Genomic DNA, 57,671 nt, shown 5'->3' with positions numbered 1-57,671 from the left:
AATTTATATTCAGTGTCATTGGTTGTTTGTGGATCAACAACTCCAGGAATTGTTGGATTTGGCGTAAACTCATCTCCATTATCTAAAATTTGGAAAAAACGAGAATTGTAATTTTGATTGCTCAAAATAGTTCCTGCTACAAAGTTCAAATTACTTACCGAATTTAGAATATAATAATAATCTAATTTTGCGTCCATTTGATTGGTTTTTACACGTCTGTCTTGTTCCAAATTATAAAATAGATTGCTTCTATCCAATCCTAACGTTTCAGCAGCATCATCAAAACCATCATTGTTTGCATCGTCATTATTGTTTGGATTATTTTCTAGAGATGCAATATAAAATGGATCTTCATCTTGCAGTAAATGTTTGATTTCTAAAGCAAAAATACTTTTTTCACTTGCTGTATAGAAATAACTTAAATCTTGATTGATGGTAAAAGGAGTCGCATTTTCTGTTTCAGTAATGTCACTTAATACTTGAGAATTTATATTATCGGTTTTAAATTCATTTGAAAAACGACCTGCAATATTATAATTCATTTGATTATTAATATCTTTTTTATAGATAGACGTAAATCGAAATAATCCAGTATTACTTGTTTGATTGGTGGTATTATCAACTAAATCATCAGGAGTATTTGGATCAACATAATCTATCGTATTAATATTTCTTTGACCATTGGTGTTGCTTGAAAAAATCAAAAATCCACCTAAATTCAGTTTTTTATTGGGTGAGTAACTGAAATTGAAAGCTGATAATTTGGTTTCAATTTTATTCGCATTTCTAGCATTCGCCGTTAAAAACCCAATTCCAGCATCTGCAATATTGATATTGGTTCCGTTTGAAGGACTTTGACTTTGAAAATTGGCGCCAAAACTTCTCAAATCTCCTCTATCTAAAACAACTTCTCCAATATTATTGACATCTCCAATAACATTTAAGGTATATTTTGGCGTGTAATAAAATAATTTTGGCTGAAAAAGATACAAAGTTTCGTTTGGAGCATCTCCAATTCCTGCTGTAACATCACCAAACCAAAAATTCTTTTTTCCTTCTTTTAATTTGATATTGATGGCAACTCTGTCTTCATTGTTTTGAACGCCACTCAATTGACTCACATCCGAAAAGTTACGCAATACTTGAATTTTGTCAATCGCATTTGAAGGAATATTTTTGGTTGCCAATTTGGTATCTCCACTGAAAAAATCTTTTCCATCAATGGTAATTTTTTCAACAGCTTTTCCTTCTACTTCAATTTGACCAGCAGCATTGATTTCAACTCCTGGTAATTTTTTCAACACATCTTCTAGTTTTCGTTCTGTACCGTTTTTAAAAGAATCTGCGTTGTATGAAATGGTATCTCCACTAATTGTAACAGGCATTTTTGATACAATATTGATTCCATCCAACATGTTGTCTTCTTTCATGGTGAAGTTTTTTACAACATCAACAGTGGTAGTATTAATGGTCGTAGAAATTTCTTTAAATCCTATGTAACTAATTTTCACATTATATGAAGTGTTGTTTTTCAAATCAAGTCTAAAAAACCCTTTGGCATCAGAAAAACCATAGGAAGCAATTGCTTTTGTATTGTTGTCAATCGCAATTACATTTGCCATTTCAAGAGGAACTCCAATAGAATCTTTTACAACACCCGTCAATTTTACTTGGGCAGTTGTAATACACGTCACCATAAAAATGGCGATTACTAAAATTTTTTTCATTTGTTTGGTTTGATTATTTTTTTCAGATGTTTTCTTAGAATCTTCCTCTTCCTCCACCCATTCCATTTCCTCTTCCTTGGAAACGCTCTTTCAATTCGTCAGTTTTTTCTTTGATGATTTTGTTATACTCTTCTCTTTCAACTTTATCACCTTTATTTGGTTTTTGTATCTCAATTTTTTGTTCAGGATTTAACACAATTTCTGTACATAACATGGTTGTTCTTCCAAAATTCAATTCTAAAATCAATCCTGGCAAACCCCAATATCTATCAGGTCCAGCACTTACAGGAATTTGTGGAGAATACCATGCAACTACATCAATCATTTTTGGCTCGTCTTTTTTATCATCAGTTTGATTGTTGTTTCTTCTTCCAAAAATGCTTCCAAAATCTATAGTTTTATCTTCTATAGTCATGGTTGCTTTATAAACTGTGTAATTACCAATTTGTTTGGTTTCTGAAGTCAATTGCCATTGTGGTTGCTCCATTTTTTCAACGATTAAAAAACGTTTGCTAAATTGCTCAACATCTTCAATCATTTCCTTGTCTTTTAGGCTTTTATAAATAGAGCCTTGTCCATTGCTTCTTCCCCACATTGGACCATTGGTTCCTGGAGTTTCTAATTTTACATCTTCTTTAAAAGAACTTTCTGTTTTTGTGAACGTAAGTGTATAGGTTTTCTCAAGAAAACTTTTCATACGATTCATCATTTGTTGTTTTTGTACCTCAGTCATTTCATTTCCAAATCTGCTCATATCCATAGTAGTTTTGGACATGTACATGGCTTTGCCTTGAAAATCTTTTTGAGCAAAAGTGGCAACAGAAAAGAACGCTAAAAAGAGAATTGTTATTGATTTCATAATTTTTGATTAATTTTTTGTCAAAAGTATTTTAAATACCCTCAAATAAGACTTAAAAAAAACTTAAAAGTTTAATGAGAACAAAAAATAATTAAACAAAAATAATATGACTATCCTCCTATTTTAATTTCTATGCCTTTTCCATCTCTGCTTTGAAAACGCTCCATCAACTCTTTATTCTTTTCATCTTGGATTTTATCATACTCAGCTTGAGAAACTATTTTACCTTTATCAGGTTCAGAAATCGTGATTTTTTCTGAGGGATTTAGCACAATTTCCGTGCAAACAATGGTAGTTTTTCCGTCATTAATCTCTAAAATCAATCCAGGCAAACCATGATAAAAAGTGGGTCCATTACTTATCGGAATTTGAGGTGTGTACCAAGCTGTTGTAATTATGGTTTCTGTTTTTTTGGTTTGTTTAGTTTCTCCATTCTCAACAGTCATCATCCTATTTTCTACTTCTTTAGTAAAAGTTGCTTTGTAACAGGTGTAGTTTCCAATATTTTTTGTTTCTGATGTTAATTGCCATTCATAATTTGGTATGGAATCTTTGATCAAAAATGTTTTTCCCATGATGTCAGTTTTGCTAACAAATCGTTTTTCCTTCAAATTTTTGAAATACAAACTTCCTGAACCTCCACCACCAAAAACCGATATCACTTGCATTCCTCCAAGATTTGCTTGTGGATTTGGCGCGTTCAATTTTTCTTCCTCTTTATAACTAGAAGTTGTTTTATCAAATTCTAAAATGAATGTTTTTTGATTCATTTTTTGAAATCGCTCTTCCAATTCTTGTTTTTGAGCTTCAGACATGTTAGAATCCCCTCCTATTTTAAAACCCGTTTTTCTGTTGGTTTTATAAACAGCTTTTCCTGTAAAATCTTGTGCAACTGAGTTGATTACAAAACCCAAAATGGCAATTGCGATGATATGTGGTTTCATTATTACTTGTTTTTATTGTTAAAATTAATAACTAATTGTTTCATTTTCAATACTTTTTCTTTTAATTGTGTCACTAAACTGTCAATTTTTTGAGATTCACCACCCAAAGTAATACTAAAACTTCCTTTGTAGTTCTCTTTTTTGATATCTTTTACAGTCACTTTCAATGAAATTTTGCTTTCAGGTTTGTTTTTTTTGAAAATATCGCTCATTTCTTGCCAATCAATAGTGTCAATTTCTTCTAAAGTATCCACTGAAATTTCAATAGATTCAAAATTCACTTCCGAAATAACTTTTTTTTCTTGAGTAAAAACAATGTTTGCAAAAAGCAAAAATGAAAGGATTAGTATTTTTTTCATAATGTTGGTTTTTAAATTCTTGACAAATATCTTTCAAAAAAATATTCTACAGCGTTAATGAGTGTTAACGTGTGTTAACGGTTCATTTTTATCAAGTTAACTAACTATCTTTGAGGCATGAATACAAAAAAATACCAATTGATTTTTTACTTTATTGCGGCTACCATTGTGGCCACAATTTCAGTTCAATTCTTCTGGAATTACAAGAATTACGAAGAAAATAAAGTGCGTGTTGACAATGAAATTCAGCTGAGTTTAGACAATGCCATTGAAGAATATTATGCAAAATTGGCAAAAACGGATTACACAACGATTCTCAATTTGAACAATTCTTCAAAAGATGCTTCTTCAAGAAGTTTCCCAAAATTGGATACACTTCTGAAACATTCTACTACTTTTAAAAAATTCAAAGAAGGGATAAAAAAAGATACAGTAAAAATTAAAACAAGATTTGAAGTAACTGAAATTTCTTTTAAAAGTAATGATGGATCTTTTGAAAAAGAAAAAGACACCATTGTAAAATATTTAAAAGAAATTAACAATCCAATAAATGATATTTCTCCTGAACAAATCAAGGAAATTAAAATTGGAAAAGAGAATGACTTGCAAATTTTCACTGGCAAAAAAGTGGCTGATAGTTTGAAACTAATCAAAAGTTTGCAACCTATTTTTATTTCTTTTTCAACCAATGAAATTGACTACAAACAGTTGGATTCTTTGGTTAAAAATCAATTGAATCAAAAAAATATTCCTATTGAATTTTCTTTCAATCACTATAAAAAAGACACCATTTTCTTCACCTCAAAAGACAGTATTTTAACCAATAATTTTGAAAAAAGTGTGTTTTCAAAATCAACTTTTCTGAAAGATAATGAACGTTTTGAATTGAGTTATAACAACATCAATTTTGAAGCCCTAAAACGCAGTTCTTCAGGTATTTTATTATCATTTATTTTATCACTTTTAATCATTTCTTGTTTGTTTTATTTACTGAAAATCATCAAACAACAAAAAGAATTGGCAACCATCAAAAATGATTTGATTAGCAATATTACCCACGAATTTAAAACACCTATTGCCACCATTTCAACGGCTATTGAAGCTATTGAAAATTTCAATGTGTTGGATGACAAAGTGAAAACCAAAAAATATTTGGGAATATCTTCTGTGCAATTGGAAAAATTGCATCAAATGGTTGAAAAATTATTGGAAACTGCCACATTAGATAGTGAACAATTATTGCTGAAAAAAGAAAAAATTGACAGTATCCATTTGATTCAAAAAATCGTTGCCAAACATCAATTATTATGCAATTCTAAATCCATCAATTTTCAATCAAATTCGGATACAATTTTTATAAATGCAGATGCTTTTCACTTGGAAAATGTGATTTCAAATTTGATTGATAATGCTGTAAAATATGGTGGAAATTCGATTGAAATTAATATAAATTCTAATGAAAAACAGACTGAAATTAGCGTTTCTGATGATGGAAATGGGATTGAAAAAAATCAGCAAGAACGAATTTTTGAGCAATTTTATAGAGTTCCAAAAGGAAATACACATGATGTAAAAGGCTTTGGAATTGGGTTGTATTATTGTAAAAAAATCATTGAAAAACACCAAGGAACAATTGCAGTAAATTCTACCAAAAATCAAACAATTTTTAAAATTCAACTTCTAAATGAATAAGATAAAAATTTTATTAGCTGAAGACGAAGCAAGTTTGGGAATGATTGTAAAAGAGAGTTTAGAATCCAGAGATTTTCAAGTGTTCTTAGCAGAAAATGGAGTTCAAGCATTGGAAATGTATCAAAATGAAAAACCTGATATTTTAGTGTTGGATGTGATGATGCCCAAAAAAGACGGATTTACGTTGGCGAAAGAAATTCGTCAAGAAAACAAACGAATTCCGATTTTATTTTTGACCGCAAAATCTCAAACAAATGATGTTTTAGAAGGTTTTCAAATTGGAGGAAATGACTATTTGAAAAAACCATTTTCGATGGAAGAATTGATTGTTCGTATCAAATCGTTGCTAAACAGAATCGAATTTCAAACGAATTTAGAGGCTATTGACATTGGGAAATATCAATTTAATTTTACCAAACAAACATTATCCATCAACGAAAAAACGTTTCAATTGACATCAAGAGAGGCTGAATTGCTTTTTCAATTGGCAGAAAAGAAAAATGAGTTGTTGGATAGGACATTTATCCTTAATAAATTGTGGGGAAATGACGATTTTTTCAATGCCAGAAGTATGGATGTTTTTATTAGTAAACTCAGAAAAAAACTGCAATATGACCCAAATATTCAAATCATTAATGTGCGTGGTTTTGGATACAAATTAATTTATTAATCACAATACTATCTTTTTTTACTACATTAGCGACTCGAAATAATTTCATAGAAAAGTAATTATGCACATTGCCATTGCAGGAAATATCGGTGCTGGAAAAACCACACTTACCCAACTTTTAGCCAAACATTATAAATGGAAACCACATTTTGAATCTGTTGATGAAAATCCGTATTTAGACGATTTTTACGGAGAAATGGAACGTTGGTCTTTCAATTTGCAAGTTTATTTTTTAAACAGTCGTTTTCGTCAAATTTTAGAATTGAGAGAAACTGGGAAAAACATCATTCAAGACAGAACCATTTATGAAGATGCACACATTTTTGCACCCAATTTGCATGCAATGGGATTGATGACCAATAGAGATTTTCACAATTACAGTTCCTTATTTGATTTGATGGAAAATTTAATTACACCTCCAGATTTATTGATTTATTTAAGAGCCAATATTTCAACATTGGTTGGTCAAATTCACAAACGAGGCAGAGAATATGAAAACAGCATCAGTATTGATTATTTAAGCAGATTAAATGAACGTTATGAAGCGTGGATTTCAACGTATACCAAAGGAAAATTGCTGATTATTGATGTTGACAATCTTGATTTTGTAAGCAATCAAGAAGATTTGGGATATGTAATTGACAGAATTGATGCTCAAATTAATGGATTATTTTAGAAAATAATCATCCCTCAAAAAAACTTTTTAAAAATATTTTTTACTTTTTTGTAACAAAATGTTGTTTTGATACGTATAAAGATTTGTAGTAAAAATTTTTACGAATTTAAAAATCTATAAAATCATTAGATGAGACAGCTTAAAATTACAAAACAGGTTACCAACAGAGAAACTGCGTCATTAGATAAGTACTTACAAGAAATTGGAAAAGTAGATTTAATCACTGCAGATGAAGAAGTAGAATTAGCGCAGCTAATCAAAGCAGGTGACCAAAGAGCCTTAGAAAAATTGACCAAAGCGAATTTACGTTTTGTGGTTTCTGTGGCAAAGCAATACCAAAATCAAGGATTAACGTTACCCGATTTAATCAACGAAGGAAACTTAGGATTGATAAAAGCAGCAAAACGTTTTGACGAAACAAGAGGTTTCAAATTCATTTCATACGCAGTTTGGTGGATTCGTCAATCTATTTTACAAGCCTTAGCAGAACAATCAAGAATTGTGCGATTGCCATTGAATAAAATTGGTTCAATAAACAAAATCAATAAAATGTATGCGTTTTTGGAGCAAGAAAATGAGCGACCACCAAGTGCTGAGGAAATTGCTAAAAAACTAGACATGACTGTAAATGACGTGAAAGAATCTATGAAAAATTCTGGACGTCACGTATCTATGGATGCTCCATTAATTGAAGGTGAAGATTCTAATTTATACGACGTTTTAAACTCTGGAGAATCACCAAATCCTGATAAAGAATTGATTCATGAATCTTTAAGAATCGAAATCAACAGAGCATTAGAAACCTTAACTCCAAGAGAAGCAGATGTTGTAAAATTGTATTTTGGTTTGGGCGAACACCAACCAATGACTTTGGAAGAAATTGGAGAAACCTTCGATTTAACTCGTGAACGTGTGCGTCAAATCAAAGAAAAAGCAATTAGACGATTGAAACATACTTCAAGAAGTAAAATATTGATGACGTATTTGGGATAAAATACAAATAACTCATTTTTAAATAGTTACTACGAAACCTTGGTAAATAACCAAGGTTTTTTTATGGATTTAACTTTTAAGATACCGTAATTTAAAGTAAGACAACATAACAAACTCATTCTTTAACACTAAATAAATATTTATATAAACTTCCATTTACGTTTGAAACAAAAAATACTCCTAAAATTGCAGTCAAAAAACAAATCAAACTTATGAGGAATTTATTATTAGTATTATCAATGCTATTTTCACTGTTCAGTTACTCACAAGGTAAAGGAGTTATCTCAGGAAAAGTAACAGAAAGTGAAAGCAACTTTTCGATGCCTGGTGCAACCATAAAATTATCTGGCACCAATAAATACACAACTTCAGACATCAATGGTGATTTTGAATTTTTAGATGTTGTTGTGGGAACGTACCAATTGGAAATTACATATATTGGGTATCAAAAATTTTCAAAAGAGGTTACTGTAATTGCAGGAAAAAACACAAATGTTTCTCTTGTATTGTTACCTGGTACTGAAGAATTAGGAGAAATTATTATTTTGGGAGATCGTTTAAGAGGTCAAGCAAAAGCAATTAACAAACAAAAAACAAATCAAAACATTACCAATATTATTTCATCAGATCAAGTTGGTCGTTTTCCGGATGCAAATATTGGAGATGCTTTAAAAAGAGTTACTGGAATCACCATGCAAAACGATCAAGGTGAAGCTAGAAACATCATTATCAGAGGTTTAGCACCTACATTAAACTCAGTAATGTTAAATGGAAATCGAATTCCGTCAGCAGAAGGTGATAACAGAAATGTGCAAATGGATTTAATTCCTGCTGACATGATTTCAACTATTGAAGTAAATAAAACACTTACTTCAGATATGGATGCTGATGCTATTGGAGGTTCTGTAAATTTAGTAACAAGAGCAACACCTAATAAACAACGTATTTCTGGAACTTTAGCTGGAGGTTATAGCCCAATTAGAGATCAAGGAAATTATACAGCAGGTTTTGTATATGGAGATCGTTTTTTTGATAACAAATTAGGAGTAGTGTTAAGCTCATCATACAATAACAATACATTTGGTTCTGATAATATTGAGGCTGCTTGGGTAAAAGGCAGAAAAGACCAAGTATATATTGAAGAATATGATATCAGAAGATATGACGTGCAACGTATTAGAAACTCTTTCTCTTTTGCTACTGATTACTCTTTTAACAATAACAATTCTATCTATTTCAATGCAATTTATAATTTTAGAGATGATTTAGAAAATCGTTATCGTGCAAGATATAGAGGAATAAGACCTGTTTACGATGCAAATGATGATATTACAGGTTTTACTGGTGATGTTCGTAGACAAACAAAAGGTGGAATTGATGACAAAAAAAATGAAAGAACTCGTTTAGAAAGGCAAACTGTTCAGAATTATTCTCTAGGAGGAGAACATTTATTGAGTTCAAAACTAGATATGGATTGGTCATTCAATTTTGCAAAAGCTGCAGAAGACAGACCTAATGAAAGATATATTGAGTTTCAAAATAGAGGACTTAATTTGAATATGAACTTAAATGACGAAAGATTTCCTTTAATTACTGGTACTGGAGATAACTCAATAAACAATTTTAGATTAAGAGAAATTACTGATAATTTTGATTATACAGATGAAACAGAATTAGGATTTAAATTGAATTTTAGAACTCCACTTTCATTCATTGAAAATCAAAAAGGAAGATTGCGTTTTGGTTTCAGAATGAGAATTAAAGACAAACAAAGAGAAAATATATTTTACGAATATGATCCTATTAACGCTTTTGGAAATTTAAATACAATTGATAATTCATTTTTTGGTGGTGAAAATTGGCAAGTGGGTTCTCAATATATAGCTGGAAATTTCGCAACAAATACATTTTTAGGGAATTTAGATTTGAACAATGCAACACTATTTGACAAAGCTGCTAACCCTGCAGAGTATCTTGCCCTAAATTATAAAGCAAGTGAAAATATTTATGGTTCCTACATAAGATGGGATCAAGATTTTAATGACAAATTTTCTATGATTGCTGGTTTGCGTGTGGAAGCTACTGATATTGATTATACAGCAAACTATGTTTTAGATGAAAATGATTTGATTGGAGAAATCAATAATACCAATGATTACGTTAATCTTTTACCAAGTCTTTCATTCAAATATAATGGCGCAAAAGATTGGGTGTATAGAGCCGCTTTTACAACCTCATTGGCTAGACCAGATTACTATGCTTTGGCGCCTTTTATCAGTGTTGTTCCTGATGATGACTCAGAAATTGCTGCTGGAAATCCAAATTTAGATGCAACTTTCGCTTACAATTTTGATTTCATGGTAGAGAAATACTATAAATCTGTAGGATTACTTTCAGGTGGTGTTTTTTATAAAAAATTAAATGATTTTATTTACACATATCGTGATAATCAATATACGAATGCAAAATTTGCTGCAGATTTTCCAAATCAAACAAATCCAATTCCAACCGTAAATCCTGGAAATTGGTCCTTGACACAACAACGAAATGGAGAAAGTGTAGATGTTTATGGATTTGAAGTAGCTTTTCAAAGACAATTGGATTTTATTCCAGGTAAATTTTTCAAAGGTTTGGGTCTTTATGTAAACTATACTTATACAGATTCCAAAGCAAATGGAATTACAAATTCAAGTGGAGATTTGAGAACTGATGTTACATTGCCAGGAACTGCTCCACACATGATTAACAGTTCATTGTCATGGGAAAACAAAAAATTCTCTGCTCGTGTTTCTCTTAATTATGCAGCAGATTATTTAGACGAATTGGGTGGAGACGAATTTGAAGATCGTTTTTACGACAAACAATTATTTATTGATGCAAATGCTTCTTATAAATTGACAAGCAAATTGAGAATTTTTGCAGAAGCAAACAACTTGACAAATCAACCTTTGCGTTATTACCAAGGAATTTCATCAAGAACAATGCAGGTTGAATATTACCAAGCTCGATTTAATCTAGGTTTAAAATTCGACCTATAATCAAAAACTTTAATTTAAAAATAATAAGAAAACGGGAATCATCCCGTTTTCTTATTTAAATAAAAGAACAACAAATTATGAAAAAAGTTTTTCACTTATTAGCAATCAGTATTGTATTGATTTCTTGTAAAGATAAATTGGCACCTGTTGCAAAAAACGCACTTAAACCAAGTGTAGTTACCCAACCAACACCTCATGACACTGATGATCCTGCAATTTGGATTCATCCATCTGAAGCATCAAAAAGTTTGATTATTGGTACTGATAAAGAAACAGGAGGAGGATTGTATGCATATGATTTAGCAGGAAAAATCGTAAACAGTTTTATAAATATGGGGCGTCCAAACAACGTAGATATTGCTTACGGACTCAAAATTGGTGACCAAAAAATAGACATTGCTGTGACTACTGAAAGAGAAAAAAATCGAATTCGAATTTTTTCTTTACCTGATTTAAAACCTATTGACAATGGTGGAATTGAAGTTTTTGTTGGTGAAAAAGACAGAGATCCAATGGGAGTTGCTTTGTACACAAGACCTTCAGACAGCACTATTTTTGCGATTGTTGGCAGAAAATTTGGACCCAATGAAAACTATCTTTGGCAATATGAATTATCTGCATCAGAAAACAAAAATGTGAGTGCTAGATTGGTTCGGGAATTTGGAAAATTTAGTGGTGAAAAAGAGATTGAGGCCATTGCTGTTGACAATGAATTAGGTTTTATTTATTATTCAGACGAACAAGTTGGCATAAGAAAATACATTGCTGATCCTTCTAAAAATAACAATTCAGAATTGGCTTTTTTTGGTCAAAACGATTTCAAATCAGATCATGAAGGAATTGCGATTTATAAAAAATCATCAACAACAGGTTATATTTTAGTCTCCAATCAGCAAAAAAACACCTTCGTTGTTTACAAAAGAGAAGGCTCAAAAAATGATTCTAATTTGCATCAAAAAATTGCTGAATTCCCAACTTCAACCATTGAATGTGATGGCGCAGATGCAACATCCATAAATCTAGGAGGGAAATTCCCAAAAGGAATGTTAGTTGCAATGAGTAATGGGATGACTTTTCATTTTTATGATTGGAGAATCATTCAAAATCAAATTGATATTCAACAAAAATAAATTTTAAGAATACAAATTCTTATAAAACTTCGATCAAAAATCGAAGTTTTTTTTATGTCACATTTTTTCTTTGCGAACCTTCTTTTGATGCTTTATCTTTGTAAAACTTAAAATCAAAAAAATGAGTAATTTAGTAGCTCCTTCAATTTTAGCGGCAGATTTTGCAAATTTACAACGCGACATAGAAATGGTCAATAATAGTGAAGCTGATTGGTTTCATATTGACATTATGGATGGTGTTTTTGTACCCAATATTTCTTTTGGAATGCCAGTTTTGAAAGCAATTACCAAACATGCAGCAAAAACCATTGATGTGCATTTGATGATTGTGGATCCTGACAGATACATTCAAACTTTTGCTGATTTGGGTTCCAATATTTTAACGGTTCATTATGAGGCTTGCACGCATTTGCACAGAACTGTTCAGGCCATCAAAGCTGCTGGAATGAAAGCTGGAGTTGCCTTAAATCCGCATACACCCATTGCAGTTTTAGAAGATATTATTATTGATTTGGATTTGGTTTGTTTGATGAGCGTAAATCCTGGTTTTGGCGGACAATCATTTATTGAAAATACCTACAAAAAAGTACAGCAACTTAAAAATTTGATTGATTTTTCAAAATCATCTTGTTTGATAGAAATTGATGGTGGAGTTACTGATAAAAATGCCAATGCATTGATAGAAGTTGGTGCTAATGTGTTAGTTGCTGGAAGCTACGTTTTTAGTGCAAAAAATCCTACAGAAACCATTGCTGATTTAAAGAAAATGATCAATTAATTGTTTTCAGTTGTTGACATAGAAACCACAGGAAATGGGTATAAAGGACAGAAAATAACCGAAATTTCCATTTTTCTTTTTGATGGAAAACAAGTCATTGACGAATTTACATCACTGATAAATCCTGAGCAAAACATTCCTTCATTCATCACAAATTTGACAGGAATTGACAATGCCATGGTTCGAAATGCGCCAAAATTTTATGAAATTGCAAAAAAGGTTGCAGAAATTACGCAAGACACCATTTTTGTTGCGCACAATGTAAATTTCGATTACAATATTATTCAGGATGAATTTAAAAGCTTGGGATTTGATTTCAAACGAAAAAAATTGTGCACAGTTCGCTTGTCACGAAAAATCATTCCTGGACTTCAATCTTACAGTTTAGGAAATATTTGCAGTGCTGAAAACATCCCAATCAATGGAAGACACAGAGCAAAAGGCGATGCAGAAGCGACCACTGAATTGTTTCGCAGATTGATAGAAAGAGATGATCAATTTATCATCAATTCTTTTTTGCATGCCAAGTCAAGACAAGCCACTTTACCTCCTTTATTAGATAAAATTGTGGTAGATAATTTACCTGAAACTTTTGGTGTTTACTATTTTAAAAATGCTGCAAAAGAGGTAATTTATGTAGGAAAAGCCAATAATATCAAGCAAAGAGTCATCAGTCATTTTTACGACAAAAAGAAAAAAGAGCAAAACATGTGTTTGGAAATCGCTCATATTTCCTATACAATTACAGGAAGTGAATTGTTGGCTTTGTTGCTAGAATCCTCAGAAATTAAAAAAATATATCCCAAATACAACAGAGCACAAAGAAAAGCGGGTGAAGCTGTAGGATTGTTTGCATATGAAGACCAAAAAGGAATTATACACTTGGCTTACAATCGATTAAAATTGATTCCAACTCCAATTACAAAATATTATACAGTTTCAGAATGTAGAAATCATCTAGAATATTTGTGCAAAGAATTTGAATTGTGCCCCAAATACTGTCATTTACAAACCAATGTTTCTAGTTGTTTTCACTATCAAATCAAAGAATGTAAAGGCATTTGTTGTGATGAAGAAGCTGTTGAATCCTATAATGTAAGAGTTCATGAAGCGATAAAATCAGTTGGAATTGGTGCCGAAAATTTGGTCATTAAAGTAACAGGGAGAACTGAAAATGAAATTGGATTTGCACTGATTTTAGATGGAATTTACAAAGGTTTTGGCTTTGTAGAAAGACAACAATCAGTACTTTTAGAAAATCCAGAAGATTATCAATTTTTTGTAGAACCTCAAAAAGACAATAGAGATATTCAGCGAATTTTAGCTTCTTACATAAGAAAAGAAAGCACCAATAATAGTGAGTTTTTTACAAATAAGAGTGAATTATTTGCAAAAAACATTCAATAAAACGAATTTTGATGAAATGGAAAGTACAAATTGATACGTTTCAATGATTCATTTTCATCAACATCACCCAAAAATCAAAATCAAATCCAAAAGCAAATACACCTTATTTCTTCGGCATCAACACCAACATTCTTGGCAATTTATCGATTTCTGAAGCATCCAATTTCATTTTGATAAACTTTCCATCAACAAACATTTCAGCCTGATCTTTATAATGTTTGCTAAAAATATTCCCTGATTGTCCTGTTGGCAAAATCGACAAACTATGGTCAACATCCGAAAAATCAATCACTCTTCGTGTTGAAGGTCCTGCTGTAATTTTATAAATTCCAGTTTCATTCAAACTAAATATTTGATTGTTGATGACTTCATTTCCGCCATTCGTTTGGAAGGGTCCAACATTGAATATCTTACGCAACATCCCTCCTGCTTTTCCAATTGGATGCTCATGTTCTACGGAAATAACACGTTCCCATTTCCACGCATCTACATTGGTACCCAATTGATTTTGCAAAAATAAAAATGCCTTAGCAAATGATTGTTGAATGATTTCTTGACGAGTTTCTTTTTTGTTTTTTGTAGCAATATCATCCCACCAAACAGAATTCTCATGATTGATTTGAGTAGGTAAAACTTGGTCTTGCAATTGTGAATTCAAAAATAATTCGAATGCAGTTCCCAATTCATCTTGGTAAGTTGCAGTAATCAATTCATACAAAAATCGACTGTAAATAGTAGGTGCAACACTTTCTTTCAGATAATTTCCATCCCAATTTTCCAGCAATGAAATGGCTCTTTTTTCAGACGGAGATAAGGACCTGATGGATAGATTTTTTATCAAGTCTTTACTGATGTCAGAAACGGTTGCTGAAGTAACGTCATTCAACATTTTAGCCACATATTCCTTGGTGAAATCGTTTTTAATTTCTAATAAATTCACAATTCTTTTTGCCCTATCTTGAGGTTGATAATACCCAGGATATAATTTTCCTCTTACAGAATCTGGCTGATTATTCGCAGAATACACATAATGACTGCTTGGATTTACGGCTTGCGGATTTTCTTCAAAAGGCAAAATTTCCAAAATTTCGTCTTCTCCTGAAGCGCCATTCAAATACATTTTTGAAGACAAACCATCACGCAATTGATACAATTTTGCAGACGCAAACCACGCAATGTTATTGTCAGCATCTCCATACATCACATTCAATCCTGGAGCGTGAATTTTTTCAGCTGCTTTTTTAAATTCTGATAACGATTTTGAATGACTCATGCCATAAGCAACATCCAGGGTTTTGTTTTCCAATTGGGTATACAACCAATACATGGCAATGGGTCTTTCATCCTCAATATGCGTCACCAAACCATTCATGATTGGCCCGTGTTTGCTTACTTTTACCGTAAAAGTAGTATCTGCAGCGTCTTTAATTTTGATGGTTTTTGTTCGCAATTCATATTTTTCATATCCATTTTTTGTTTTGTATTCCAATGCATTTTTTGGATTATTTTCTTCGATATAAAAATTCAAATCGTCATTTGCTAACATGGTCAATCCGTAAGCCATTTTTTTATTATGCCCTAATAACGGAAAAGGCATCAACGCAATGTTGAATCCGTAAATTTCAAATTCAGGAGTTTTGATGTGATTTTGATACCAAACTGAAGGTTGCGAAAAACCAATATGTGGATCGTTTGCAAAAATAACCTTGCCGTTTTTTGTTTTCTCTGCGCCAATCACCCAAGAATTACTTCCAATAAAAGTAGCAACTGGCAACGTGTTCATAATACCACTGACTGCTTTTGATAAATTGGCTTTAATGGGTTGAATTTCTGTTTTATTTATCGTCAAATTCTCATTGTAGGTATTCATGAATTCATTCAAATAGGCATCACCCAATTTCTCTCTGATTTCCGTCAATAACGGATCTGTTTTATGCGCTACTGCAAAGCTAAAAGCCATGTATCCGAAAACATTGTACACATCTTTGATGGTGTATTTTTCCTTTTTAATACCTACCAGAGTAAACTCAATGGGCGTACTTCCTTCCTCAATATATTGATTGATTCCATCCAAATATTTTTGGGTCAATAGATGCGCTTCCGAATTTTTATCTAAATTGGCAATGGCTTTTTCTGCAGCTTCTTCAATTCCCAAACCACTGAAAAAAACATCTGTTGGCAACAAGTCTTTTCCGAAAATTTCCGACAATCTTCCTGGGGCAATTCTGCGAATCAACTCCATTTGCCACAAACGTTCTTGAGCATGTAAATATCCCAAAGCAACATAAGCGTCTTCTTGATTTTTGGCATTGATATGTGGCACTCCAAATTCATCAAAATGAATGGCTACTTCTTTCGAAAGATGTTGTAATTGAACTCTACCTTCATAAGTTGGTTTTAGGGAATTTGCATAAAATAAAATACCAATCACCAATAAAACCAATAAAATACCCGCTATTTTTAGAAACTTTTTTATGTTTTTCATTCGGAAAGTTTTAGAACTTGTCAAAGATAAGAGATTTATATCGTATTTTTGATGCTCTAATATGTGCTACTTAGATGAAAAAAATTCAAATGGTTGACTTACAAAGTCAATACGAAAAAATCAAAGAAACAGTTGATCATTCCATTCAAGAGGTGCTGAATACAGCAACGTATATCAATGGGCCACTTGTAAAAGAGTTTCAACAAGATTTAGAAAAATATCTGAATGTAAAACATGTCATTCCCTGCGCAAACGGAACTGATGCGTTGCAAATTGCCATGATGGGGCTAGATTTAAAACCTGGTGATGAAGTAATTACGGCCGATTTTACATTCGCAGCAACTGTGGAAGTGATTGCCTTATTGCAATTGACACCTGTTTTGGTTGATGTGGATGCTAAAACATTCAATATTGATATTGAGGCCATCAAAAAAGCCATCACTCCAAAAACAAAAGCAATTGTTCCTGTGCATTTATTTGGACAAGTTGCCAATATGGAAGCGATCTTAGAAATTGCCAAGGAACACCATTTATACATCATCGAAGACAATGCACAAGCGATTGGTGCTGATTACACGTTCAAAGACGGAAGCAAACAAAAAGCGGGTACCATTGGAATTGTTGGGACAACTTCTTTCTTTCCTTCCAAAAACTTGGGTTGTTATGGTGATGGAGGAGCTATTTTTACGAATGATGATGCCTTGGCGCACAAATTACGTGGCATTGTAAATCACGGAATGTACGAGCGTTATTATCATGATGTAGTGGGTGTAAACTCAAGATTAGACTCCATTCAAGCAGGTGTTTTAAAAGCCAAATTGCCTCATTTAGATGCCTATTGCAATGCTCGTAGAAATGCTGCACGTTTTTACAATCAGGCTTTCAAAAATCATCCTGCAATTATTACACCTACAAATCAATCCAATACTACCAAAAATTGTGGCGAAATTTGTGCGTTTTGTGATTGCCATGTATATCATCAATATACCTTGCAAATTACCAATGGAAAACGAGATGCATTGCACAAACACTTGCTAGAAAAAGGAATTCCAAATGCTATTTATTATCCTGTGGCTTTGCATGCACAAAAAGCATATCAGGATTCAAGATACAATGAAGCGGATTTTCCAGTCACCAATGAATTGATAAAAACAGTCATTTCATTGCCTATGCATACAGAATTAGATGAGGAACAATTGACTTTTATCACACAAACAATTATCCATTTTTTAAACGAATAAACAATCAACAACCATAACATGAAAACAATTTTAGTAACAGGAGGTCTTGGTTTTATAGGCTCTCACACAGTGGTAGAACTTCAAAATGAAGGCTTTGAAGTTGTAATTATCGATGATTTATCAAACACAACTATTGATGTTTTAGAGAATATCACTGCCATCACAGGAAAAAAACCTACTTTTTATCAAATGGATACTCGTAAAAAAGAGGATTTAAAAGCGCTTTTTGACAAACATTCAGTGGACGGGATTATTCATTTTGCAGCTTACAAAGCTGTAGGAGAAAGTATGGGAAAACCCTTAGAATATTATGAAAACAACTTAAGTTCGTTGATTTATTTATTGCAAGAAATGAGAGATCGTAACTTAGACAACTTTATTTTCTCTTCTTCATGCACAGTGTATGGTCAGGCTGACGAATTGCCAATTACGGAAGAAGCGCCTGTAAAAGCAGCGGAATCTGTCTATGGAAATACCAAGCAAATTGGCGAAGAAATCATCAGAGATGCTAGCAACGCTCACAAAATCAATTCAATCGCTTTGCGTTATTTCAATCCAATAGGAGCGCATCCAACTATCAAAATTGGAGAATTGCCATTGGGAGTGCCACAAAATTTAATTCCATTCATTACGCAAACAGCTGCAGGAATCCGCAAAGAATTATCCGTTTTTGGCGATGATTATCCTACTTCTGACGGAACAGCAGTAAGAGATTACATTCACGTAGTTGACTTGGCAAAAGCACACATTGCAGCGTTAAAACGTTTGATGGAAAAAAGAAACAAAACCACTTTTGAATATTTCAACATTGGTACTGGAAAAGGAAGTTCTGTATTGGAAGTAATCAATGCCTTCGAAAAAGTAAACAACCTAAAACTAAACTATAAAATCGTTGCAAGACGTGAAGGAGATGTCACAGCAGCCTATGCAGACACCACCATCGCTAATAAAGAACTGAACTGGAAAACAGAAATCAGCCTTGAAGAAGCCTTAGCCTCTGCTTGGCAATGGCAATTGAAACAGGGTTAATTCTCTCCTTTAAATTCCTCCCGACTTATTCGGGAGGTGCCCAAAGGGCGGGAAAATTAATTCTCATTCTTGAAAGTATGTTTTATTTCTATTTTTAAAAATATTTTTCTTTCTTTTTATCAATTCTTTTGTGAATTATTCTTGATGAGTATATAAAAATAGATTTTAGAATTTCATTATATACCTACTTTTTCTACTTTAGGAAAGTATTTTGATCAATATACTAATCTTCAAGGTTTTCAATTTAATAATAATTTGGATTTGTTAACTTAAAATTGAAAATCTGATATTCAAAAATTTCTATCACATATTTAAAAATGCCCCAAAAAGCAATTGACTTTTTGGGGCATTTTTATTTTTTAAAACAGTAATTTTGATGGGTAATCCTATCAATTTACTGAATAAATATTGGCTCTATTATCTTCAATATCTGAAGCTTTTTTAATTGCTTCATACATTTTATAGGTTGAGTTTTTTCTTGTATCAACAATTCTTTTTCTATTGATTTCGTAATTTGGCAATGCTGTAGGGTTTTCTTTTTTCGTTACTTTAAAAGCATATACTCCTCTATCACCAACAATTGCATTGTAAATTTTGTTTTCCTTAGCATGATACATTGCACCAACAATTTTAGGTTCTACTCCAACTCCAGAAAGTGTAGGACTTTTTAGAGTAACGCTTTCAGCAGTTCTTACATTTGTATTGTTCTTTTTAGCAATATCTTGTAAACTAGAACCATTTAGTTTTTCAACTAACATTGCTGCTTTTTTCTCGTTTACTAAAATAGGTCTTACTGTATTAATTGCTTTGTCTGCAGACATCAATCCTTTTTCTTGAGTAGCTGTCAAGGTAACAACAACGTGTTTTCCTTCTAAATCAAAACGTTTGAAATCACCAATTTTTGTCTCTTTATTGAAAGCCCAACTTACAATTTGTCTTTGCATTCCCAATCCTGGAACATTTTCATCCAAAGCTTTTATTCCAACAGCAGGTTTTGCTGTGTATTTTTTTTGCTTGGCAACATCATCAAACTTTTTGTTGTTTGATAATGCCAACGAAAATTCTTCTGCACTTCTAAAAACACTATTCTCTGTAGCTTCAGAAGGAACAATTTTTCTACTTAAAGTTGCTAATTTTACAACATTTTGATTGTTTCTTTGTTCGTCAATTTTTATAATATGAAATCCAAAAGGAGTTTTAACGACACCCATTTCTCCTGTTTTTCCTTTAAAAGTAAAATCTCTAAACTCAGGAGTCATTGTGTTATATGTAAACCAATCTAAATCTCCACCTTTATCAGCATTTGATTTGTCAGATGAAAATTCTTTCGCTAAACTTTCAAACTTCGCTTTTGTAGTTTTTACAACAGTTAAAATACTGTCAGCTAATTTTTTAGCATCGTCTTCAGTTCTTGTGATTTCTGGTGTAGCTCTTTGCGAACCTACAAAAGGAATCAAAATGTGACTTGCTTTTACAGAATCTGGCATTTGTGCTATTTCAGTAATTTTTGAAATCTTTAAAAATCCATTGTCTTTATACGGTCCAAAAACATCTCCTTTTGCTCCTGAAAAAATACTTCCAGAAACTTCAGCATTTACTTGATTTTTGAATTGAAAAGCATCATTTAAACTAGTGTCTGATTCATTTTCTGATAAGAAAATAGCATCGTTTGTTGATAATTTAAAGTCTTCAATCAAAGAAGCAACATCCGATTTCAACTCATTTTCATCTTCTAACGTTGGTAAAATATCAAAAGATACATAAGAAATATCTACAGAAGCATCTACTTTAAAATCAGCTTCATGATCTTTTATATAAGCTTCAATTTCTGATTTTTTTATTTTTACAACATCATCTGAAATTGAAGTAAAAGGAACATACACATATTCTGCATTCAACTTTTTATTTTCATAAATGTATTCATTTTCACCTTCTTTCAAAGAAGCTCCCAAACCTGCAGTTATCAAATTATTATAGGTAGTTGTTGCTAGATTTTCTTTGACTTGATTCATATAATTAGACCATTGAGCCCACAAATCCTTGTTGTTTTCTTTAGTATCTGCTAAAAATTGTTTGAACTTTTGTTCGTCAAACAAACCTGCTTCATTCTGATACTCAGGACTACTTTGCACAAAAGGTGCACTAATTATTTCGTTCCAAACATCAGCTTCACCAATCGTAATTCCTGCTTCTGCAAGTTGATTTTGGTAGATTTTTTTTCTGATGATATTTTCCCAAACAGCATTCACTGCTTGCATTTCAGGAACATTTGCACCTACTTGTTGTTTGTATTGTTCTACTTCTTGGATAAATTCTTGAGTTGTGATAGATTCTCCATTAATTTCTCCAACTTCATTCATTTTACTTGAGTTGAAAAAATCGCCTAAAGTAGATGGATCCAATACAAATGCAAAAAGTGCTAATCCAATAATAATGATTAAGAACATTGAACGTTCTCTAATTTTTGATAAAACTGCCATGCGTCATTGATTTAATTTCAGGTGGCGAATATACGATTTTTGAGTTGAATATTGCAACCGATTTTTGATATAATATAAGGTAATGAATTGCTTGTTTTTGAATGAATTGTAAACACAATTTTAATCAACTTCTAAAATTCTCAAATACACTTCTTCAATTTTTGCACCACTCATTTTAAGTACAGTAATTTCAAAACCTTTGATAAGAATTTTGTCATTTTCACTAGGGATATTTTCTGTATGTTCTATGATAAAACCACCCAATGTTTCATAAGCTTCTGATTTGGGAATTTCTAAATCATATTCTTCATTCAAATAATCTACTTCAATTCGAGCAGAGAATTTGAATTCAGTTTCACTTATTTTTTCTTCTATATATTCTTGAACATCATGTTCATCTTCAATTTCTCCAAAAAGTTCTTCCACTATATCCTCAACAGTAATCATTCCTGATGTTCCTCCATATTCATCAACAACCACTGCAACACTTTTTCGTTTTTTTATTAATGTATTCAAAATATCATTAATCATCATAGATTCAGGAACAATTTCAAGTGGTAAAATGACAGATTTAATAGTTTTTGGTTTTTTAAAAAGTTCAAATGCATTCACATAACCAACAATATCATCCATAGAATTTTGATAAATCAGGATTTTAGACAAGCCCGTTTCAATAAATAAATTTTTCAAATTCACAACTTTGTCATGCATTTCCAAAGCAACAATTTCTGTTCTTGGAACCATCACTTCACGAGCTTTTACATTCTGAAAAATCAAAGCATTTTGAAAAATCTGGATTTCAGAATCCATAATATCATCATCATTTCCCGTTTCTAATTGTTCATTGATATAATTCCCCAATTCTTCTTTGCTAAATTCTGTTTGTTGTTCATCCGCTTTTACTTTGAAAAAAATTCGTAGAAAAAAATCAGAAATTGCAGTGATGAAAGAAGAGAAAAAATGAAATAAATAGTAAAAGAAAAAAGCAGGAATCGCAAAAATTTTTAAAGCATCATTAGCATAAATTCTAAAAATTGCTTTGGGTAAAAATTCAGCTGTAATTAGGATTATAATGGTGGAAATAACAGTTTGAACTAACAAATTGGTAAACTCATTATAATTTTCTAATGGCAATAATCTCACCAAAATTCTGCCCATATAATAACTATAAATCACCAATGAAATATTGTTTCCAACCAACATTGTAGTGATAAATTTAGATGATTTATGAGTGATTTTTTTTAGAATTTTAGGAATAAAACCTTCTCTCTTTTTTTCGAGTTCAATGTGCAATTTGTTGGCTGAAACAAATGCAATTTCCATTCCCGAAAAAAAAGCGGATAATAAAATTGAAGTAAAGATAATAATCAGTTCTATTTCCATGAGCATCAAAAATACTACTTGTTTTGACTATTTCTCTTTTCTACTTTTTTTCTGAAATGTCTTTTAAAGAAAAATACGATGGTAATTAAAATAGCAAAACCTATAAATAAATAGGATCTTGATCTATCAGAATTCCAACGAACTATTCCTTCTACAATACAAATAAATGCAATCATTAAATATCCGTACTGAAAAAATTTCCAAAGTCTGTTCATAATTTATTCTTCTGTTGATTCTAATCTTCCTGTTGTTTTTTTTGCCAAATGTTCACTTAAATCGTCTTTTGATTCGAAACCAATTCCATAAATTGTATCATTTTCTTTGATCAACATAAATGCTTTTTCCGATACAAAATATTTGGTTTTTTCATCCCAAAAAAGTTGTTCTGTTTTTAAGATTGATCTGTCTGTGTGATTCACAACCAATACTTTTCCTCTTATTTCTGAAATGGAAGTTTTGGAATATGTAATCGCATATTTTCCTGTTATGGTTACTGAGTCAATTGTATTTTTTTCAAAGTTAATGATTTTTATACCATTTGGAAACTCATTATAAGGATGTTCATCTCGATTGCTAAAATCGAGCATTATTGGAGTGATTAATTTTGAAGTGATTCTCCCTGAATCTTTGTAAACATGATTTGCGTCTCTTGCAATTCCGAGAGGCAAATTTTTATCTGCCAAAAAATCTCTGACTTTTTGAGTATTATTAGTACAAGAAAAAAGCATTACTGAACAAAAAGTTACAGCAATGCTTTTTATTAAAAAGTCTTTAAAACGGTTCATTATTTTCCGTTAGAATCAATAGTTACGGTTTCGCCAATCCAACATTTGATTGAATATGAATCACCTTCTCTTTTTCCAGAAGTAAAAATTGTTTTCTTATCTGGCAAGTTTCCTTTATAACTTGCAATGTATCTTGCTGCAGTTGAACCTATACTTGGGTCAACAGCTGCTGCTTTTTGAGCTTGTCTTAAAGCTGCTGCATATACCATTCTTTTTTCAAATTCGTTGTTTCCACATTCATTAACACTAGATTGATATAATCTTCCAATCAATAAATATGCTTTTCCGTAATTTGGGTTATAACTTAATGCCTCTCTCGCTAAAGCTCTTGCAACAGAAAGTTGTCCTCTTGATTTTGCTTGCTCTGCAGCATTCAATTTATATTTTGCTTTTTTCAAAGGATCAGTTTCTAAATCAAAGGCTTTTTTTCGCATTGCATTTGCTCCTGCTGCATCTCCGTTTTTATCTAAAATACCTGCATAAAATGTATAAGAATCTGGACTTGGAGTTGCTTCAGCATATGCTTTTGCAAGTGTTTCAAATAATGGATCTTCTTGACAACCTTTATTAAACATTCTTGATACAGCTCTTCTTAACCAAGTTGCATCTGTTTTATAGGTTTCAAAATCTCTTTTGTACAAAGGAATCAATCTATCACAAGTTGCAATTTCAGAAATAATATTGTCTAATCCTTCCTCAATTTGACCTAATGCTCCTGAATTTATTTGATAAGCATTCAATGACCTTTTTTGTCTTTCATCTAAAACTTTTGTTGAATCTTTTGTAAGTTCATTGATTTTTGTTGTATAGTCATCTAACTTTTCTCCAATCGATTCAATTACGTCATCATAGGTATCAAAAACTCTTTTTGGATCATTATCTTTAAATTTATCAGTTACTCCTTGAAAATATTTGTAAATATTTTTTACGCTCATATCTCTAGGAGAAATTTTATACGCTTTTTCAAGAATTGCAAAAATTTCATCATCAGAAGCTAAATTATTTTTTGCTAAATAATCAGCATAATCACTGTGAACTTTTGCAGGATTATCATTTGGATAATACTTTAATCTTTGTTCGTATACTTTTTTAGCCAATGCTGGATCTTTTTTTACTTCCTCAGCTAAAGTTGAACCGTATTTGTAAATATTTACAGACAAATCTGGACATTTATCCATCAAAAAAATCCAATTTGTATAAGCATCATCAAACTTTTTTGAATTAAAATCTCCTTTAAATAAATTATATTTAATGGTACATTCTTGCGTTAAATCTTCCTGAGCATTCGTTTTTACTACTGTAAAAAGCATAGTTGCAGCTATAAGTAATGTAAAATTTTTCATTTTTTGTTGGTATTTGTTAATCAATTTTTCTTTGTATAAACCAGTTCATATCTGTTAGTGATAAGCTTACTCTTAAATTAAAATAATTTTCTTGAATCAAATTATTTTGTAAAGTACCTCTTTTACCAAACTCAAATCCCATGTTTATGGTTGATAATCTTTTTAATGGTAACCCTAAACCAAAAGATATGCCAAAATCATCAATTGGTGTAAAATTAGTATTTGAACCAGAACCATCAACAGATAATCCTGTTTTTTCATATCGCAAACCAGCCCTGTAAGTAACTCTTTCCCAATAACTTGAAATAGAATTAACTTTTGGAAGAAAAAATCCACCAAATGAAATTCGGCTAGATTTTCCATAATTGTACGCACTGTTTGTTCCTCCAGATAATAAACCTGTTGTTGTCAAAGCATCTTGATTTTCATATTCAATTCCTGCATACCAGTTATCAAATTTTCCAATTCCAATTCCAAAATTTGTTTTAACTGGCAAATTAAAGCTTCCTGAAATTCGGTTTGAAGAAATAGTATCTCTTGGAACTTCATTTCCTGTAGGAGAAAATGTCAATGAATATAAGTAATCATCACCTGTTACAGTTAAACTGTTCGCAAGTTTGATAGTTGCTCCTGTGCTAATTACTAATTTATTTTCAAGTTCTTTATGATATTGCATTCCAAATTTTAAAGAACCTCCACTAACTCTGCTTACTTCATTATATTTAGTAGAAAGTGACACATCTGCTCTTAAAACTGAAATTCCGTTTTCAATATTACCAAAATTAAAATCACCTTCAATTCCTAAAGATAAATTTTTGGTAATTTTCATTCCAAAACTTCCGTATAAACGATTTACACCACCATTACCTTCAAAAATACTCAGTTGAGTTAATCGATCATCTGCATCAAAAACAGATGTTGAGAGTGAATATCCTATTGATGAAACTGGTTGCATCCCAGCAGAAAATCCTGCTTTTGATCCAATTGGAAATCCAAGAGCAATATATGATAAACTCGTTGAAGTACTGCTTTGAGAAGATGTTGCGCTTTTTACAGTTAAATCATTATTCAACATACCAAAGGAGTAAGTTGCAAACTTTAAATCTGCATATGCAGCTGGATTTGTAAAGTTTAAAAAACCATAATTGCTGAAAGCAACTCCAATTCCACCCATTGAACTTTGTTCAACAGTTGTGTTGCTAAACTTTTCTCCAATACCAAAAAAAGAATAGGGAGAAGAATTGGTTCTTTGAGCTAAAAGAGTTGACGCAGTTATAAAAAAGATAAAAGGTATTAGAATATTTCTAATCATTTGTTTTTGTTAAAAATCAATAGTTCGTTCAGTCCTTCAAGGAGGAAATTTTGATTGGCAAATATGCTACTTTTTAATTGTTTAGACAAGAAATTTGTATCTCCTCCTGTTAAAACTATTGTAAAATCATTAAATTTTTGTTTGTATTGCCCAATAACGCCTTCAATTTCTTGAATTACGCCATTTACAACCCCTGAATTTATACTTTCTTCAGTACTTTGCCCAATAAATTTATCAAGATATTTTTTATCTAATAGTGGTAATTTGCCAGTAAAATGATGCAGCGCTTTGAACCTCATGGCTATTCCAAGTGAAATTGCACCACCAAAATAGGTTGCATTCTTGTCAACAAAGTCAAAAGTTATGCATGTTCCTGCATCAATAACCAATACATTTTTATTTGGAAATGATTTTGTTGCAGCCGCAATAAGTGCTATCCTGTCCGCACCAAGAGTTTTTGGAGTTTTGTAAAGATTGTGAAAAGGGAGTTTCATCGCTGATGAAACCTCTAAAAGCAAAAGGATTTTTCTTAATTTTTCTAATTTTTTTTCTGAAATAAAAGCAACACTAGAGATGATTGCATCATTTAAGGTGTATTTTTTCGTTATAAATTTAATTTCAGAAATGATTTTTTCGACAGGAAAAATAGTGACTTCAATTAAGTTATCTCCATGAAAAACAGCTGCTTTCACTCTTGTATTTCCAACATCAATTGCTAAATTCATTCCTAATTTTAAATGAAGTTCAAAAATACAACAGATTTTTTTAAATTTTAGTTAGTAGATATAAAAAAACATTTTATATTTGCATCCGCTTAAGAATGGTATCTTAGCTCAGTTGGTAGAGCAAAGGACTGAAAATCCTTGTGTCCCTGGTTCGATTCCTGGAGATACCACAACAAAACCCAAAAACGATGATGTTTTTGGGTTTTTTATTTTTTAGAAAATTAAATTACAAATAAAAAAAACCAAGCTTTTCGCTTGGTTTTCAATTTATTATTTCATCATTTGCAAATTGCTAATTTCCAATTGCGTGAGTTCTCTCCATCTTCCTCTTGGTAGATTTTTCTTAGTCAATTGTGCAAAAACAACTCTGTCTAATTTGGTTACTTTATAGCCAATATGTTCAAATATTTTTCGAACAATTCTATTTCTTCCTGAGTGAATTTCAATGCCAACTTCCGTTTTTGATTCGCCTTCTACATAAGAAACAGCATCAATAAACACTTTTTTTCCTTCGATAATAACTTCTCCTTTTAATTTTTCTAAATCTTTTGCATCCAATTTTCTATCTAAAGAAGCATGATATAATTTTCGAACATTGTGTTTTGGGTGCGTTAATTTTTTGGCCAAATCACCATCATTGGTAAATAATAGCAATCCTGTGGTATTTCTATCCAATCTTCCAACAGGATAAATTCTTTCTTTTGTAGCATTTGCAACCAATTCCATCACTGTTTTTCTACTTCGATCATCTTCCATAGTAGTGATGTAATTTTTAGGTTTGTTAAGCAAAATATATTTTTTTTGCTCAGGAGTAATTCCTGTTCCATCAAACTGAACAACATCTGTTGGCAAAACTTTATAGCCCATTTCTGTGACTAATTTGCCATTTACTTGAACACTTCCTTGTTGTATAAAAGTATCTGCTTCTCTTCGTGAACAAACGCCTGAATTGGCAATATATTTGTTTAAACGAATCCCTAAAGATTCATCCGCAACAACAGTTGGTTTTATTTTTCTGAACTCTTTTTTTACAGGTTTTCTATTCAATGGCGTACTTTTTTTCGGCTCTTGTCGTCTTCGCGACGAGTTTTTATTTGGTTCCATTTTTTAAAATTTTTGCAAAAATAGGCAATTAAACCCTTCTAATTCAATCTATCAATCACTTTTTCTAATAATAGAGAAGTATCAATAAAAATCAAACTTAAAACACCAATCAACAATAACAATTTTAAAATATTGTGTAAAAATTGGTATTGCTTCTTTGTTTTAGATTTCCAAAGATATATGGCAACAAATAAAAGTGTAATGAGCGCTCCATAAAAATAATATCTCATAAAACCCAACTCAGGAAGTCTGAATAAAATTGCAATAGGGAAAAAACTAAAAAGCAATAATGATATGGATAATTTCTTGGTTTTTTGTTCCCCATGAACTACTGAAAAAGTTCGATAATTGTTGGCAATTGCTCCTTTTATATTTTCCAAATCTTTAATTAATTCACGCACCATAATCACTAAAAATAAGAAAATAGCATGTACAAATATGATATTTGAAAAATTCTTATAATACACAAAAATCACAAAAAAGGGTAAAATGGTAAGCATTGTTGCTGAAATCAATCCCATTAATGGATATTTTTTTAGTTTGTGCGAATAAAACCAAATTCCAAAAATATAGATTGCAAAAAACAAGCCTGCTCTTAGCGAAACTAAAAATCCAAATAAAAACCCGAGGAAATTCAGAAAAAAATAGAGTTGTAATCTCGTACTTTGTTTTACAATAGTGTCCAAACCCGTTTTTAAGGGTCTGTTTATTCGATCCACTTTTACATCATAAAAATTATTGATGATATACCCTGCAGCTACTACACAAACTGTGGCTAGAATTATAAAATGTAAGTGAAGATCGAAAAGAACATATTTCAAAGATTTTTCGGGCGAAAAAATAAAAATAGAGGCTAAATATTGCGCAATAATTAAAACAAGAATGTTGTATCCTCTAATCACTGATACTAAACTCAGCATTTTTAGGATGATTCTTTTTGCTTTGAAAGAAGTCATGAATTGTTTTTAGAACCTATAAACCAATTCTAATTTATAGTCTTTTAGGCTTTCTTGTGCTTTTTGATAATCTTCTGTAAACCCTAAAATATAGCCACCACCACCTGAACCACAAAGTTTTAAGTAGTAATCATTGGTGTCAATTCCTTTTTTCCAAACTTTGTGAAACGCATCAGGAATCATCGGTTTGAAATTTTTTAGCACTATTTTTGACAAACTTTTTACGTTTGTAAATAAAGAACTCACATTTCCTTTTAAGAAATCGTCAATACAAGCGTCTGTGTATAATGCAAATTCTTCGCTCAACATTTTTCTGAAACCTTCGTTTTTCATCTTATTCATAAAGATGTTTACCATTGGCTCAGTCTCGCCAATTTGTTCAGAATCCAATAAGAAAACAGCTCCTTTTCCTTCTTTTTGCGAAGGAATTCCTGCAGGTTCAATATGTTCTTTAGAATTGATTAAAATCGGTAAACTCAAATACGAATTTAAAGGATCTAACCCTGAACTTTTTCCGTGAAAAAAAGATTCCATCAAAGAGAAAATTTCTTTCAATTTCAATAGTTTTTCTCTGGTTAAATTCTCTAAAACTGTGATTTTATCTTGCGCATATTGATCGTAAACAGATGCCACTAAAGCTCCTGAACTTCCCACTCCATAACCTTGAGGAATAGAGGAATCAAAATACATTCCGTTATCTAAATCATTTTGAAAAGCCGTTAAATCAAAAGAGACTAAATCCGAATTTAAACTGGCAATATGAGTGAAAAATCTTCGTAAGTTTTCGTTTGATTTTTTTGAAAATTCATCAAAATTATTGGTAGTTTTCAAAGCGCCTCTATAAGCATTGAATGGAATTGCCAAACCTTTTGAATCTTTGATGATTCCATATTCTCCAAAAAGAAGAATTTTAGCATAAAACAGTGGACTTTTCATTTTCTTTTTATTTACGTGGCAAAAATACAAATTATTCATTACGAATTAACAATTACAAATTGCGAATTTTAAGCCAAAAAACATCAACTAATAACTAAAAACTATTTGTCATTTTTATAAAACACTTTCCAAATACCCACTTTTTCACCATTGGTATATTTTCCTTTGCTTTTTATTTTTCCTCCTTTGTAAAATTCTTTCCAAATTCCTTCTCTCAAACCATTTTCATAAACACCTGTTTCTTTGAGTTCACCAGTTTCATAATACTCATAAAACAGTCCATTTAACTTTCCTTTAGTGTAAAAAACTTTTCTGAATTTTGTTCTTTTCTTATAATAATAGATAATTTCTCCTTCTAATTTTTCATCAATTCTATAAAAATCAGCTTTGTCTTGTGAGGTTTTCTCCAAATTGGCATCCAACCAAACAACTTCTTGTGACTGTAAAGAACTCGTCAGAAAAAGAAAAAAAATGAAATTTAAAAAATACTTCATGTACTAATTTTTTTAAAACAATTTATGATCGCTGTTTTGCTCCAAAACCTGAAACATCACAAATATACTCTTTTTTGTAACATAAGCTAGAAAGTTCATTTTCAATAAATTGTAAAACAGTTTCTTTTTCATTTTCAGGAAAAAGCACGTGAACATTCGCACCAGCATCTAATGTAAAACAAATATTGCTATTCTTTTCTTGACGAAATTTCCAAATTTTATGGATGATTTCCAACGTGTTTGGTTTCATCAAAATAAAATAGGGATTGCTCGTCAACATCATTGCATGCAACGTTAATGCTTCACTTTCTACCAAATTGATAAACGATGTAATATCTCCATTTTGAAGAATTGTTGACATTTTGGTCAAATTTTCATTTGCTTGTTGAAACCGATTTTCTGCAAACGGATGATCAAACATCAATTCATGCCCAACAGTGCTTGACACTTGTTTTTCGCCTTTGTCAACCAACAAAATAACATCTTGATAATTGCTAAAAATCGGATGAATTTTATGTGGAAATTTCACCCCAAACAAATCAGAACTTCCTTCAATTATAGGATGATTTCCCCAAACAACCAAAGGACCTTCCAGACTTCTGCAAGCACTTCCTGAACCCAATCTTGATAAAAATGATGCTTTTTTAATGACAAAATCTGCATTCAATGCAGGAATCAATTGTTGCTCTAAACTCATTAAACAGCTCGCTATTGCACTCAAACCACTTGCTGAGGAAGCAATTCCACTTGAATGTGGAAATGAATTTTGAGAATGAATCGTCATTTGATACTCAAAAATATACGGACAATACTCTTGAATTCGTTGAAAGAATTTAGCGATTTTTGGCTTGAATTCCTCTTTTTTACTTCCTTCAAAAAACACTTCAAATTGAACTTCTTCCGATTTTTCAATCTTTTGAAATTCAATCGTAGTAATGGTATGGCAATTGTTCAATGTAAAACTAATGGATGCGTTTTTCGGAATTTGAGGTTCGCTTTTTCCCCAATATTTTACTAAGGCAATATTACTTGGTGTTTGCCAAGTAAAACTCGCTTTATCAACAAACTGCAAAGACGATTTTACTAAAAATTGATCTATATCCAATGTGAAAAATATTTAGAGACAAAGATAGGGTTTCTCGTAGATTTTTATCCCAATAAATTGTGAAGTCTTTCGTATTTTTGACGCATGAAAAACAACACGGTTTTTTTATTATTGGACGGAGAATCTCCCAATAAATTGCCAGACTTTTCTGATTATAGCTTGATTTGTGCCACAGATGGCGCCTACAAATTTTTAAAAGAGAAACAAATTATTCCCCATTTTGTAAGTGGTGATTTTGATGAGTTTGTTGAAATCTCTGATGAAATCGAAGTCATACAAACTCCCAACCAAGATTTTACTGATTTTTATAAAATTTTACAAATCTTATTTGACAAAGGCTATAAAAATATTCATGTTTTTGGCGCAAGTGGCAAAGAACAAGACCATTTTTTAGATAATTTGCACACGGCAATTTGCTGGAAAAACCAAATGGAAATTACTTTTTTTGACAATCACGGAAGGTATTTTTTAGCAAAACAGATTACGACAATTTATGATTGTTTGCACAAAACCATCTCTTTAATTCCTTTGCCAAAAGCAACTAAAATCAGTACTTTAGGTTTGCAATATTCTCTTAATAAAGAAGATTTAAGTTTCGGAAAACGCATTGGCACAAGAAATAAAGCCATAAACAATGAGGTGAAGATTACTTTTGAAAAAGGTGAATTGGTTATTTTTGTGAATGATTAATGTTTTTTCTACAAGGCTTTAAAAATTTTGCAGTGTTAAGAGCACAAAAAGCTTTGCTGACTTTGCATTTTATACAAATTTAGTTCTTTGCGCACTTTGCGGTTAAATTTTAAAACAATCAAAAATGAATAGAAAAATAAAATTATTATGGGATTTTAGAGGCGAAGATGCTTCTGAAACTGCCAAACATCACACCAAACATTTGAGAGAATTCGCAACATTGGAAAAGTTACCTTTTTACGAAATAGACATCCAAGAAAAAAACCCAATGTTGATTTCTGCATTCATTGTGGTTGACGAAATAAATATGAAAATCTACAGAGATGCTTTAAAACCTCATAGAGGGGAGGTTTTTTAATTTTGGATTGTTTTATTATTTGAGTTATATTCGTTGAAATTATATTTATTATGAAAAATATTCCCTTCATTATAGCATTTTTGCTTTGTTTTTGCGGTTTTAGTCAAACTGAAAAACATCAAGATATAAAAACAACGATTAAAGAAGTTACTGTTTTTCAGAGCAATGCACAAGTAACTCGTGAAAAATCGGTCGATTTATTTGCAGGAGAAACCATTTTAAAATTCATTAATTTATCTCCTTTTATCGATGCAAAAAGTATTCAAGTTAAAGCTGATGGTGCTGTAACTATTTTAAATGTAAGTCATCAACAAAATTTTATTGATAAGCTCGAAAAACAAAAAGAACTCGTAACTCTAGAATCAAAATTAATAGAAATTACTACTAAAATTGAACTCGAAAGCACACTCATTGAAATTTTAAAAGAAGAACTTACTTTTTTAAATGAAAATAGAAATATTGGCGGAAAAAATGAAAGTTTGACCGTAACAAACCTCAGAGAAACTGCAACTTATTATAGCAGCAGATTGACTGCTTTAAAATTAAAAGAAATTGAAAGAAATCAAACTTTATCAAAATTAAAAAATGAGAGAAGAGATCTTGAAAACCAAATTAATACTTTCACGAGCAAAAGAGAATATCCAAATGGCGAAATTTTGGTAAAAGTAGCTTCTAAAAATAATAGTAAAGTAACTTTTGAAATTTCTTATATTGTTGGAAATGCTGGTTGGTTTCCTTCTTATGACATCAGAGCAAAAAATGTAAACGAACCTATTGAACTTATTTATAAAGCAAATGTTAAGCAAGATACTAAAATAGATTGGAAAGATGTAAAATTGAAACTTTCAACAGCAAATCCAACTGTTTCAGGAATTGCTCCTGAGTTAAAACCATACTTTCTAAATTACAATTTAGCTCCACCTGTTTATAAATTAGAATCAAATTCTGTAAGTGGAATTGTTACTGATGGTTCAAGCCCTTTGCCAGGAGCTTCAGTTATTGTTAAAGGCACAACTATTGGAGCAACAACTGATTTTGATGGAAAATATTCCATCAGTATTCCAAATGGCGCAAGAGAATTGGTGTTTTCTTATTTAGGGTATGTAACTAAAACAGTTTCAATCGACAAAAATGTACTCAATGTTCAACTGCAAGAAGATGCAAGCACATTGGATGAAGTTGTGGTTGTTGGTTATGGGACAAAAAAGAATAATTCAATTAGTCAAATTTTACAAGGTGTTGTTCCTGGTGTTAAAATTAGAGGTGCTGCAAGTATAGAAATCCCAGTAGAACAAATTGAAAATCAAACAAGTGTTGATTTCGAAATTAAAATGCCTTATACCATAAAATCTGATAATAAAAGTTATGCAGTTGATATTTCAAATTACAGTTTAGCGGCAGATTATCAATATTATAGTGTTCCAAAAATTAATAAAAATGCCTTTTTAATGGCAAATATTACAGATTGGGAAAAGTATAATTTATTAGAAGGAGAAGCAAACATATTTTTTGAAGAAACTTATATTGGGAAATCTTTGTTAGATGTAAGATATGCAAAAGATACACTTCAAATTTCATTGGGAGTTGATAAAAACATTCAAATTGAAAGAGAAAAAATTACTGATTTTGCTTCAAAAAAATTCATTGGAAGCAGAAAAGAAGAATTGAGAAATTGGAAAATTAATATCAAAAACAATAAAAATCAACAAATATCAATGGTGATTTTTGATCAAATTCCTGTTTCTGTAAATGAGGAAATAAAAGTTGAAATTTTGAATATTTCTGGAGCAAATCATACTCTAGAAACTGGAGAATTAAAATGGATATTTAAACTAAATCCAAAAGAATCCAAAGTTTTTGATTTGAAGTACACTGTTAAATATCCAAAAAATAAAAATTTACTTATTGAGTAATTTAATCCTCACCTCCACTTAATTCCACAACCTACACTTGGTTTTTGAATTTGAAGTGGTGGTTTATTATCAAGTAAATTTTTGATAGCATTTCTCAAATCTTTTCCTGTAACTGGAATTCCGTTTTGTGGTCTTGAATCATCCAATTGTCCGTGATAAACCGCTTTCAAATCAGCATCAAATAGATAGAAATCAGGAGTGCAAGCAGCATCATATGCTTTTGCAACTTCTTGCGTTTTGTCAAATAAATAGGGAAAAGAATATTGGTTTTTTGCAGCAACAATTTTCATCAAATGAGGTGCATCTTGTGGATATTTTTCAATATCATTGGAGCTAATGGCTATAAAAGCAATGCCTTTTGGTTGAAATTCGTTCGCAATTCTCACCAATTCTTGATTGATATGAATCACAAATGGACAATGATTGCAGCTAAAAACAATGAGAGTACCCAGTTTTCCTTTGCTATGTTCTAAAGAAAGATATTGATTGGTGATGACGTTTTGTAATATAAAATCAGGTGCTTTCTTACCCATTTCAAATTCGTTTGATTCCGTTCTTGCCATAATTCTATTCTTTTTCAGCTAAGGCTTTTGCACAAATATACCCTCCTGTCCAAGCATTTTGGAAATTAAATCCGCCAGTAACTGCATCAATATTTAGAACTTCTCCCACAAAAAAGAGATTTTTATGCAATTTACTTTCAAAGCGTTTGAAATCAATTTCTTTCAAATCAACGCCTCCTGCTGTAACAAATTCGTCCTTGAAAGTTGTTCTTCCATTGGCATTGTAAATTCCTTTGGTCAATTCGTTTGCTAATTTTTCGAGTTGTAAATTGTTTGTATCAGCCCAATTTTGAGTTTCACGAATATTTGCAGCCATCACAAATCGTTCCCACAAACGTTTTGAAATTTCTGGAAATGGAGATTTTAACAAAACCGTTTTTCGTGCTTCTGACTTTTTTAGATGCTGCAAAATGGATATTACTGAAGTGGTAGATTTTGACAACCAATTCACTTCCACATTGTATTGATAATTTTTTTCGGCTAAAAATCGAGCTCCAAATGCAGATAATTTTAAAACAGCTGGCCCACTCATTCCCCAATGTGTAATCAACAAAGGCCCTGAAGCTTCAAAATCGGAATTTACAATTTTCACAGTGGCATTTGGCACCGAAATTCCCAATAAATCTGTCAATCTTTGGTCTTTGATATTGAACGTAAATAAAGAGGGAACAGGCTCAATAATGGTATGTTGTAAACTTTCGCATAAGTCCCAAAATGCTTTTGAGCTTCCTGCTGCCATTACCAGTTTATCAGCTATAAAATCTTGATTTTTAGTGTTGATAAGCCATTGATTTTCTTGTTGATAAACACCATTAACGCCACAATTTGTAGACACTTTGATTCCTAAGTTATCAACAGCATTTTGAAAACAGTCAATGATTGCTTGACTTGTATTTGCTTCCGGAAAAACACGATTGTCGTCTTCAATTTTGAGAGGTACTCCCCTATTTTTAAACCATTCAAAGGTGTCTCCTGTCATGAATTGATGAAAAGGGCCTAACAATTCTTTTTCTCCTCTTGGATAAAATTTCACCAATTCTTTCGGCTCAAAACAAGCATGTGTGACATTGCATCTTCCTCCACCAGAAATTTTTACTTTTTGCAAAACCTCCTTGCCTTTTTCAAGAATGATGATGTCCAAATCAGGGTTCATTTCTTTGGCATTAATGGCTGTAAAATATCCTGCAGCTCCTCCACCAATCACAACAACTTTGCTCATAAAATCATGTCTTTGTATGAAATAATTGTTTCAAATCCTTTGTTTTTAAAATAATTTGGCGTGCTTTCATTGCCTGTTGCCAACACAAAATCTCCTCCCCAAGCTCCCAAACTTTTTATTTCTCCAAAATAATCTGAAAAAAGTGACTCTTTAATTGGTTTTTGTTTAATGATTGAACTAATAATATTTTCATGTTCAATGAGTAGTTTTTCAAAATCAATCAACGAAGTTGCTTTTAAAAAAGATTCTGAAATATGAGAAATCGCATTGATTTCTTGAGTGATATTTTGCATATTTTCTCGATATTTTGCAATTCCTTGTTTCGAATCTTGCTTTATGTTTAAGTAGACAAAAAATAAGTTTTGATGAAATGTTGGTTGAAATTTGACTTGTTCAACCAAAGGATGTTGATGATTGAGTTGATACAAAATAGGCGAGTCATTTTGCGCACAAGCAATGTCATAACCACTTCCTTTAAACGAATTCCACAACAATTGAAAAGCATCTACTTTTGCCCAAGAAGCGATTGAATTGATTAGTGTTGACGAACTTCCTAATCCCCATTTTCTTGGAAAAGTGAGATTTGTTTTCACCAAAAAACCGCCATTAGCATTTAAAAAATCAGGATTCATTTTTTTGGCTTCTAACAATATTTCCAACAAAGTTTCTGCTATCATTTCAGCATTTTCTTCTTTGTCTGATTCGAAAGTTGCGGAAATCAATCGTAATTTAGGCAACTCAAATACAGTTTCAAACCAACAATTTCCTTCAACCGTAAAACTTCCCCAAATCAATTGCGATTCTTTTATCGGAATTACCTCAAGGTCTTGCCCAAATTTCGTTGGAATTGCCAAAGATTTTGCCCCATCCAAAACGAGGTATTCTCCTGTTAACAATAATTTTCCGTTCGAATAAAAATGCATTATATCAGACTGAATTGTTTAAAATGATGTGTAAAATGTTTTATTTGAAATTTTTTCCAATACTCAAAATCGAGTTCTCCAAAAAATGGATGCACTACCTTTTTTGTTGGATTTTCTTGAAAAACTTTTACAAAAAATTGAATTTGAGCCATCAAATCATCAATTGCTTCTTGCATCGAATTGAATTGCAACGGATTGGGTTCTTCTGCCAACAAAGTAGGTTTAAAGCCAATTTCCAATTCATTTTCAGTATCTAAAAAAGGTTTTCTTCTTGCCATTTTTTCATCTGAAACAAAAGCGTCCAAATTCCAATTTCCATTGGCAATTTTGGTAATTGCACTCAAATGTTCAATCATTTGTTGAGCATTCATCAATCCGAAAATGGGTTTAGAATCTGAAGTTAATGTTGCTAACTTTTCTCTGACCAATATTTCATCCAAAAAATCAACCCAAGTCACTTTTGCCATTCGCATTTCATTGAATTTATTCACCACAGCTGCATGTGAAACAGTTTGATTTTTAAAAAAATCAATCAGACTATTTTTCTCCTTTTTAGTTGCTCCTAGCTGATTTAGAATGTTTTGCAAGTGCATTTTCATGTGTCCATGTTGAATTCCTTTGGTTGTCAAAGCTCGCAAAGCCGCAAAATTTTGCGCCAAACCAGCAGCAGCCATGATTTGCATCAATTCTTTTGCAGACGGATTTTGTAACATTTCCAACGAAATTTTTGACATGGGATGCAAAGCAGTCAAACCGCCAACAGTGCCTAAAGCTAAAGGAATTTCAATCCAAAATTTAAAAATTCCATCATCAATGGAACAATGAGACAAACTTGTGTATGTTCCTGAGCGTGAAGCATAGGCATGAACACCCGCTTCAACGGCTCTAAAATCATTGCCTGTTGCTAACACAACAGCATCAATTCCGTTCATAATTCCTTTGTTGTGCGTGACTGCTCTGTAAGGTTCAATTTCTGCAATTTTGACAGCTTGATAAAATTTTTCAGCAAATTTCTGCGGATTTTCGATGTCTAAATCAGCAATCTTGCAACTCACTTCAGCACGCACCAAACACTCAGGAACGTAATTGGAAAGTATGCTCATGATGATTTCAATATCGTCATTTCTGAATTTATTGGCAATCGCTTCTAAACAAGAATTGATGAAATTCGCACCCATAGAATCTTTCGTTTCAAAGGTGATGTGTAATTGATAATAATTGGCTAAATCAGCAGTTTTATCTTTCAATTGAATATCTAAAATACCTCCACCACGTTTTTCCATATTTTGGGTGATGGATGCAGTTGCTGCAAATAATTCGGTTTTATTTTCCTGAAAATAGCGTTCTAAATCTTCCTTTTTTCCTGTAAATAGAAAATGAACTTGACCAATTTTGGTAGTTCCTAAAACTTCGGTTTTGAAGCCACCTTTGGCACTCCAAAATTTCGCTACCAAAGAAGCTGCTGCCACCACTGAACTCTCCTCAATCACCATTGGAACCACATATTCCTTGCCATTGATTACAAAATTAGGCGCAATTCCAAAAGGCAAATAAAAATTGGTAATGGTATTTTCGATAAAATCATCATGAAGATTTTGAAGCGTTTCATTTTCGTTCCAATATTGTTTGATGATTTGTAGGGTTTCTGAAGGATTCTGAAAATAATTTTTCGTTAACCAATCAATTTTTTCTTCCTTGTTTAATTTAGAAAATCCTGAAATTATTTTGCTCATTTCTATATCTGTAATCTTATGAGAACAAATATAAATGAAAGTATTTTAAACCTTAAACTAATTTGTAAAAAGACGATAAAATGTAGGTTTTAACAAATTTTTAAATTGTGAAAATGTTGATATTTTTGATGTTATATGCTATCACAACATCAAAAACACAATATTTTAAGACAAATTAACAGCAAATTGGTAAACTATTTTTTTTAATGATTGCGCATAAATAAAATCAATCACTAATATCGCACATATAATTGTATTACTATTAAATTTAAGAGTATATATAACAAGATATAGTTAACTTTAAAATCTTATAATTATGAAAAAATCAAGTATCGCCATTGTATGTTTAGGACTTGTATTTACAAGTTGCGCAGTAATAAGACCCGGAGAAGTAGGTATAAAACAAACGTTAGGAAAGCTTTCATCCGAAGTAAAAACCCAAGGAACCATACTTTACAATCCATTAGTAAGTAAAGTAATTAAAGAATCTACGAAAACGAGTAACATTTTACTAACATTGAGTTTGCCAAGTAAAGAAGGTTTGAGTGTAAATTCGGACATTTCAATTTTGTACAGATTAGAGGCAAACAAAGTTTCCTCTGTGTTAGAAAATTTAGGACAAGATTACGAATCTGTAATTACCAGCGTTTTTAGATCAGCAGCTTCTGATGTTTGTGCCAAATTTTATGCAAAAGACATGCATTCAGGAATGAGAGCAAAAATTGAAGGTGAAATTTTAGACAAGATGAAAGTGAATCTTGAAAAACAAGCTGACGGAATTGAATTGATTGCCGTTTTAATGAAAAGTATTCAATTGCCTATGGGTTTAGCGAGTTCTATAGAAAGAAAACTGCAAGCTGAGCAAGATGCCATGAGAATGGAATTTGTGTTAGATCAAGAAAAACTAGAAGCAGAAAGAAAAATCATCAATGCCAAAGGGGAAAGAGATGCGCAAATCATCATCACTGAAGGTTTGACAAGTGGAATTTTAAAGCTAAAAGCGATTGAAGCTTTCAAAGATCTTGCAAGATCTCCAAATTCAAAAATCATTATTACTGATGGTAAAACTCCGCTAATTGTGGGTGATACTGAAGAAAAAAAAGAGGAAACTACTAAGAAAAAATAACAACATGTAGTTCCTGAAAATCTCGTTACATTTTAAACTGTAACGAGATTTTTTTTTGATGAAATCCAAACGATACATACAAATCATCATTTCCTAAAAAAATGTCATTCAAAACTTCCATTCAATGCATCCTTTTTTGACAATATTTTCGTAAACTTGACGAATATTTATTAAAACATCAAACTTCATGAAAAATGTAGGTATATTTTTTTCCTTATTACTATTATTTACCACTCAATCAAAAGCTCAAAATAACTCATTAAACACTTCTGGAAACAAAGAAATTTCACTAACAGAGATTTGGAATGGCACTTTTTCTCCAGAAAGAATGAACGCTTTGAATTCGATGAATGGTGATTTTTATTCATTATTAAATTACAATCGTCAAACAAGAGAGGCAACTGTTGACAAATACAGTTACAAAACCTTGGAAAAAGTAGCCACTATTGTAAGTAGTAAAGATTTGTCTGAAATGAATACGATTTCATCATACAGCTTTAATAATGATGAAACAAAATTGATTTTAGGAACCAATTTCAATGGAATTTACAGACGTTCATTTAGCGGTACTTTTTATGCATTTGACATTGCCTCCAAAGAACTTATTTTGATTGGAGAAAACATTCAAGAACCTATATTTTCTCCTGACAATCAGAAAGTTGCTTATGCAAAAGACAATAATATTTTTATCAAAGATTTTGAAAAAAATAGCACGATTCAAATCACAAAAGATGGGTTGAAAAATAGCATCATCAATGGAATTACAGATTGGGTGTACGAAGAAGAATTTGGATTTGTACGCGCTTTTGAATGGAGTGCAGATAGCAAACATTTGGCATTTTTGAGATTTGACGAAACAGCTGTACCAACATTCTCAATGGACATTGTAGGAAAAGAATTGTATCCTACACAACAGGTTTTTAAATATCCAAAAGCTGGCGAAAAAAATGCGATTGTAACTCTACATATTTACAATGCAAGCAATGCTAAAACTGAAAAAATAGCTTTGGGTGATTATGAATACATTCCAAGAATCAAGTGGTCAAATGAAGCAAATTTCTTGATTGCAACCACCTTAAATCGTCATCAAAATGATTTAAAATTGCACAAAATTGATGCGCAAAAAAGCACCTCAAGTATATTGCTGAACGAAACAGACAAAGCCTATGTGGATATTCACGATAATTTGACTTTTTTGAATGATAACAGCTTTATTTGGACTAGCGAAAAAGATGGTTTCAATCATATTTATCAGTATGATTTTAACGGAAAACTCATCAATCAAATTACCAAAGGAAACTGGGAAGTAACCAATTATTATGGATTTGACGCCTCAAAAAAAACCATTTATTATCAATCTGTAGAAAATGGCGCTATCAATAGAGGCGTTTATTCGATTGGTTTGAATGGGAAAAACAAAAAATTATTGAGCGAAAAAGAAGGTCAAAATAACGCTGCTTTTAGCAAAAACTTAAACTTTTTTATCAATACATATTCTTCTTCGGAAAATCCTCCAGTATATTCTCTATACAATTCAGAAGGAAAAATGCTGAAAGTGATTATTGACAATAGGGAGTTGAAAAATGAGCTGAAAGGCTATAAAATGAGTAAAAAAGAATATTCAACCATCAATATCAATGGGAATGAATTGAACATGTGGATGTTGAAACCTGTAGATTTTGATGCTAGTAAAAAATATCCTTTATTCATGTTTCAATATTCAGGTCCTGGGTCGCAACAAGTGGGCAATTCTTGGAATGCTGCCAATGATTATTGGCACAATATGTTAGCACAAAAAGGCATTATTGTGGTGTGTGTTGACGGACGTGGAACAGGATTTAAAGGTGCTGATTTCAAAAAAGTTACCCAAAAAGAATTGGGAAAATACGAAGTGGAAGATCAAATTGCAGCTGCCAAAAAATTGGCTGAATTGCCTTACATCAATAAAAATAAAATTGGTATTTGGGGCTGGAGTTATGGTGGATTTATGAGTACTAATTGTATCTTAAAAGGCAATGATGTTTTTTCGATGGCAATTGCAGTAGCTCCAGTAACTTCTTGGCGATTTTACGATTCCGTTTACACAGAACGATACATGCAAACACCTCAAGAAAATGCTAGTGGATATGATGAGAATTCACCATTCAATTATGCTGATAAATTAAAAGGAAATTTCTTGTTGGTACATGGCACAGGCGATGACAATGTGCATGTTCAAAATTCTTATAGAATGATCAATTCTCTGATTGAAGCTAATAAACAATTTGATATGTTTGTAGTACCAGACAGAGCTCATGGAATTTACGAAGGTAAAAACATGCGCTTGAATTTATACACTAAAATGACGAATTTCGTTGAAAAACACTTATTAAACTAATAAAAAAGAATCATTATGATAGACAAAGTTGTCAATACTATTTCACAGGAACCAGAAATGTTTGGACATCCAAAAGGATTATTTTACCTGTTTTTTGCTGAATTATGGGAACGTTTTAGTTTCTATGGAATGCGTGCATTGCTTACGCTGTATATGGTTCAAGAAATATTCAAAGCCATTGTAGAGAGAGACACAGCAACCGCTGTTGTATATGCTTCTTATGGTTCTTTGGTGTATGCTTCCACAGTAATTGGTGGACAAATTTCTGACAAAATATTAGGCATGAGAGCTTCCATTTTTTTGGGAGGTGTTTTAATGGCATTAGGACATTTTGTGTTGGCAATTCAAAATGACATTGCTTTCTTTTTAGCATTGGCTTTTATCGTTGTTGGTAATGGATTTTTCAAACCGAATATTTCCACATTTGTTGGTTCCTTGTATAAAGAAGGAGACGTCAGAAAAGAATCAGGTTTTACAATTTTCTACATGGGAATTAATATTGGAGGTTTCGTAGCACCATTATTGTGTGGCTGGTTAGCAGCTGAATACGGATGGCATTATGGATTTGGATTAGCAGGATTTGGAATGTTAACTGGGTTATTTTTCTTTTGGAGTGGTATCAAAAAGAATGTTTTTGGAGACAGAGGAATGCCTTTAGATAGAGCAGTCTATGAAAAGAAAATCATGGGAATTCCACAAAAAACATTGATTCCAATCATCGCTTTTCTTTGTGCACCTGGAATTGCTTATTTATTAGCATCTTGGCAACAAAATTATGTTAGTGGTATTTTTAAATTCATTGGTTTTGCGGTGTTGGCTTACATTATTTATATTATGATAAAACTGGATAGTGATGCAAGAAAAAAACTAACAATGGCCGTTTTAATCACTTTTTTCATGACACTTTTTTGGGGTTTTCATGAACTTTCAGGAAGTGTAATTACCTTATTTGCAGCAAGAAATGTTGCTTTGGATGGTATCATGTCTGCTAGTCAAACAAATGCTTTGAACTCGATGTTTATCATCATTTTGGCGATTCCAATTTCTTTGCTATGGGGTTTTTTAGCGAAAAAAGGAATGAATCCAAGAACTCCCTATAAATTTGGTTTTGGATTAGTGTTAGCAGGAGTTTGTTTTTATATTCTATCCATAAGTGGTGCAAGTGCAGATGAAAATGGCATGGTTCCTTTTGCTTATTTATTGATTATGTATTTTATTATTTCCATTGGAGAATTATTTATGTCACCCATTGGACTGTCTAAAATTACAGATTTATCACCCAAAAATATAGTGGCATTTATGATGGGAGTTTGGTTTTTATCATCCGCATTTGCGTTTCAAATTGTAGGATTTATTGGTGAACAATTGGCCGTAGAAAGTACAGATACCAATGTTGGTGGTTTAGAAACATTGACAATTTACACAGATGGTTTTCACTTAATTGCTATGTACGCTTTGGGTGCAGGGGCCATAGTTTTATTGATGTCACCAGTGATGAAAAAATTACTAGGAAACGTACACTAATAATTACTTTTTCACCCATAAAAACCTCATAAAATCAATATTATGAGGTTTTTTTATACTTGTTGATGTGAATTATGACTTGTTTAACAAGTTGAATTCTCATTCTATTTAGATTTTATTTGTAATTTTGGCGCAAGTTTTCGACCATAGAAATATGAAAAAATATAGCGTATTATTAGCATTCTTTTTCGTAAGTTTTTCTCATTTTTCTCAGGAAAAAGTGAATTGGCTTTCGTTTGAAAAAGCTATTGAATTGAACAAAACCAATCCAAAACCCATTTTGATTGATGTATATGCAGATTGGTGTGGCTATTGCAAAAAAATGGACAAAGAAACCTATGAAAATAGTGTGATTGCAACATATATCAATAAGCATTTTTACGCCATCAAATTGGATGGAGAAGGCAAAGAAGACATCAAGTATAAAGGGCATACTTTCAAATACCAACAACAAGGAAGAACTGAATATCACGAACTTGCAGTGGCTTTTTTAGAAGGAAAACTTTCCTATCCAACCACCATCTTTTTGACTAAAAAAGAAGAGTTATTGCAGAAAATTCCTGGCTATTTGACTAAAGAGCGTTTTGAAAAAATATTAGCATTCTTCAAAACGGAAGCTTATAATGGCACAACTTGGGAAGATTTTGAAAAGAATTTTAAAAGTGCTTTAAATCCTTAGTTACTTTTTTATGAAAGCGCCTTTTTCGCCAGTATAATGAAAGGGTATTTGCAGCTGCAATGCCTTTTTTTTCCAACGTATAATATAGGTTTTATAATTACTTCCATCAGCGATAATTTGAATGGGTTGCAACGTTTTAATCATTCTTTCGAGATTGATTTTTGGAGAATTTTGCAATAAAACAATGGGGTTTTTCAAATTTTGAAGTTGATAAATGCCTAAAGAATCAATCAGTAAAATGGGTTGTTTTTTATGAAAGTATATATTTGATTGCTGTTTTACAAAAGAAGCTTTCACATTTTCTCCAATTTTATAAGAATTTACAATTGAATTCAAAGCTTGGATACTGTCCACAGTATGCACAAATGTTACCTTATTTTCATCTCTAAAACCAACAATCGTTTGTTTGGTTTTATGAAAAACAATCCATTCGCTCTTTTGGTTTCTTTGTGATTTTTCAATCAAAATAACACTTTGAAAAACAATGCAACTTGTTAAAAAATAGAGGACTCGTTTACTTGTAAAATGCAACAAAAGACGAGCACCAAAAAAGATGATTCCATAACTAGCCAATAACAACCCAAATGACATTGAAATATCTTTCCATAAAAAGTCTTCTTGATGGGAAATCCAACTGACAAAACGATTCATTACTGAAATGACTCCACCATAAAAATCGGTTAAAAAAATGGGTGCTATTTGGAAAGAAGCTAGCAATATAACCAAAATACCCGTCATTAAAATAAACCCTAAAAAAGGAATAATGACCATATTTGATAGAAAAAACAACCCAGGAAATTGATGAAAATAATACAAACTTAAGGGCAAAACACCTATTTGAGCAGCTAGTGAAACTGTAATTAATTGCCAGAAAAAATCAATGATTTTTGATTTAAACTGAACAAAATGATACACTTTTTGTTGGATGGTGATAATTCCTAAAACCGCCAAATAACTCAATTGGAAACCAAGATCAAACAAGAAAAGTGGCTTATAAATCAACAGGAAAAACATTGAAGAAAACAGTGAAAAAAGGATGATTTTTTTACTCCCAAACTGCTGTCCAATTGCCAAAAACGAAAACATAGTAACTGCTCTCACTACAGATGCTGACAATCCTGCAATGAAAGCAAACACCCACAAAATAAGAACAATCAATATGGTTTGTGCTGTTTTCCCGTTTTTAAAATAGCTCAAAAAACTAAAAAGTTTCAACAACAACATCATGATAATCCCTACATGCAATCCCGAAACTGCTAAAATATGAATGGCTCCTGCATTGGAATAATCTGTCAATAATTCTCTAGAAATTTCCTTTCTTTCGCCTAATAATAAAGCGTTTATCACTGCTAGTTCATTGGGTTGAAAATTATATTTTCCGATGGAAAACTGAACAAATTCTCGAAATTCTTCAGACCAACCTTTCAAGGTTCTTGAACCAAATCCAATACTCAAAAAATCAGCTTTTCCAACAAAGAGTTGCTGACGAATTCCTTGGTTTTTTAGGTATTTTTTATAATCAAATTGATGCGGGTTTAAGGGCGAATTTAGTTCACTAAAGTCAGTTTTTACAACAATCAATTCGTCCACTTTTAAGGGTGTTGAAAAACTGTCTTTTTCTATATTTAATAAGGCAATTCCTCTTGTTTTTTGATGCTCAACTTGTATGATCTTTACTTGATATTTGTGATGAAAACTACTCGATTTCAATACTTTATCAACTTTTAAAACCGCCTTTGAACTTTCCATTGATTTCTTATAGAAATAATTGAGATAATTGGCATCATCTTGCACAAAAACTGTTGAAATTCCGACAAAGAAAAAATATACAAAGGCTAAAAATGTGCGTATTTTTTTTGGCTGTAAAAGCCATAAAATCAGTAAAAAAAGGCCGTGAACTATGAACAATACATAGAAACTAAATCGCCAAATTTCTAAAAACAGTTGTGTGTAAATCCCTAAAATTAGGAACACCAAAAAGTGGAAGGGTAAAAAACGAAGTAACTTTCTCATAGCGAAGGAAAGTTACTAATTTTTTTCAAATAAAAATTAAAATAATGTGACTGCTTTTATAAAAGTTCTTTGCCAATATTCTTCCGAAAATGAGGAAATAATAACTCCTCTTTGCGTAGAAGAATGAATAAATTGTATTTTACCATTTTTGACTGTTGTGACCAAACCAACATGGTCTATCACTTTCTTTCTATTTCTGGCGGCAAAAAATACCAAATCACCTTTTTTTACCTCTGCTAAAGGAATTTCTTTTCCTTCTTTTGCCATGTCTCTAGAACTTCTTGGCAAAATGATGTTTGCTTCTTTGAAAGAGGTGCTCACCAATCCTGAACAATCCATTCCTTTGGCAGTTGTTCCTCCATATCTATATTTCACACCTTCATGTTTCAGCGCAAAATCTACAACATTATTGATTTTTACAATTGATTTTGAATTGGTAGAATATGCGTCTTTTGTTGATGAACAAGCACCAAAAACAAGGGAAATTACCATCAAAAAAAAGAAACTTTTATGAATCATGATGTTGTTTTTAAATCATTTACGATACTAATCGCTGTTTTTTTTGAAGCTCCTTTTCCTCCTAATTTTGCCTCCAAGTCATAGTAGTCCAAAAATAGTTTTTTTCTTTGATTTGGGGCTAAAATTTTTGAAAGTTCTGTTTTTAAACACTCTTTTGTGAAATCATTTTGAATTAATTCGGTGACAACTTCCTTATCCATAATCAAATTAACCAAAGAAATAAATTTCAATGTGATGATTCTTTTGGCAATTTGATACGAAATAAATCCGCCTTTGTAACAAACTACTTGTGGCACTTTTAACAAAGCAGTTTCTAAAGTAGCAGTGCCTGAAGCTACCAATGCAGCATGAGAAACACTCAATAAATCGTAAGTTTTATTGTTAATAAATGCTACCTTTTTATTGCCTATAATTTGATTATAAAACTCAAAATCTTGACTTGGTGCTCCTGCAATGACAAATTGATAATCGCTAAAATCATCAATAATTGACAACATCACATCCAACATTTTTGTAATTTCTTGTTTCCTACTTCCAGGTAAAATGGCAATAATTGGACGTTCGTCAAGATTGTACTGATTGCGAAATTCCCAAATATCCACTTGAACTCTATCACCAATGGCATCAATCAAAGGATGTCCTACAAAGGTAACTTCGTAGTCAAATTTTTGGTAAAACTCTTTTTCAAAAGGCAAAATGACAAACATCTTGTCAATATCTCTTTTGATGTCATAGACTCTACCTGATCTGCTTGCCCAAACTTGTGGAGAAATGTAATAATGAGTTCTGAAATGCTGTTGTTTTGCCCATTTTGCAATCCGCAAATTGAATCCTGAATTGTCAATAAAAACAATTACATCTGGATGAAATTGCTGAATATCTTCTTTGCAGAATTTGATAAATTGCAACACTTTGGATAGGTTTTTAATCACTTCAAAAAAACCCATAAAAGCCCTTTCTTTGTAATGACTCACCAAAGTTCCTCCTACTTGTTGCATCAAATCTCCACCCCAAAAACGAATATCCGCAGTTGTATCTTCTTCAAAAAGTGCTTTCATCAAGTTTGAACCGTGCAAATCTCCTGAAGCTTCCCCTGCAATGATGTAGTATTTCATCTAAAAAAACTTTAGAATTAAGGTTGTAAAAGCAATCAAAATTGTGGCAAGTACAACGCCTTTTGCTCTGTTATCTTGATTTTTTTTCAGGAAAATAAAAAACACAAAAAGATTGGGAATTGCAGCTATTGACAATACTTTTCCATATAAATTTCCATCTGCAATCATCTGTAAGGTTTCATCAAAAGAATATCTTGAGAAATATTCAATATATATAAATATGCCCCCAAAAGTGGCGAAAAATGCTACTAAAATCCCTATCAATATGTCTTTTTTTACAGTTCCCAAGAGTTGAGTTTTTGAATCATGTGATGCGCTGTCAAATCAAATTGCACAGGAACCACTGAAATATAATTGTTTTCCAAGGCATACACATCTGTATCTTGGCCCTTGTCTTTATTGACAAATTCACCAGAAAGCCAGTAATATTCTTTGCCAAAAGGACTCTTTCGCTTGTCAAAAGTTTCTTTCCAAAAACCCATAGCTTGTCTGCAAATTTTAATGCCTTTCAACTCCTCTTTTTTTACACTCGGAATATTTACATTGAGCACAATTCCCTCAGGCAATCCATTCAATAACGTATTTAGGGTAATTTTTTTTACAAAATCTTCACAAGCTCTAAAATCAGCATGCCATTTAAAATCCAATAACGAAAAACCAATAGCAGGAATCCCTTCAATACCAGCCTCAATAGCAGCACTCATAGTACCCGAATAAATAACATTGATAGAAGAATTCGACCCATGATTGATGCCAGAAACGCACAAATCAGGTTTTTTATTTAAGATTTCACTGACTGCCATTTTCACGCAATCTGCAGGTGTACCTGAACAAGTGTATTCTAATTGAGGACCTTCATCAATGGTTATAGGGTTGCAAGTCAATACATTATCAACTGTAATAGCATGACCCATACCACTTTGAGGACTATCAGGAGCAACTACTACAACATCACCAATTTTGTTCATTATCTTAATCAATGCTCTGATGCCAGGTGCTGTGATACCATCATCATTGGTAACTAAAATTAAGGGTTTTTCTTGCATAATTTAGGTTTTGACCACAAATGTAAATTATTTTGAACAAATTTCTTTTTAACATTTTGTAAAGAGTAAAGCTATTTAAAATTATATAATATTGTATTGTAAGCAATCAATAATCTATGAACCTAGCTAAAAACCAATTTATCTATATTTTTTTCACTTTAATTTCGGCGGTTATTGTTGCTCAAAATCAAAATGAGGCTCCTTGTTCAGGAGAAAAATATGAGCAATTTGATTTTTGGGAAGGGAACTGGAAAGTATACGACAAGGAAGGTGATTTAGTGGGCACTAACAAGGTTGTTAAATTACAAGATGATTGTGTTTTACAAGAAAATTGGGCATCAAAACTAAGTTCAAACACAGGAACAAGTTACAATTTTTATAACACTGCTAATGGTACTTGGAATCAAATTTGGATTGATAATAGCGGATTTACCATGAACTTAAAAGGGCATTTCAGAGATGGCAAAATGGTGTTAAAAAGTGAACTCATCCATGCAAAACCCAGAAGTTTCGCAAATCAAATTACTTGGAAAAAGAATAAAGACAATACTGTTACCCAAATATGGACAACTGTTGATGAAAACGGTAAGATATTGTATGAAATTTTTTACGGAATTTATAAAAAACAATAAAATAAATAATAAATGGTATTATTTTAGTGCTTTCAAACAAAGAAAAAATAAAAAAACTAATAAGCAGATTTATGAAGTCGAATTTTAAAATGAGTTTTACCCTACTTTCATTCCTATTCTTACTCAATAGTTCAGGAATCAATGCCAATGAAAAGGTTGTTAAAAGTGAAGACCCTGAAAAGGATAAAGTCTTGATTTTTGTATTGAAAAATATTTTAACTAGAGGTCATTACGTGGTGAAAGACTTGAACGATTCTTTCTCAGAACACGTTTTCAATACGTTTATCGAAGGTTTAGACCCTAGCAAACGCTATTTTACGCAAGAGGATATTAAAGAATTTTCAAGATATAAATATCAGATAGACAATCAGTTACTAAAAGATGACTTGAGCTTTTACAACTTAGTGTACAGTTGTTTTTTAGAAAGAATCAAAAAAGCAAAAAGTTATTATGGAGGAATTTTAGACAAACCTTTTGATTATTCAAAAGAGGAAACTATTGATTTGGATTACGAAAAAATTCCATTCGCAAAAAACCACAATGAACTGATTGATTATTGGAGAAAACAGCTAAAACTACAAACTTTAGATAAAATTCAAGAGCAAACTGCCTTAGAACAAGACAAACAAAAAAAGGACAAAAACCACAAAGTAAAATCATTTGAAACTCTTGAAAAAGAAGCAAGAACAGAAGTCCTAAAAAGTATGGACGAATTATACATTCGAATTGAAGAACTAGAACATGAAGATTGGTTTTCTACGTATTTGAATTCGATTGTGAGTGGTTTTGATCCTCATACAACATACATGCAACCCAATGTAAAAGAGGTTTTTGACCAAAATATCTCTGGAAAAGTAGAAGGAATTGGAGCCCGTTTGCAAAAAAAAGGGATCTATACCCAAATCTTTGAGTTGGTTTCTGGAGGTCCAGCATGGAAACAAGGCGATTTAGAAGAAGGTGATATTATTCTGAAAGTTGCCCAAGGAAATAAAGAACCTTTGGATATTGTTGGGATGCGTTTGGACGATGCCATCAAATTTATCAAAGGCCCAAAAGGAACAGAAGTTCGATTGACCGTTAAGAAAAAAATTGATGGATCCATTCAGGAAATTGCAATTATCAGAGACGTGGTTGAGTTGGGTGAGACTTTTGTAAAATCGAGTATTGTGATGAAAAACAATAAGAAATATGCCATTATCGATTTGCCAAGTTTCTACATTGATTTTTCGGATGACAATTTCAGAGACTCTGCCAAAGACATGGAAAAAGAAATTGAGCGATTAAAATCAGAAGGTGTAGAAGGCTTGATCATCGATTTGAGAAATAACGGAGGTGGTTCCTTAAAAACTGCCATTGAAATTTCAGGATTGTTTATTGATGAAGGCCCTATTGTACAAGTGCAATATCGTGGTGAAAATCCCTTAATCAAAAAAGATACTGACCCAAAAACGCAGTGGGACAAAGCTGTAGTGGTATTGGTCAATGAATTTTCAGCTTCGGCTTCTGAAATTTTTGCAGCAGCCATGCAAGATTATAAAAGAGCCGTCATTCTTGGAGGGAACCAAACCTATGGAAAAGGCACTGTACAGAATATTTTGCCCATCAATCAGTTTTATCCAAAGTATGAAAAAGACTTGGGATTTTTGAAAATGACAATTCAAAAGTTTTACAGAATTAATGGAGGTTCTACGCAAAAAGAAGGTGTCTATTCGGATATAGCCATGCCCACAAGATTGAGTTATTTAAAAAATGGAGAGCGTGATTTGGTAGGTGCTTTGAGTTGGGATAAAGTAGCTCAAGCTGATTATAAACCAACAAATTCTTATGCGAATTTTGGTGATGTTGTCTATAACAGCAAACAACGCATTGCTTCGAATGAAAAATTCATTGCCATCAATGAATATGCTAAATGGCTGAAAGACAATCAAGAAAACTCTTCATTTTCATTGAACTACGAGCAATTTATGAAAGAAACAAAAGCGAAAGAAGCAGAATCTAAAAAGTTTTCAAAAGTATTTGATTTCAAGGCCGATGTTACTTTTACTTCTCCAAAATACGAATTGGCACTGGTAAAAGAAGATAAAGATTTAGAATCAAAAAGAGCCGCTTGGCACAAAAATTTAATGAAAGATTTGTATGTTTCTGAAGCATTGAATGTGTTGAGTGAACTAAAACTTAGCAAAAAAACAACAATTGTAAAAAACTAAATTTTTATTTATAAACCCTTTAACCTGGTGTTTTACATCAGGTTTTTTTATTTTTTAAATGATGAATTTCCAAGTAACATTTGCCACCAAATGGGCAGATTTTGACCCTAACCAACACATGCGCCACACAGCCTATAATGATTATGCTGCTGAAGTGAGAGTGCGTTTTTTTGCTAAAAACAATTTCACTATCGCCGATTTCAGCAGATTGGGATTGGGTCCAATCTTATTTACTGAAGAAACTTCGTTCCGAAAAGAAGTGCTGATGGGCGAAAATATCACCGTAAACATGAAATTAGCAGGTGTATCTAAAAATTATGAACGCTGGAAAATAGTTCACGAAGTTTTTAATGAAGCAGGCAAACTTGCTGCGGTCATCAAAGTGTATGGTGCTTGGATAGACATGAAACAACGAAAACTAGCCATTCCTCCTAAAGAAATTGAAGGTTTATTTGTAAATGCCGAAAAGACAGAAGATTTTGAAGAGATTTTGGTGAGGTAACATAATGCACCTGAAGTTTTTATGTAAGTGTTAGTTCGGCATTGAAATCACTTTTAAACTATAGTATGTATGTAAAAATACATACGTATGTAAATAAAACGCAATAGGATATTTTTTTTTCTCTCAATTTTACCTACCAAAAAAGGCTGTACTCACTTAAAAAATGATCTTTACACAATAAAAACATCTCTAAAAAACAGCTAAAAAAAGAAAATTATTCGCAAAATACGCTCATTTTTACCTCAAAAAGTACCCTAAAAAGGCATGAAATGAAAGTGTTTTAAGGGTATTTAGGACACTAAAAGAGGGCTTTTTTTTTACAATGTACCCTCCAAAAATACTTTTAAACGAATTGTGCCAAAATAGAAAGCAGTTCTTTTTTTAAAGGATTTTTCTTGTATTTGATTTTGGGATGAGAAATGTGTTGGATTTATTTGTATTTTGTGGCGCTATATGAGGGTTTATGCATCTTTAGGAAAAGTTATATAAAGTTTCGTATTTGAAAAAGTTAGCAAATATTAAAAATCAAAAATACAAAGAATGACTAGAGATGAACATCTAAAATACTGCAAAATTTGCCTAAATAGGGAATTGGATTTGAAAAAAGGATTAGTTTGTAACCTAACAAATGAAATTGCTGATTTTAAAGAAACCTGTGTAAATTTTAAGGAAGACCCAGTCAAGAAAATGGAATTAGAATCTATACCTTCTATTCAGGAAGTTGATAGTAATGAGAAATTAAATAATGGTTCACAATGGTTTCTTTGGATTTTTGGTTTATCTGCAATTAATACATTAATATTATACTTTGGCGGACAAGTTTCATTTATTTTTGGACTAGGTGTTACCCAACTTTTTGAGGGAATTTATATTAGTATGTTGGGTGGGTTTAATTTATTAGGAGTAATAATAAGTATCTTAATTTCTGGAGTTTTTGCAGTTATTTGGCATTTTTCTAAAAAATTGAGTAAAACTGCATTTGTTATTGGAATGGTACTTTACGGAATTGACGCTCTTATTTTATTAATATTTCAAGATTGGTTGAGTTTTGGAGTCCATTTATATGCATTGTTCATGATTTTCAAAGGATTTCAAAGTATTGATGAATTAAAAAAAGAGTAGGTTTTTGCTAAAAAAGTATATTATTAATTTCTTTTAAACCACTTTCTCTGAATTTCAATTGCTAATGAGCATGGATATTTTTTTTCGATTTGTATCTGTTAAATTAGGAGATTAAATCAAATCAATTACTTAATATAAAACCTTAATCTTAAAGTAAAAACACAAATGAACGATCCAGAAAATAAAAAAATCAATAAAACTGAAGCTATTAAACTTTACTCGTCAAGAGCTATAGCTGGAGCTACATTTTTAGGAGGACCACTCGCAGCAGGATATATGATTGGAGAAAACTTCAAAGCCATAAAAAAACCTATTGAAAGAAGAAACTCATTGATTATAGGGGTTTTTTCAACGATTATACTCTTTACAGTAATATTTATGGTTGAAGAAAATATAATCGAAAAAATTCCTAGCCAACTAATTCCATTAATATATACTGGAATCATTTTGGTAATTGTTGAATGGAAACAAGGAAAAATTCTTAAATCACATGAAGAGAGTGGAAATCCATTCTTTTCGGGTTGGAAAGCTGCGGGAATTGGATTTATTTCGCTTTTAATAATTTGTATTGGAATATTAGGATATGTTTTTTTTGGAACAAACAATGAAGTAGATATTAAATATGATGCTGAATTATCTGTGTTTCAAAAAAACGAAGATGAAACATTGGTTTTCTATGACCATATAAATACCGAAACAAATTATTCATTAATCAAAGAACTAGAAAGTAAAACGATTCCTAAATGGAAAGAAAATATTGAAATTATCAATAAAATAAATAAATTTCAAGACTTACCTATTGAATTAATTCAACAAAATGAAATACTCTTAAAATACTCGAAATTAAGACTTGAAGCTTTTGAATTGTTTAAAAAAGCAATCGAAGAAGATACTGATATATATTCAATTCAATTAGAAAGAATACATAAAGAGATTGATGAACAACTTGCAAAATTAAATTAAAAAAGGACAGCATTTAAATAAGTTCCGTTTTAATCACTCCTTTACCAAAGCAAAAAATTTAAGAGTATTAAGAAGTTTCTTAAGAATTATCTTACCATTGACAAAATGAAAATACCTTTCAATTAGGATTGTTTTGCTTACCCTGTTTCTTCCTAAATTTTCAGTTACTATCGGAATTATATTGGATTTATTTTTTTGTTTAGGGGATTAAATTTGGGGTATATTTTTTAATCAATAGAAATCAATCAAGGTTATAAACCAGTTAACTTTCCAATGGAAAAATGAAAAAAAACAACCTAATTATTCGCAATCAAATACTTTGGAACAGCTCTTGTTCATTGACTTGACAGAAAAAGAATTCGAGTTTTTGAATAAAGAAACTTTTTATAGGAAACAAACAAAACCAAAAAAGCACCTCTACAGAGATGCTTTTTTCACTTTGTACGAGCGGAGAGACTCGAACTCTCACACCTCACGGCACTAGATCCTAAGTCTAGCGTGTCTACCAATTCCACCACGCTCGCATTTTTTCGGTTTCTATGATTCTAAATCGGGATGCAAATATAAACAAACATCACAAACTACAAAGCAGTTCCGTATTATTTTTCTATTTTTGAATTGAAAAATAATGAACTTATGAATACCATTTCAACATACATAGAAACCCATAAAAACAGGTTTATAGCGGAATTAATAAACCTCCTAAAAATTCCTTCTATCAGTGCTGATTCTGCCTATCAAAAAGATATTTTAGCAACCGCCGATTTCGTTTTAGAGAGTTTGAAAAAAGCGGGATGTGATCATGTGGAGCTTTGTGAAACACCCGGAAATCCAATCGTTTATGGCGAAAAAATAATCGATAAAAACCTACCTACAGTGTTGGTGTACGGTCATTATGATGTGCAACCTGCTGACCCTATTGATTTGTGGGATTCTCCGCCATTTGAACCTGTCATCAAAACAACAGCGATTCATCCTGAAGGTGCTATTTTTGCCAGAGGTGCTTGTGATGATAAAGGGCAAATGTATATGCACATCAAAGCGTTTGAATATCTAATTGCCGAAGGAAAATTGCCTTGTAATGTAAAATTTATGATTGAAGGCGAAGAGGAAGTGGGTTCAAAAAATTTGTCTTGGTTTGTGCCTAGAAACAGAGAGAAATTAGCCAATGATGTGATTTTGATTTCTGATACAGGAATGATTGCCAATGATATTCCGTCCATCACCACTGGTTTGCGTGGTTTGAGCTATGTAGAAGTGGAAGTGACAGGACCCAATAGAGATTTACATTCAGGTTTGTATGGAGGTGCTGTGGCAAATCCCATCAATATTTTAACGAAAATGATTGCTTCTTTGCATGATGAACACAATCGCATTACCATTCCTGGTTTTTATGATGACGTTGAGGAACTTTCTGTAACGGAAAGAGCTGCCATGGCAAAAGCACCATTTTCATTAGAAAATTATAAAAAAGCGTTGGATATTGAAGCTGTTTATGGGGAAGAAGGCTATACAACCAATGAACGAAATTCCATCAGACCTACGCTAGATGTCAATGGAATTTGGGGAGGTTATACTGGTGAAGGTGCAAAAACAGTGATTGCCAGCAAAGCATTTGCAAAAATATCCATGCGTTTGGTACCCAATCAAGATTGGGAGAAAATCACGGAATTGTTCAAAAATCATTTTGAGAGCATTGCTCCAGCATCTGTAAAAGTGGTGGTAAAACCGCATCATGGTGGACAAGGATATGTGACTCCTATTGACACAATTGAATATAAAGCTGCTAGCAAAGCCTATGAGGCGAGTTTTGGCAAAAAACCGATTCCACAAAGAAGTGGAGGCAGCATTCCTATTGTGGCATTGTTTGAACAAGAACTGAAAAGCAAAACTATTTTGATGGGTTTTGGACTAGATTCTGATGCCATTCACTCCCCTAACGAACATTTTGGGATTTGGAATTATCTAAAAGGCATTGAAACGATTCCTTATTTTTATAAGTATTTTACAGAGTTATCTCAAAAATAAATCAATAAAAAGGGTTAATTCTATGAAAATTAAAGCTTAAAAATAATTTGATTTGGTTCAAGAAATAATATTAAATTTGTGGCAATTAAAAATAACGGAGGATGAAATTTTTAAAATCATTATTATTAGGCGGTTTGTTCGTCTTTATATCAAACAATACAACAGCGCAAGATTACAATAAATGGTCTATTGATTTAGGTGCAGGAATTCATACTATTGGGGTGCCATTATCGCCAGGTTACAATGCAAGTCCTTTAGGACAAGGAAATGTAGGTGTACGTTATATGCTCAATAATAAATTTGGGTTGCGCTTTGACATTGGTTTTAGCAAATTCAATGAATCAAAAGGAACACCTGCTTTTGATGCCAATTATTACAGAGCTTCTATGGAAGGAGTTGTGAATATTGGAAATGTATTGAACTTCAATTCTTGGTCTAAAAGAATCAATTTATTATTGCATGCTGGAGGTGGTTTTTCTAGTTTGAATACCCTGAGCCCAACCATCAACGGTGGTGATGGCATGGTAAACTTGCTAGTAGGATTGACGCCACAATTTAAGATTTCTGACAAAATTTCGGTGTTTGCTGATTTTTCTTCCATCATTCATTTTGCTCAAGAAAATAGTATTGACGGTGGTCCAAATCCAACATCTAGAGAAACAAACGTAAGTATGTTTAACACGTCTATTGGTGTGAATATCGCTTTAGGAAAAAGAAAACAACATGCAGATTTTACTACAGAAGAGATTTCTGATAAAAATATTGCTG

General features: G+C 31.8%; 49 protein-coding genes and 2 tRNA genes (2 of these 51 only partly in view). 25 read left to right on the top strand and 26 right to left on the bottom strand.

The window, feature by feature from the left end; translation table 11 throughout:
* The 4 genes from IU405_RS10515 to IU405_RS10500 all read right to left on the bottom strand — a co-directional run.
* On the bottom strand, nucleotides 1–1,727 hold the 5' portion of the coding sequence (locus IU405_RS10515; RefSeq protein ID WP_197438565.1) for a TonB-dependent receptor. 1,024 nt of this gene lie to the left of the window's left edge; 1,727 of the gene's 2,751 nt are visible here — the first part of the coding sequence; its start codon is at nucleotides 1,725–1,727; its stop codon lies off the left edge, out of view.
* A gap of 34 nt (nucleotides 1,728–1,761) precedes the next feature.
* Nucleotides 1,762–2,586, bottom strand: coding sequence for a GLPGLI family protein (locus IU405_RS10510; protein WP_197438564.1), 825 nt, complete (start codon nucleotides 2,584–2,586; stop codon nucleotides 1,762–1,764).
* A 110-nt stretch (nucleotides 2,587–2,696) separates the two neighbouring features.
* Nucleotides 2,697–3,530, bottom strand: coding sequence for a GLPGLI family protein (locus tag IU405_RS10505; RefSeq protein WP_197438563.1), 834 nt, complete (start codon nucleotides 3,528–3,530; stop codon nucleotides 2,697–2,699).
* Nucleotides 3,531–3,532: 2 nt separating this feature from the next.
* Nucleotides 3,533–3,889, bottom strand: coding sequence for a hypothetical protein (locus tag IU405_RS10500; protein ID WP_197438562.1), 357 nt, complete (start codon nucleotides 3,887–3,889; stop codon nucleotides 3,533–3,535).
* Nucleotides 3,890–4,006: 117 nt separating this feature from the next.
* Between IU405_RS10500 and IU405_RS10495 the strand changes: the two genes are divergently transcribed.
* From IU405_RS10495 to IU405_RS10460, 8 genes are all read left to right on the top strand, one after another.
* Nucleotides 4,007–5,581 (top strand): sensor histidine kinase, encoded by a 1,575-nt coding sequence (locus IU405_RS10495; protein ID WP_197438561.1) that lies wholly within the window; start codon nucleotides 4,007–4,009, stop codon nucleotides 5,579–5,581.
* A complete protein-coding gene (locus IU405_RS10490; RefSeq protein ID WP_197438560.1) occupies nucleotides 5,574–6,251 on the top strand; it encodes a response regulator transcription factor in 678 nt (225 codons plus the stop codon). Before IU405_RS10495 ends, IU405_RS10490 begins: the two co-directional genes overlap by 8 nt.
* 61 nt (nucleotides 6,252–6,312) lie before the next feature.
* Entirely contained in the window at nucleotides 6,313–6,927 is a 615-nt protein-coding gene (locus IU405_RS10485) for a deoxynucleoside kinase (RefSeq protein ID WP_197438559.1), read from the top strand.
* Between the two features lie 129 nt (nucleotides 6,928–7,056).
* Nucleotides 7,057–7,920, top strand: coding sequence for an RNA polymerase sigma factor RpoD/SigA (locus tag IU405_RS10480; RefSeq protein WP_197438558.1), 864 nt, complete (start codon nucleotides 7,057–7,059; stop codon nucleotides 7,918–7,920).
* Between the two features lie 212 nt (nucleotides 7,921–8,132).
* Entirely contained in the window at nucleotides 8,133–10,958 is a 2,826-nt protein-coding gene (locus IU405_RS10475; RefSeq protein ID WP_197438557.1) for a TonB-dependent receptor, read from the top strand.
* 77 nt (nucleotides 10,959–11,035) lie between these two features.
* Entirely contained in the window at nucleotides 11,036–12,088 is a 1,053-nt protein-coding gene (locus IU405_RS10470; RefSeq protein ID WP_197438556.1) for a phytase, read from the top strand.
* Between the two features lie 121 nt (nucleotides 12,089–12,209).
* Complete coding sequence (gene rpe / locus IU405_RS10465) at nucleotides 12,210–12,866, top strand: ribulose-phosphate 3-epimerase (RefSeq protein WP_197438555.1); 657 nt, start codon at nucleotides 12,210–12,212, stop codon at nucleotides 12,864–12,866.
* The gene (locus IU405_RS10460; protein WP_197438554.1) at nucleotides 12,867–14,273 is read left to right on the top strand and encodes an exonuclease domain-containing protein; all 1,407 of its coding nucleotides are present in this window, start codon (nucleotides 12,867–12,869) and stop codon (nucleotides 14,271–14,273) included.
* A gap of 103 nt (nucleotides 14,274–14,376) precedes the next feature.
* Here IU405_RS10460 and IU405_RS10455 read toward each other — a convergent pair whose 3' ends face one another.
* Nucleotides 14,377–16,758 (bottom strand): penicillin acylase family protein, encoded by a 2,382-nt coding sequence (locus IU405_RS10455; RefSeq protein ID WP_197438553.1) that lies wholly within the window; start codon nucleotides 16,756–16,758, stop codon nucleotides 14,377–14,379.
* 74 nt (nucleotides 16,759–16,832) lie between these two features.
* Here IU405_RS10455 and IU405_RS10450 point away from each other — a divergent pair, with 74 nt between their 5' ends.
* Both IU405_RS10450 and galE read left to right on the top strand, forming a co-directional pair.
* Nucleotides 16,833–17,999, top strand: a complete 1,167-nt coding sequence (locus IU405_RS10450; RefSeq protein ID WP_197438552.1) for a DegT/DnrJ/EryC1/StrS family aminotransferase — start codon at nucleotides 16,833–16,835, stop codon at nucleotides 17,997–17,999.
* Nucleotides 18,000–18,017: 18 nt separating this feature from the next.
* Nucleotides 18,018–19,028, top strand: coding sequence for a UDP-glucose 4-epimerase GalE (gene galE, locus IU405_RS10445; protein ID WP_197438551.1), 1,011 nt, complete (start codon nucleotides 18,018–18,020; stop codon nucleotides 19,026–19,028).
* Between the two features lie 389 nt (nucleotides 19,029–19,417).
* On the opposite strand, the gene IU405_RS10440 is transcribed toward galE, so the two are convergent.
* The 6 genes from IU405_RS10440 to IU405_RS10415 form a co-directional block, all read right to left on the bottom strand.
* Nucleotides 19,418–21,508, bottom strand: coding sequence for a peptidylprolyl isomerase (locus IU405_RS10440; protein ID WP_197438550.1), 2,091 nt, complete (start codon nucleotides 21,506–21,508; stop codon nucleotides 19,418–19,420).
* Nucleotides 21,509–21,628: 120 nt separating this feature from the next.
* The gene (locus IU405_RS10435) at nucleotides 21,629–22,891 is read right to left on the bottom strand and encodes a hemolysin family protein (RefSeq protein ID WP_197438700.1); all 1,263 of its coding nucleotides are present in this window, start codon (nucleotides 22,889–22,891) and stop codon (nucleotides 21,629–21,631) included.
* Between the two features lie 218 nt (nucleotides 22,892–23,109).
* Nucleotides 23,110–23,676 carry an LPS export ABC transporter periplasmic protein LptC gene (gene lptC, locus IU405_RS10430; RefSeq protein ID WP_197438549.1) on the bottom strand — a complete coding sequence of 189 codons (567 nt, stop codon included), beginning with the start codon at nucleotides 23,674–23,676 and terminating at the stop codon, nucleotides 23,110–23,112.
* Nucleotides 23,676–25,019, bottom strand: a complete 1,344-nt coding sequence (locus IU405_RS10425) for a tetratricopeptide repeat protein (RefSeq protein ID WP_197438548.1) — start codon at nucleotides 25,017–25,019, stop codon at nucleotides 23,676–23,678. The genes lptC and IU405_RS10425 overlap by 1 nt, the downstream gene beginning before the upstream one ends.
* Nucleotides 25,020–25,035: 16 nt before the next feature.
* Entirely contained in the window at nucleotides 25,036–26,331 is a 1,296-nt protein-coding gene (locus tag IU405_RS10420) for a TonB-dependent receptor (protein WP_197438547.1), read from the bottom strand.
* Nucleotides 26,328–27,056 (bottom strand): type III pantothenate kinase, encoded by a 729-nt coding sequence (locus IU405_RS10415; protein WP_197438546.1) that lies wholly within the window; start codon nucleotides 27,054–27,056, stop codon nucleotides 26,328–26,330. The genes IU405_RS10420 and IU405_RS10415 overlap by 4 nt, the downstream gene beginning before the upstream one ends.
* A gap of 97 nt (nucleotides 27,057–27,153) precedes the next feature.
* Here IU405_RS10415 and IU405_RS10410 point away from each other — a divergent pair.
* Nucleotides 27,154–27,226: transfer RNA gene (locus tag IU405_RS10410), tRNA-Phe, on the top strand.
* 100 nt (nucleotides 27,227–27,326) lie between these two features.
* Here IU405_RS10410 and IU405_RS10405 read toward each other — a convergent pair.
* The 5 genes from IU405_RS10405 to IU405_RS10385 form a co-directional block, all read right to left on the bottom strand.
* Nucleotides 27,327–28,160, bottom strand: a complete 834-nt coding sequence (locus IU405_RS10405; RefSeq protein WP_197438545.1) for a pseudouridine synthase — start codon at nucleotides 28,158–28,160, stop codon at nucleotides 27,327–27,329.
* Nucleotides 28,161–28,198: 38 nt separating this feature from the next.
* Entirely contained in the window at nucleotides 28,199–29,116 is a 918-nt protein-coding gene (locus tag IU405_RS10400; RefSeq protein ID WP_197438544.1) for a geranylgeranylglycerol-phosphate geranylgeranyltransferase, read from the bottom strand.
* A 9-nt stretch (nucleotides 29,117–29,125) separates the two neighbouring features.
* Nucleotides 29,126–30,052 carry a mevalonate kinase gene (locus tag IU405_RS10395; RefSeq protein WP_197438543.1) on the bottom strand — a complete coding sequence of 309 codons (927 nt, stop codon included), beginning with the start codon at nucleotides 30,050–30,052 and terminating at the stop codon, nucleotides 29,126–29,128.
* 101 nt (nucleotides 30,053–30,153) lie between these two features.
* Nucleotides 30,154–30,546: a toxin-antitoxin system YwqK family antitoxin gene (locus IU405_RS10390; RefSeq protein WP_197438699.1), complete on the bottom strand. Its 393-nt coding sequence runs from the start codon at nucleotides 30,544–30,546 to the stop codon at nucleotides 30,154–30,156.
* 22 nt (nucleotides 30,547–30,568) lie between these two features.
* Nucleotides 30,569–31,651, bottom strand: a complete 1,083-nt coding sequence (locus IU405_RS10385) for a diphosphomevalonate/mevalonate 3,5-bisphosphate decarboxylase family protein (protein WP_197438542.1) — start codon at nucleotides 31,649–31,651, stop codon at nucleotides 30,569–30,571.
* Between the two features lie 84 nt (nucleotides 31,652–31,735).
* On the opposite strand from IU405_RS10385, the gene IU405_RS10380 reads away from it, so the two are divergent.
* The 3 genes from IU405_RS10380 (at nucleotide 31,736) to IU405_RS10370 (ending at nucleotide 34,612) form a co-directional block, all read left to right on the top strand.
* Nucleotides 31,736–32,341, top strand: a complete 606-nt coding sequence (locus IU405_RS10380) for a thiamine diphosphokinase (protein ID WP_197438541.1) — start codon at nucleotides 31,736–31,738, stop codon at nucleotides 32,339–32,341.
* A gap of 124 nt (nucleotides 32,342–32,465) precedes the next feature.
* Complete coding sequence (locus IU405_RS10375) at nucleotides 32,466–32,699, top strand: hypothetical protein (protein WP_197438540.1); 234 nt, start codon at nucleotides 32,466–32,468, stop codon at nucleotides 32,697–32,699.
* A 50-nt stretch (nucleotides 32,700–32,749) separates the two neighbouring features.
* Nucleotides 32,750–34,612, top strand: a complete 1,863-nt coding sequence (locus IU405_RS10370) for a mucoidy inhibitor MuiA family protein (RefSeq protein ID WP_197438539.1) — start codon at nucleotides 32,750–32,752, stop codon at nucleotides 34,610–34,612.
* Between the two features lie 8 nt (nucleotides 34,613–34,620).
* Here the strand turns inward: IU405_RS10370 and IU405_RS10365 are convergent, their stop codons facing one another.
* The 4 genes from IU405_RS10365 to IU405_RS10350 are packed head-to-tail and all read right to left on the bottom strand — an operon-like array spanning nucleotide 34,621 to nucleotide 39,065.
* Entirely contained in the window at nucleotides 34,621–35,175 is a 555-nt protein-coding gene (locus IU405_RS10365; RefSeq protein WP_197438538.1) for a thioredoxin family protein, read from the bottom strand.
* 4 nt (nucleotides 35,176–35,179) lie between these two features.
* Nucleotides 35,180–36,394 carry an NAD(P)/FAD-dependent oxidoreductase gene (locus IU405_RS10360; protein ID WP_197438537.1) on the bottom strand — a complete coding sequence of 405 codons (1,215 nt, stop codon included), beginning with the start codon at nucleotides 36,392–36,394 and terminating at the stop codon, nucleotides 35,180–35,182.
* Complete coding sequence (locus tag IU405_RS10355) at nucleotides 36,391–37,317, bottom strand: GYDIA family GHMP kinase (protein ID WP_197438536.1); 927 nt, start codon at nucleotides 37,315–37,317, stop codon at nucleotides 36,391–36,393. Before IU405_RS10355 ends, IU405_RS10360 begins: the two co-directional genes overlap by 4 nt.
* Complete coding sequence (locus tag IU405_RS10350) at nucleotides 37,317–39,065, bottom strand: hydroxymethylglutaryl-CoA reductase, degradative (RefSeq protein ID WP_317193368.1); 1,749 nt, start codon at nucleotides 39,063–39,065, stop codon at nucleotides 37,317–37,319. Before IU405_RS10350 ends, IU405_RS10355 begins: the two co-directional genes overlap by 1 nt.
* Before the next feature lie 301 nt (nucleotides 39,066–39,366).
* Here IU405_RS10350 and IU405_RS10345 point away from each other — a divergent pair, with 301 nt between their 5' ends.
* From IU405_RS10345 to IU405_RS10330, 4 genes are all read left to right on the top strand, one after another.
* A complete protein-coding gene (locus IU405_RS10345) occupies nucleotides 39,367–40,176 on the top strand; it encodes a prohibitin family protein (RefSeq protein WP_197438534.1) in 810 nt (269 codons plus the stop codon).
* Between the two features lie 187 nt (nucleotides 40,177–40,363).
* Nucleotides 40,364–42,553: a S9 family peptidase gene (locus tag IU405_RS10340; RefSeq protein WP_197438533.1), complete on the top strand. Its 2,190-nt coding sequence runs from the start codon at nucleotides 40,364–40,366 to the stop codon at nucleotides 42,551–42,553.
* Nucleotides 42,554–42,568: 15 nt separating this feature from the next.
* Nucleotides 42,569–44,077 (top strand): peptide MFS transporter, encoded by a 1,509-nt coding sequence (locus tag IU405_RS10335; RefSeq protein ID WP_197438532.1) that lies wholly within the window; start codon nucleotides 42,569–42,571, stop codon nucleotides 44,075–44,077.
* A gap of 154 nt (nucleotides 44,078–44,231) precedes the next feature.
* Nucleotides 44,232–44,756 (top strand): thioredoxin family protein, encoded by a 525-nt coding sequence (locus IU405_RS10330; protein WP_197438531.1) that lies wholly within the window; start codon nucleotides 44,232–44,234, stop codon nucleotides 44,754–44,756.
* Here the strand turns inward: IU405_RS10330 and IU405_RS10325 are convergent, their stop codons facing one another.
* Genes IU405_RS10325 through surE form a run of 5 tightly spaced genes read right to left on the bottom strand, consistent with a single transcriptional unit; the run spans nucleotide 44,757 to nucleotide 49,449 of the window.
* Entirely contained in the window at nucleotides 44,757–46,769 is a 2,013-nt protein-coding gene (locus tag IU405_RS10325; RefSeq protein ID WP_197438530.1) for a ComEC/Rec2 family competence protein, read from the bottom strand. It abuts the gene before it with no gap.
* A 36-nt stretch (nucleotides 46,770–46,805) separates the two neighbouring features.
* Nucleotides 46,806–47,288 carry a C40 family peptidase gene (locus tag IU405_RS10320; protein WP_197438529.1) on the bottom strand — a complete coding sequence of 161 codons (483 nt, stop codon included), beginning with the start codon at nucleotides 47,286–47,288 and terminating at the stop codon, nucleotides 46,806–46,808.
* Complete coding sequence (lpxB, locus tag IU405_RS10315) at nucleotides 47,285–48,403, bottom strand: lipid-A-disaccharide synthase (RefSeq protein WP_197438528.1); 1,119 nt, start codon at nucleotides 48,401–48,403, stop codon at nucleotides 47,285–47,287. Before lpxB ends, IU405_RS10320 begins: the two co-directional genes overlap by 4 nt.
* Nucleotides 48,404–48,691: a hypothetical protein gene (locus tag IU405_RS10310; protein ID WP_197438527.1), complete on the bottom strand. Its 288-nt coding sequence runs from the start codon at nucleotides 48,689–48,691 to the stop codon at nucleotides 48,404–48,406. It lies immediately after the preceding gene.
* On the bottom strand, nucleotides 48,679–49,449 hold the full coding sequence (gene surE, locus IU405_RS10305; RefSeq protein ID WP_197438526.1) for a 5'/3'-nucleotidase SurE: 771 nt from the start codon (nucleotides 49,447–49,449) through the stop codon (nucleotides 48,679–48,681). Before surE ends, IU405_RS10310 begins: the two co-directional genes overlap by 13 nt.
* Nucleotides 49,450–49,565: 116 nt before the next feature.
* Here surE and IU405_RS10300 point away from each other — a divergent pair, with 116 nt between their 5' ends.
* The 5 genes from IU405_RS10300 (at nucleotide 49,566) to IU405_RS10280 (ending at nucleotide 54,875) form a co-directional block, all read left to right on the top strand.
* A complete protein-coding gene (locus IU405_RS10300; protein ID WP_197438525.1) occupies nucleotides 49,566–50,081 on the top strand; it encodes a hypothetical protein in 516 nt (171 codons plus the stop codon).
* Between the two features lie 89 nt (nucleotides 50,082–50,170).
* The gene (locus tag IU405_RS10295) at nucleotides 50,171–52,288 is read left to right on the top strand and encodes a carboxy terminal-processing peptidase (RefSeq protein ID WP_231749671.1); all 2,118 of its coding nucleotides are present in this window, start codon (nucleotides 50,171–50,173) and stop codon (nucleotides 52,286–52,288) included.
* 61 nt (nucleotides 52,289–52,349) lie between these two features.
* Complete coding sequence (locus tag IU405_RS10290; protein WP_197438523.1) at nucleotides 52,350–52,790, top strand: acyl-CoA thioesterase; 441 nt, start codon at nucleotides 52,350–52,352, stop codon at nucleotides 52,788–52,790.
* 540 nt (nucleotides 52,791–53,330) lie between these two features.
* Nucleotides 53,331–53,912 (top strand): hypothetical protein, encoded by a 582-nt coding sequence (locus IU405_RS10285; RefSeq protein WP_197438522.1) that lies wholly within the window; start codon nucleotides 53,331–53,333, stop codon nucleotides 53,910–53,912.
* 165 nt (nucleotides 53,913–54,077) lie between these two features.
* Nucleotides 54,078–54,875, top strand: a complete 798-nt coding sequence (locus IU405_RS10280) for a hypothetical protein (protein WP_197438521.1) — start codon at nucleotides 54,078–54,080, stop codon at nucleotides 54,873–54,875.
* Between the two features lie 442 nt (nucleotides 54,876–55,317).
* Here IU405_RS10280 and IU405_RS10275 read toward each other — a convergent pair.
* A tRNA-Leu gene (locus IU405_RS10275) sits at nucleotides 55,318–55,399 on the bottom strand.
* Between the two features lie 112 nt (nucleotides 55,400–55,511).
* On the opposite strand from IU405_RS10275, the gene IU405_RS10270 reads away from it, so the two are divergent.
* Complete coding sequence (locus IU405_RS10270; protein WP_197438520.1) at nucleotides 55,512–56,903, top strand: dipeptidase; 1,392 nt, start codon at nucleotides 55,512–55,514, stop codon at nucleotides 56,901–56,903.
* Nucleotides 56,904–57,004: 101 nt separating this feature from the next.
* Nucleotides 57,005–57,671, top strand: partial view of an OmpA family protein gene (locus tag IU405_RS10265; protein ID WP_197438519.1) — the 5' portion only. Its footprint extends 515 nt past the window's final position; the window shows 667 of its 1,182 coding nt (coding positions 1–667); it begins with the start codon at nucleotides 57,005–57,007; the stop codon falls past the right edge of the window.

The organism is Polaribacter sp. BAL334 (genome assembly GCF_015767435.1).
In the GTDB taxonomy this organism is placed as follows: domain Bacteria; phylum Bacteroidota; class Bacteroidia; order Flavobacteriales; family Flavobacteriaceae; genus Polaribacter.
Note: the sequence above shows the minus strand (reverse complement) of the source record. Positions and strands in the feature narration are given on the sequence as shown.

Bases quoted from the DNA above. Each gene is read 5' to 3' on its own strand.
- IU405_RS10510 (WP_197438564.1), bottom strand. From the start codon at position 2,586: ATGAAATCAATAACAATTCTCTTTTTAGCGTTCTTTTCTGTTGCCACT.
- IU405_RS10505 (WP_197438563.1), bottom strand. From the start codon at position 3,530: ATGAAACCACATATCATCGCAATTGCCATTTTGGGTTTTGTAATCAAC.
- IU405_RS10500 (WP_197438562.1), bottom strand. From the start codon at position 3,889: ATGAAAAAAATACTAATCCTTTCATTTTTGCTTTTTGCAAACATTGTT.
- IU405_RS10495 (WP_197438561.1), top strand. From the start codon at position 4,007: ATGAATACAAAAAAATACCAATTGATTTTTTACTTTATTGCGGCTACC.
- IU405_RS10490 (WP_197438560.1), top strand. From the start codon at position 5,574: ATGAATAAGATAAAAATTTTATTAGCTGAAGACGAAGCAAGTTTGGGA.
- IU405_RS10485 (WP_197438559.1), top strand. From the start codon at position 6,313: ATGCACATTGCCATTGCAGGAAATATCGGTGCTGGAAAAACCACACTT.
- IU405_RS10480 (WP_197438558.1), top strand. From the start codon at position 7,057: ATGAGACAGCTTAAAATTACAAAACAGGTTACCAACAGAGAAACTGCG.
- IU405_RS10475 (WP_197438557.1), top strand. From the start codon at position 8,133: ATGAGGAATTTATTATTAGTATTATCAATGCTATTTTCACTGTTCAGT.
- IU405_RS10470 (WP_197438556.1), top strand. From the start codon at position 11,036: ATGAAAAAAGTTTTTCACTTATTAGCAATCAGTATTGTATTGATTTCT.
- rpe (WP_197438555.1), top strand. From the start codon at position 12,210: ATGAGTAATTTAGTAGCTCCTTCAATTTTAGCGGCAGATTTTGCAAAT.
- IU405_RS10455 (WP_197438553.1), bottom strand. From the start codon at position 16,758: ATGAAAAACATAAAAAAGTTTCTAAAAATAGCGGGTATTTTATTGGTT.
- IU405_RS10450 (WP_197438552.1), top strand. From the start codon at position 16,833: ATGAAAAAAATTCAAATGGTTGACTTACAAAGTCAATACGAAAAAATC.
- galE (WP_197438551.1), top strand. From the start codon at position 18,018: ATGAAAACAATTTTAGTAACAGGAGGTCTTGGTTTTATAGGCTCTCAC.
- IU405_RS10440 (WP_197438550.1), bottom strand. From the start codon at position 21,508: ATGGCAGTTTTATCAAAAATTAGAGAACGTTCAATGTTCTTAATCATT.
- IU405_RS10435 (WP_197438700.1), bottom strand. From the start codon at position 22,891: ATGGAAATAGAACTGATTATTATCTTTACTTCAATTTTATTATCCGCT.
- lptC (WP_197438549.1), bottom strand. From the start codon at position 23,676: ATGAACCGTTTTAAAGACTTTTTAATAAAAAGCATTGCTGTAACTTTT.
- IU405_RS10425 (WP_197438548.1), bottom strand. From the start codon at position 25,019: ATGAAAAATTTTACATTACTTATAGCTGCAACTATGCTTTTTACAGTA.
- IU405_RS10420 (WP_197438547.1), bottom strand. From the start codon at position 26,331: ATGATTAGAAATATTCTAATACCTTTTATCTTTTTTATAACTGCGTCA.
- IU405_RS10415 (WP_197438546.1), bottom strand. From the start codon at position 27,056: ATGAATTTAGCAATTGATGTTGGAAATACAAGAGTGAAAGCAGCTGTT.
- IU405_RS10405 (WP_197438545.1), bottom strand. From the start codon at position 28,160: ATGGAACCAAATAAAAACTCGTCGCGAAGACGACAAGAGCCGAAAAAA.
- IU405_RS10400 (WP_197438544.1), bottom strand. From the start codon at position 29,116: ATGACTTCTTTCAAAGCAAAAAGAATCATCCTAAAAATGCTGAGTTTA.
- IU405_RS10395 (WP_197438543.1), bottom strand. From the start codon at position 30,052: ATGAAAAGTCCACTGTTTTATGCTAAAATTCTTCTTTTTGGAGAATAT.
- IU405_RS10390 (WP_197438699.1), bottom strand. From the start codon at position 30,546: ATGAAGTATTTTTTAAATTTCATTTTTTTTCTTTTTCTGACGAGTTCT.
- IU405_RS10380 (WP_197438541.1), top strand. From the start codon at position 31,736: ATGAAAAACAACACGGTTTTTTTATTATTGGACGGAGAATCTCCCAAT.
- IU405_RS10375 (WP_197438540.1), top strand. From the start codon at position 32,466: ATGAATAGAAAAATAAAATTATTATGGGATTTTAGAGGCGAAGATGCT.
- IU405_RS10370 (WP_197438539.1), top strand. From the start codon at position 32,750: ATGAAAAATATTCCCTTCATTATAGCATTTTTGCTTTGTTTTTGCGGT.
- IU405_RS10365 (WP_197438538.1), bottom strand. From the start codon at position 35,175: ATGGCAAGAACGGAATCAAACGAATTTGAAATGGGTAAGAAAGCACCT.
- IU405_RS10360 (WP_197438537.1), bottom strand. From the start codon at position 36,394: ATGAGCAAAGTTGTTGTGATTGGTGGAGGAGCTGCAGGATATTTTACA.
- IU405_RS10355 (WP_197438536.1), bottom strand. From the start codon at position 37,317: ATGCATTTTTATTCGAACGGAAAATTATTGTTAACAGGAGAATACCTC.
- IU405_RS10345 (WP_197438534.1), top strand. From the start codon at position 39,367: ATGAAAAAATCAAGTATCGCCATTGTATGTTTAGGACTTGTATTTACA.
- IU405_RS10340 (WP_197438533.1), top strand. From the start codon at position 40,364: ATGAAAAATGTAGGTATATTTTTTTCCTTATTACTATTATTTACCACT.
- IU405_RS10335 (WP_197438532.1), top strand. From the start codon at position 42,569: ATGATAGACAAAGTTGTCAATACTATTTCACAGGAACCAGAAATGTTT.
- IU405_RS10330 (WP_197438531.1), top strand. From the start codon at position 44,232: ATGAAAAAATATAGCGTATTATTAGCATTCTTTTTCGTAAGTTTTTCT.
- IU405_RS10325 (WP_197438530.1), bottom strand. From the start codon at position 46,769: ATGAGAAAGTTACTTCGTTTTTTACCCTTCCACTTTTTGGTGTTCCTA.
- IU405_RS10320 (WP_197438529.1), bottom strand. From the start codon at position 47,288: ATGATTCATAAAAGTTTCTTTTTTTTGATGGTAATTTCCCTTGTTTTT.
- lpxB (WP_197438528.1), bottom strand. From the start codon at position 48,403: ATGAAATACTACATCATTGCAGGGGAAGCTTCAGGAGATTTGCACGGT.
- surE (WP_197438526.1), bottom strand. From the start codon at position 49,449: ATGCAAGAAAAACCCTTAATTTTAGTTACCAATGATGATGGTATCACA.
- IU405_RS10300 (WP_197438525.1), top strand. From the start codon at position 49,566: ATGAACCTAGCTAAAAACCAATTTATCTATATTTTTTTCACTTTAATT.
- IU405_RS10295 (WP_231749671.1), top strand. From the start codon at position 50,171: ATGAGTTTTACCCTACTTTCATTCCTATTCTTACTCAATAGTTCAGGA.
- IU405_RS10290 (WP_197438523.1), top strand. From the start codon at position 52,350: ATGAATTTCCAAGTAACATTTGCCACCAAATGGGCAGATTTTGACCCT.
- IU405_RS10285 (WP_197438522.1), top strand. From the start codon at position 53,331: ATGACTAGAGATGAACATCTAAAATACTGCAAAATTTGCCTAAATAGG.
- IU405_RS10280 (WP_197438521.1), top strand. From the start codon at position 54,078: ATGAACGATCCAGAAAATAAAAAAATCAATAAAACTGAAGCTATTAAA.
- IU405_RS10270 (WP_197438520.1), top strand. From the start codon at position 55,512: ATGAATACCATTTCAACATACATAGAAACCCATAAAAACAGGTTTATA.